Below are 49,852 nucleotides of genomic sequence, written 5' to 3'. Positions count from 1 at the left end.
CCAAGCGGTCGATCTGCCGGAGACGATTGGTCGCGTCGAGCGCCGCGACCTTGTACGACTCGGCCAGCGTCGGGTAGTTGAACACCGCGTCGACCAGATAGTCCACCGTGCCCCCGCACCCCATCACCGACTGCCCGATGTGGATCAGCTCCGTGGCGCCGGAGCCGAAGCAGTGCACCCCGAGCAGCGTGCGGTCCACCGGGGAGACCAGCAGCTTCAGCATGCCGTGCGAGTCGCCGACGATCTGTCCCCGGGCCAGCTCCCGGTACCGGGCCAGGCCCACCTCGAACGGCACCCGGTCCTCGGTCAGCCGGTCCTCCGTCCGCCCGACGAAGCTGATCTCCGGGATGGTGTAGATGCCGATCGGCTGCAGATGGTGCATTCGCCCCGCCGGCTCCCCGCACGCGTGGTACGCGGCCGCCCGGCCCTGCTCCATCGAGGTCGCCGCGAGCGCCGGGAAGCCGATGACGTCGCCGACGGCGTAGATGTGCGGCACCTCGGTGCGGTAGTTCCCGTCCACCGTGATCCGGCCCCGCGCGTCGGCCGTCAACCCCGCCCTGGACAAGTCGAGTTCGTCGGTGAGGCCCTGCCGACCCGCCGAGTACATCACGGTGTCGGCGGGAATCTTCTTGCCGCTCTCCAGCACGGTCAGCGTGCCTCGAGGATGGCGTTCGACGGCGGCCACGGTCTCGCCGAACCGGAAGGTGACGGCGAGGTCCCGCAGGTGGTACTTGAGCGACTCCACGATCTCCACGTCGCACATGTCCAGCATCCCGGGACGCTTCTCCACGACGGTCACCTTGCTGCCCAGCGCCGCGAACATGGAGGCGTACTCCATGCCGATCACGCCGGCTCCCACGATCACCATGGACCGCGGCACCCGCTCCAGCGTGAGCACGTTGTCGGAGTCCATGATGGTCCGGCCGTCGAACTCGACCGTGTCCGGGCGGGCCGGCCGGGTGCCGGTGGCGATGACGATGTGCCCGGCGCTCACCAGTCGTTCCCGGCCGGGGAGTTCGGACAGCACGACGGTGTGCGGGTCGGCGAAACGGGCCGTGCCGCAGTACACGGTCACCTGGTTGCGGGCGAGCTGGTTGCGTACGACATCGACCTCGCGGCCGACCACGTGCCGGGTGCGCGCGGTCAGATCGGCGACGGTGATGTCGTCCTTCAGGCGGTAGCTCTGCCCGTACAGATCGCGCTGGGTGAGGCCGGTCAGATACAGCACCGCCTCGCGCAGGGTCTTGGAGGGGATGGTCCCGGTGTGCAGGGACACCCCGCCGAGCATGTCGGGACGGTCGACGACGGCGACCCGGCGGCCCAGCTTGGCCGCGGCGATGGCGGCCTTCTGACCACCGGGTCCGGATCCGATGACGAGCATGTCGAAGTCGAAGTCGGGCACCCTCGGGAGTCTGTCAGCCCTCCGGCCCGCTCCGGAAGGGATCGCCGCCGCCGAAAACCCCAGGAGGGCAAGCCGTTGCCGCCGGTGCCGGGCAAGCGGTCGCCCTCGGTGACGACGAGTGACGTTCCGTTCACCGTCCGGCATGAACCCCCGTTCTCTTGCTGCTCCCCGGACCGCCCTACGGCATCAGCCTCTCGATGGCTGTCGGGCCCTCCTTCTCCATCTTGCGGCGGGCCCACTCGAGGTTCTTCGGGGTGACGTCCCTGCCCGCCGCCATCACCAGGTCCTCCGGGGTGATGTCCCTGGAAGGAGCCGAGTGGAGCAGGGCGTCCGGGGTGCAGTGGTCGTCGGACGACCGGGAATCCTCGGGCTTGATGGTCGACATGATGCCTCCTCCTCGGTCCGGATGACCGCATCCGCGCCGGTGCCGCCGAATGGGGCACACTCTCACCATTCCCCGCAGCGCCTTCCCACGCCACCGGAGACCACTCGCTCCTAAGCTGGAAAACATCTCGCACCGCTCACCGGGAGGCCGCACATGGCCGAGACCCCGCTTGCCGAAGGCGCCCGCCCCCGGCCTCGCTGTCTGCCGATCGCCGAGCACGGGCTCATCGGGGATCTGCGCACCGTGGCCCTGGTCGGCTCGAACGGCACCATCGACTGGTACTGCTGTCCGTCCTTCGACGCGCCCAGCGTCTTCGCGGCCATCCTCGACGCCGACCGCGGCGGCTGCTTCGAGTTGTCCGCCACCGTGCCCGCGCGCACCAAGCAGTTCTACTTCCCCGACACCAATGTCCTGATCACCCGGTTCTTCACCGAGGACGGCGTGGGCGAGGTGCAGGACTTCATGCCGGTGACCTCCGACAGCGAGGGCGAGGCGGGCCGGCACCGGCTGATCCGGCGCGTGGTCTGCGTCCGCGGCACCGTTCCGTTCCGGGCGCTGGTCGCCCCGCGGTTCGGCTACGGCGCTGATCCGCACACCCTGCGCAGCCTGGGCGGCACCGTCGTCTTCGAGTCCGCCCGCGAGGCGCTGTCGCTGACCTCCACGGTCGACCTGGAGTGCGACGACACCGACGCGCGCGCCGACTTCAAGCTCACCGAGGGCGAGACGGCCGTGTTCGCCCTCGACCGGGTCGGCGGCGAGGTGGCTCCCCGCGGCTGTGCCCTCGCCGAGGCCGAGCACGCGTTCAACGCCACCGTCGCCTACTGGCGGCGCTGGCTGCACCAGTCCCGCTACCGGGGCCGCTGGCGCGAGATGGTGCACCGCTCCGCCCTCACCTTGAAACTGCTCACCTATGCCCCGACCGGCGCCATCGTCGCCGCCCCCACGACCAGCCTGCCCGAGCAGATCGGCGGGGAACGCAACTGGGACTACCGCTACGTATGGGTGCGGGACGCCGCCTTCGCCGTCTACGCACTGCTGCGGCTCGGTTTCTCCGGCGAGGCCGCGGCCTTCATGCGCTTCCTGACCACGCACGTCAGCCCCTGCGACACCACTGAAGGCCGCGCGCCGCTGCAGATCATGTACGGCATCGACGGGCGCCCCGACCTGCCCGAGCGGGCGCTGCCGCACCTGCAGGGCCATCTGGGCTCCGCCCCCGTCCGGGTCGGCAACGCGGCCGCCGGCCAGCTCCAGCTGGACATCTACGGCGCCCTGATCGACTCGATCTACCTCTACGACAAATGGGCGGAGCCGATCTCCAGCGCCCAGTGGGACGACGTGTGCCACCTGGTCGACTGGGTCTGCGCGCACTGGGACCAGCCCGACGAGGGCGTGTGGGAGACCCGCGGCGGCCGCAAGAACTTCACGTACTCGCGGCTGATGTGCTGGGTCGCGATCGAGCGGGCCATGCGCCTGGCCCGCCGCCGCGGACTGCCCGCCGACCTGCTTCGCTGGGGACAGGCCCGCGACACGATCTACCGGCGGATCATGGACCGCGGCCGGTCCGAGCGGCGCGGTGCCTTCGTGCAGTACGAGGGCGGCGAGGTGCTGGACGCATCCTTGCTGATGATGCCGCTCGCCAAGTTCATCGCGCCCACCGACCCCAAGTGGCTGTCCACCCTGGACGCCCTCACCGAGGACCTGGTCTCCGACTCCCTCGTCTACCGCTACGACCCGCAGAGCAGCCCCGACGGGCTGCGCGGCGACGAGGGCACCTTCTCCATCTGCTCCTTCTGGTACGTCGAGGCCCTGGTCCGGGCCGGTCGGCTCGACGAGGCCCGGCTGGCCTTCGAGAAGATGCTCACCTACGCCAACCACCTCGGCCTGTACGCCGAGGAGATCGGCCGTACCGGCGAGCAACAGGGCAACTTCCCGCAGGCGTTCACACATCTGGCCCTGATCAGCGCCGCCTTCAACCTCGACCGAGCCCTCGGTTGAGCCGCCGGGCGGTGTGCCTCCAGGTCGCACGGGTACCCGGGAGTCTCCGCAAGGAGAACGAGGCAGGGTCGACAGAAGGAGGAGACCCCGGATGACCAGCACCAGCGAGACCGGCGGGGTCACGGGCACCCGCGACAAGAACTACGACCTGATCTGGTACGTCGAGTCGTGCTTGGACAACGCCCTTCGCCTGGAGACGTACATCCAGGACGCCGAGCGCGAGCACGACGACGAGGTCATGGAACTGTTCCGCAAGGCCCAGGCCGACAGCCGCAAGGGCGCCGAAATGGGCAAGGAGTTGTTGCGCTCGCGCCTGAGCTGACCGCCGACCGCCGTTCGGACGTAGCGGCAACGGGCCCGGTGGACCGCACCCGCGCTCGGTCGCGCGCGGCAGGCGCCCCTCACAGCCTGCCCGAGCGCGGCGACCGGCGCACCGCCGTCCACCGGGCCTCGTCGTGCCCGCGAAGCCGGCCACCGCCCACCCGCAGCGGCGACCCCCGGGTCCGGAGAACCAGCCGCACGGCGCCGCCCGCCCCCCGCCCGTCGGGCTCCCCACAGCCGCCGGCGACCGCCGTCCCGTCGGTGAGGATTCGACGCCGTCGTTCGGGGTGGGGTGGGTCGGCCGGTGGGGGGTCGGTGTGGGGGCTGCCGTCGGCCGGTGGCTCCTTCGTCCGGTTGCCTCGTCGTCTCCGGTGCCGGGCGCTGCGGTGGTCGTCGCGACGTCGGTGTCCTCCGGCACCCCTGTCGGCGGGGAGCGGACACCGTCGTCCCGGGAGCCGGGCCCCCGCCGGGAGCCGGGCCCCCGCCGGCGAGGCCCCGGACAGCTGATGCGCACGCGTCTACAGCAGGGGCTGCTCCGCCCAGATGACCTTGCCGTCGGGGGTGTAGCGGGTGCCCCAGCGCTCGGTGAGCTGCGCCACCAGGAACAGACCCCGGCCGCCCTCGTCGGTGGTCGCCGCGTACCGCAGATGCGGCGAGGTGGTGCTGCGGTCGGCGACCTCGCAGATCAGCGTGCGGTCGCGCAGCAGTCGTACCCCGATGGGGCCGCGCCCGTGGCGGATGGCGTTGGTGACCAGCTCGCTCAGGACCAACTCGGTCGTGAAGACCAGATCCTCCAGTCCCCAGTCGGCGAGCTGCCGGGTCACCGCGGACCGCACCTGGGACACCGCCGCCGGATCCGACGGCACCTGCCACTCGGCGACCCGGTCGGTGCCCAGCTCCCGGGTCCGGGCGACGATCAGCGCGACGTCGTCGCTCGGCCTGGCCGGCAGCCGGTCGAGCACCGCGCGGCAGGTGTCCTCCGGCGAGGCGCCCGCGGTGCCGCGCAGCGCGTCGCTCAGCAGCTCCAGCCCCACGTCGATGTCCCGTTCGCGGTCCTCCACCAGCCCGTCGGTGTACAGCACCAGCCGGCTGCCCTCCGCCAGCTCCAGTTCGGCCGTCTCGAACGGCAGCCCGCCCAGACCCAGCGGCGGCCCCGCCGGAAGGTCAGGGAACTCCACCCGGCCGTCGGGATGCACCAGCGCGGGCGGCGGATGGCCGGCCCGGGCCAGGCTGCAGCACCGTGAGACCGGGTCGTACACCGCGTACAGGCAGGTCGCGCCGGTGATCGCCGCCGAGCCGTCGGCGCCGGTCTCGTCCTGGTCGATCCGGCCCACCAACTCGTCCAGCAGCCCGAGGAGTTCGTCGGGCGGCAGGTCCAGCGCGGAGAAGTTGTGCACCGCCGTGCGCAGCCGACCCATGGTGGCCGCCGCGTGCAGCCCGTGCCCCACCACGTCCCCCACCACCAGCGCCACCCGCGCACCGGACAGCGGCAGGACGTCGAACCAGTCGCCGCCCACCCCGGCCTGCGCCGGCAGATAGCGGTAGGCGATCTCCAGTGCCCGCTGCTCGGGCAGCGAACGCGGCAGCAGACTGCGCTGCAGGGTGACCGCCATGCTGTGCTCGCGCGTGTACCGACGGGCGTTGTCGATGGACACCGCCGCCCGCGCGACCAGTTCCTCGGCGAGCGCCAGGTCCTCGGCGTCGAACGGCGGGGGCTTCTCCGCACGCCAGAAGTTCGCCAGGCCCAGCACGAGATTGCCCGCCCGCAGCGGCACCGTGATCAGGGAGTGGATGCCGTACGCCAGGACCTCGGTGGTGCGCTCCGGATGCTGTGCGCGCCAGCCGGGCGCCTCGCGCAGGACCGGCTCGAGGACCGACTGGCCGGTGATCAGACTGCGGGCCTGCGGCGAGGTGGCCACGAACCGGATCCGCTCGCCGACCGGGTACAGCGGGGAGTCCTTGCGGATGCCCGCGCAGGCGGTGCGGCACAGCGCGGTGCCCGGCTTGGGCTCCTCGCCCCGCAGGACCGCGTCGAACAGGTCCACGGTGGCGAAGTCGGCGAACCGCGGTACGGCCAGCTCGGCCAGCTCCTCGGCGGTACGGGCCACGTTCAGGCTGGTGCCGATGCCCACCCCCGCGTCGTACAGGATGTTCAGCCGCTCGCGCGCCACCTCCGCGCGGCCGGACAGGGCGCGCAGTTCGGTGGAGTCGCGCAGCGTGGTGACACTGCCGGCCGGGCCGCCGCGCACGTCGGTGGGACGCTGGTTGATCGCCAGCAGCCGGTCCTTCACCAGGTGCACCTCGTCGGTGGCCACCCGGCCCGAGGCCAGCAGCGCGGCCGTCTCGTCGTCAAGACCCAGCTCCAGCACACTGCGCCGCTCGGCGTCCTCCGGCAGGTCCAGCAGCCGGTGCGCCTCGTCGTTGGCGAGCAGCAGTCGGCCGTCGCCGCCGACGATCAGCACACCCTCGCGAACCGCGTGCAGCACCGCGTCGTGGTGCTCGTACATCCGGGTCATCTCGTACGGCCCGAGACCGTGCGTCTGGCGCAACAGCCGTCTGCTGACCAGGGCCGTGCCCCCGGTGGCCAGCGCCAGCGCCGCCGCTGCCGCCGCGAGCAGCAGGGGCAGCGTCTGCTCGGCGGCCCCGCCCACGTGCGCCGTGGTGATCCCGGCCGACACCAGGCCCACCACCTTGCCCGAGGCGTCCTTCACCGGCACCACGACCTGCACCAGCGGGCCGATCGTGCCGTTGACGTGCTCGGTGACCGTGCCCCCGGCCAACGCGGGGCCGATGGTGCCGACGAACTTCTTGCCGATCCGGTTCGGTTTCGGGTGTGTGTAGCGGATGCCCTGGGTGTTCATCACGACGACGAAGTCGACGCCGGTCGCCTTGCGGGCCGCCTCCGCGCGCGGCTGCAGCACGGCGGTGGGATCCGGGGAGCGCAGCGCGGCGACCGTGCCGGGCGCGTTCGCGAACGCCTGAGCGACCGAGAGCGAACGGCTCTGTGCCTGCAGGTCACTGTCGTGGCGGACCTGCAGCACCTGTGCCACCACCGCCGCGACGATCAGCAGCAGCACAATCACCACTTGGAGGATGAACACCTGTCCGGCGACACTGCGCCCGGTCACCACAGACCGCAGCACACCGGGCCTGCCGCCGCCCCCGTCCGAGTCCCGCAGCGGTGCGCTCTGCGATGCGCGCGGGGGCCCGAGGGAACGGGGCGGCCGTGTGTCATTCCGGCCGGGCAGTCGCACCATGAGCCCATGTCTACACTGATCGGCCCGCTGCGGCGAGACCGCCGCCCGAGGTGACTGCGCCGATCGGAGCGCGGGGCGCGGTCAGCGGCAGCGTACCGGGGTCGAGCGGCGCGCGGTGAGCAGCGGCGCGACGTCGTCGGGGCGCTCCGTGGCGTCGCCGGGCGCCGACCGTGAGCCGGTCGGCGACCCCGGCGCGGCGGCCGCCCGCCGCGCCGGGGTCGGAAGCGGCACCGGCCCTGGACAGGGCCGGCCGCAGCGCGGTCATGCCCTCGTCGATGACCGCGCCCGCCCGCTTCCCGAGGGCCCTGCCGACGTGGCCCCTCGCGACGGCGCGGACGCGGCGGGCCGGCCTCAGACAGCCGGGTCCGTACGGTGCGGTGTCGTGCCGGCGGTGTCCACCGGGCGCAGCACCAGGTGGCCGTCCGCGCGGGCGGCCACCATGGCGAACGGGAAGGTGTCCGCCTCCAGGCACATCGTCACGTCCTCGGGATGGACACCGGCCCAGCCGCGCCGCACGCCGTCGGCGAGCCGGCCGGCGGCGTCGGAGCGGCGGGCCCGCGCGAGGTAGGGGGCGGGGTCGGTGCGGGCGGCGTGGACGCGCGCCGCGATGTACTCGGCGCAGGCGCGATCCTCCTCGGCCCGGCCGCCGTCCCCGGTGACCACGAACGTCACCGACTCCGGCCGGGCCCGGCGCAGCACCGAGGCGGTCGCGCCGGCCACCACGAAACTCGCGCACAGCAGCAGCCCGGCCTCCGCCACGGCGAGCGCGCCGGTGGTCCCGGCGGTGGTCTTCTGCACGACCGTCCGGCCCCGCACGTCCAGCGACCGCAGCCGGGCGGGCGAGTTGGCGAGATCGAACCCGGGCACCGGCTCGCCGTCCTGGAAGGCGAGCCAGTCTCGGGGTATCGGGCCTTCAACTCCAGGGCTTCCTGCTGGGTACCGGCGAACACGATGCGTTCGGCGCCGCGCCGGAACGCCCAGGCGGCCACGGTGAACGCGCGCATGACGTCGATGACCACGGCCACGTCCGGGGTCGTCGGCGTGACGGGGATACCGGTGAACTCTGTCTGCATCGCTCCATGGTGGGGCCTGTGCCGGGCGTTCAGGATTCGCTGGGCCGTTTCAGGACTCGGTGGGCCCCGGCGGCAGCTGACGGGCGGCGCGAAGGCTGCGCAGCGCGAGCAGCAGGACGGCGATGTCGTCCAGGTAGACGGGGTCGGGCAAGAGGTCGGTGGGGAGCAGCAGATAGGCGACCGCGCCCCAGAACACCCAGCGCGGACCCGTCGGCAGCCCGGCCCGCCGCAGCGTGCGCCGGGTGCGCACCAGCCGTACCAGCAGGGCGAGGGCGACGGCGAGCAGGACCGCCGCCACGACGGCGCCGGTCACCAGCAGGGTGCTCGTGGCGTTCATGACGGCTACGACGCCCGGTCCATGCCGTCGCCGTCCGCGGCCCGCGTCCCGCCGCTCGCCGGGGCGGGCCCGTCCGGCTGCGGCGTGTCAGGCGTGTCCGGTGTGTTGTTCGCCGGGCTGTCTGCCCTGTCCTGCGGGGCGGGCGCCTGCTGCCGCCGGCCCTTGGCCGTGAACTTCAGCCGCTCGAACGTGCGGGTCAGCTGCTGCAGCGCACCCGGGGTCCGGGCCGCGGGCCGCTGCTGCGGCAGGGCGGCCGGCGGGACGTCGCGGTAGGCCGCGAGGGCCTCCAGTGCCTGCTCGGCCGCCTCCTTGTACAGGTCACGGGATCTCGTCATGGCCTCCAGCGCCTCGGCGTACCGGGCGACCAGCTGCCGTTCCCGCTGGAGCTCTTCCTGGAGCGTCGTCAGGGTCCAGTTCTCCCGCAGGTCGGTCAGTGCCTGCTCGACCGCCCCGGGCATCGGCCGGGGCAGCGCGACGTGGTGCCGCAGGGCCGCGAGGAGCTCGGCGGGTTCGGAGCCGTCCAGGAAGACGCTGCGGACGGTGTGCTCGCTGCTTTCGTAGCCCGCCGGGGCCGGGTCCGGGGGCAGCAGCACCGCGCCGCCGCGCGGGACCTCGACGCCGAGGTCCTTGAGCGCCCAGTTGACGGCGCGGAACTGGTGCGGCGCGGCCCGGTGCTCCACCACGCGGTGCCTCAGGCCGGGCGGCAGCAGCCGGGCCAGCGGCAGTCTGCCCTGCTCGTCCGGGGTCATCGCCTCGTGCACGACGATGTTGACGCACCAGGCCTCACGGGCCGCGTCCCGCAGTCTGCGCCGCATCTCCTTGTCGTCCGCGGGAAGGGCGTTGACCTGCCGGAGGCGCAGCCCGGCGACCGTGGCGTGCTGGTCCCAGGAGCCGTCCTCGCCCGCCGCGCCCTCGGGCCAGAAGAGCGTCGCAGGCGAGGGCCAGGTCTCGTCCCACGGGCGCTCCGCCTCTGCGACGAGCCGCCACTCGTGCCCGTGCTGCCGGCCCTCCGGCGTCACGAGGGTGAGCCGGGCCCGTACGGTGACCGTGCCGGCGACCCGCCAGCGGGCCTCGAAGATCCGCCGCTGTGCCTCCTCCGGGACGGGGGGCTCGGCGAAGTCGTCGATGTCGCCGCCCTCCCTGTGCCGGTGCAGGGTGCGCCGGACGACCTCCTCGGGTTCGGGACCGGTGTGGCGGCCGCGGGCCGCCCAGAGGGTCTGGGGGACGGTGGCGCGGTCGGTGGTGGAGTTCGACATGAGCCAATCTGCTGATGGGGGCGGATGCGCCTTCCAGTATCACCGTTCGGTGGGCGGTCGCGTCGCCCGGCCCCGGAGGCGGCGCGTCGCGCCCCCTCGCGCACGGGCGGCGCGTCACCCCGCTCGTGCGCCCTCGCGCACGGGACGTTCCGTGCACCCGGGGCGCGCGCGGCACGCGTCGGGCGGGCGCCGTTCACACGTGGTCGCGCCCCTGTACGGCCCCCAGAATGGTCCGGCGAACGGGGCCCGCCCGTCCATCCGCTCAGGGGCGGACCCCGTTCGCCCCCGTTGCCGTACTTCCTGGCCGGGCGTGCCCCGGGCCGGCGCACGCGTGTGCCCGCGAAGAAGAGGGGTCACGGAGGGAGAACACCGCTGGACCCTAACCAGGCCTTCCCGGGGCTCATCGGGGTTTTCCGGTGAACCGGGGTCGGGGCCCCGGTCGTGCGCGGAGGGCCGGCGCAGCGGCGCCGGCCCCCTCATCGCCCTCGATGTGAGGGATTCACGCCCCGCTCTCGCGCAGCATGTCCTCGCGCTCGACGATCTTCACGCGCTCGCGGCCCTGCGGCTCGCCCAGGGCGCGCTCGGCGGCGTCCAGCTTGTACCAGCCCTCCCAGGTGGTGAAGCGGACCTCGCGCTCGGCGAGGAAGGCGTCCACGGCCTCCGGCTCGGGCGAGGCCGGGGTGTGCAGCCGGCCGTTCGCGTAGTCGTCCAGCAGGTTGGCGACGGTCTCGTTGGCGTCGCCCTTGGTGTGGCCGATCAGGCCGACGGGACCGCGCCGGATCCAGCCGGTGACATAGGTGGACTGCAGAGGGGAGCCGCCCTCCTCGACGACCCGGCCGCCCGCGTCCGGGACCGTGCCCGACTCCATGTCCCAGGGCAGCTTGGGCAGCTTCTCGGAGAGGTAGCCGACCGCGCGGTAGACGGCCGTGACGTCCCAGTCCTTGAACTCGCCGGTGCCCTTGACGTTGCCGCTGCCGTCCAGCGCGGTGCGCTCGGTGCGCAGGCCGACGACCTTGCCGTCCTCGCCGAGGATCTCCACCGGTGACTCGAAGAAGTGCAGGAACAGCTTGTGCGGCCGGTTGCCGACGTCGCGGATCGCCCAGTTCTCCAGCGTCTTGGCGACCATGTCGGCCTGCTTGTTGCCGCGCCGGGTCTCGATCGAGCCCTCGTCGTAGTCGATGTCCTCGGGGTCGACGATGACCTCGATGTTCGGCGAGTGGTCCAGCTCGCGCAGTTCCATCGGGCTGAACTTCGCCTGGGCGGGGCCGCGCCGGCCGAAGACGTGGATCTCCACGGCCTTGTTGGCCTTCAGGCCGTCGTGGACGTTCGGCGGGATCTCGGTCGGCAGCAGCTCGTCCGCGGTCTTGGCGAGGATGCGGGCCACGTCGAGCGCGACGTTGCCGACGCCGAGCACGGCGACCTTCTCGGCCTCCAGCGGCCAGGTGCGTGGCACGTCCGGGTGGCCGTCGTACCAGGAGACGAAGTCGGCGGCGCCGTAGGAGCCGTCCAGGTCGATGCCCGGGATCGGCAGCTCACGGTCGGCCGTAGCGCCGGTGGAGAAGATCACCGCGTCGTAGAAGGCGCGCAGGTCGTCCAGGCTGATGTCGGTCGGATAGGCGACGTTGCCGAAGAGCCGGATCTGCGGCTTGTCGAGCACCTGGTGCAGGGCGGTGACGATGCCCTTGATGCGCGGGTGGTCGGGGGCGACGCCGTACCGGATCAGACCGAACGGGGCGGGCATCCGCTCGAAGAGGTCGATGGACACGCCGGGTTCGGCGGCCACCTCGGACTTGAGCAGGGCGTCGGCGGCGTAGATCCCGGCGGGACCGGCTCCGACGATGGCTACCCGCAGGGGGCGCGGCATGATCAGGTTCCCTTCGCGTCTGATGGGCGACTCTGATCGGGAAGCCTAAGCTGAGGCAGACCTAAGTCGGTATGCGGGTCGGGTCTATGACCTCATAAGTGGATCTTATGACTAACCCAGACCTGCCTTATGGTCCTGCCCGGCGTGTTCCGCCGGAGCGGTGCGATGCGCGACCCTGTCCTCTCCTGGCGTGAGAGGGGCGGGCGTGGACGCGGGGACGGCGGTGGCGGTGACCGGCGGCAGCGGATTCGTGGGCAGCCATCTGGTGGGACGCCTGCTGGAGCGTGGTCACCGGGTCCACGCCACCGTACGCCACAGGGCCGACGCGCCGAAGGTCCGGCCGCTGTGGGAGCTGCAGGAGGCCTTCCCCGGGCAGCTCGAGCTGTTCGAGGCGGACCTGCTGAAGGCCGGCGCCTTCGACGCGGCGTTCCGCGGCTGCTCGGTCGTCTTCCATGTGGCCCAGCCGTTCCTGATGCCGGAGCAGATCGGGGACGGCCGGCGGGACGTCGTGGACCCGCAGGACCACGTCCGCGCGCACCTGGGCATCCGCTTCCGCATCGACAACAGCCGCAGCGTCCGCGAACTGGGCGTGACCCTACCGCCCGCCGGAGGAGACCCTGCTCGACCACTACGAGAGCCGGCGCCCCCACCGGCGGCGCGGCTGACCCGCCCGGTGCTCAGGCGGGCCGCACGATCCGGTGGATCGCAGACTCCCCGGCGCCGTAGATCGACTCCTCGCGTATCGACGCCCCCGGGCCCGGCGCGTGCACCATCATGCCGCCGCCGACGTGGAGGCCCACATGCCGGTCGTCGTCGAAGAAGAGGACCAGGTCACCGGGTTCGATCCCGTCCAGGGTGACCGGGGCGCCGGCGAGCGCCTGCTGGTACGCGGCCCGTGGCAGCTGGACCCCGGCGGCCCTCCAGGCGGCCTGGGTGAGGCTGGAGCAGTCGTACGAGTCCGGCCCCGTCGCACCCCACACACACGGCTTCCCGATCTGCGCCCGGGCGAACGCGATGGCCCTGGCGGCCCGCCCGGCCCGGGGCGACTCGGCGACGGGGCGGAGGGACCCGGTGCCGGTGACGGAAGCCGCGGTGTCCGACGGGGTGCCGGGCACCGGCGCCGCGATCGTCACCGGACCCGGTGCCGTCCACTGCGGCTCCTGCCACTGCACGGCCGCTGGGGTCGGGGCGGGCTGCGCGGACGTGGGGGGCGCCGGGGCCACGGGCGACACCGCCGGGGTCGCGACGGGCGTCGGCGTCGACGCGGCGAAGGCTGCGGCGGGGCCGGGGCCGGGGGTCGCGGGGAGCGGCGGCACGGCCGTGGAGGGCGCGGTCGGCGGGGCCATGACCGGTGCGGGGAACACCGAAGTGACCGGCGCCGGTGGTGGGGCCGCGGCGGTGACGGGGGCCGACTCTGCGGCCGCGAAGGGCAGGTGCGGTGGGGCCGTGACCGATGTCGGCGGTACGTCCGTCACCGGCACCGGTGACGCGCCCGCGGCGGCCGTGACGAACGCGGTGTGAGCGGCAGCGGCCGGCGTGGTCAGCCGGGCGGTGTACCGGGAGAGCACGTCGCTCGCGGCGGCGAGCCTGCGCTGGTTGTCGGCCTTGGACGTGCCGGGGGAGACGCGGCCCGGCCGGGCGACGCCGGGCAGCGGCCTCGGTTCCTGGAGCGGGGTCCCCTGGGCGTAGGACAAGGCGGTCACCGGGAGGACGGCCGTCTCGGCAGGACCGGGGCCGGCCGCTCCGGTCGCACCCGGCCCGGCCGGAAGTGCCGTATGCAGGGCCGCCGGTGCCGCCGTACCCGGGCCTGCCGGCGGCATCGGGCCGAGCCCGGCCGGCTGGACCGGACCGAGGGCGACCGGTATCGACCCGATGCCCGGAGCCGTCAGGGCTGCCGGGCCGGGCGGCGTCATGTCCGCGACGCCCCCGGCACCTCGGCCCTCTCCACTCGGGCCGGACGACTCACCCCCCGGTGCCGGGAGTTCGGGGCGCCGCGGGCCGGGAAGCGCCGCCCGGGCGCTCTCGCGGGCGGCGAGGGCGAGGCTCTCCGGATCCGTGGCCCGGCCGGCCGTCAGCTCGGCCACCGCGCGGTCGGCGGCCCGCTCCAGGGCCCCGGTGCGGCGCGCGGTCGGGCCCAGGGCGTCCGGTGGGCCGCCGCCCCACCGGCTTCGGCCGCGCCGCTCGGCCGCAGGGGCGTCGGGGAGCCGGTCCGCCGGGAGGACGGCGGGGACGGTCGGGCCGAGCTTGGCGCGGGCCGCGTCGAACCACTGCCGGGCTACCTCGTCGAGGGCGCGATCCGGCCGCCGCCCCGGCCGCTCGGCGAGCGGAACACCCCGCGAGCGCGTCACGGAGGCCGTCGCCCGGGTCGCGTTGTAGTTCCCGGTCGCGTTCTCGGCCCGGTCGTAGAGGGAGTCGATCCGCTGCCGGACCTCGTCCCGTCCTGGAACCTCGTCGCGACTCTCCGGCACCATGGAGGACACGCTCCTTCCTTGCCCCACAAGGCGGTTGGGCCGTTGCGTCCGGTCCCTCACGTGCCGGGCGGCCTCGCGTCAACCTAGCCAACGTGTGTGCCTCGTGTGAAGGTTGAGATGCGGAATGTCCGATACCTTTTTGTGATGTTCGCGACGGTGTTCGAAGGGGAAAGGGTGAGACCCGTCCTTTCCTGTGAAGTGCCGATGAGTTCGCGATTCCGTTGAACACTTCGGCGCGGCCCCCGTACGAGCCCGGGGAGCTCCATGCCCGCTCGGCGCACCGGCGCAACAATCACACAGGGGGCGACCTTGGCACGGAACAAGCGCAGACGCCCGACCCGCCCCCGACGTGCGACCTGCGCAGCGGTCGCCCTGATGCTGGGCGGAGGCGGACTCGTCGCGGCGAACGTCGCCCGAGCAGGTCACCCTGACCTTCGTGGGCAACCCGCGCGACAAGGTCACCCCCATGCCCCGCTTCCTGCGCATCATCTCCGGCGACGCCAAGGCGTTCGTCAACGGGCCCGGCAACGCCAACGCGTCCTGGAGCTGCACCGGTTACGAGAACCGGCAGCTGAAGGACAAGTACCCGCTGTGCCCGCCGGGCAGCGACGTGGTGCGCACCTTGCCGTTTCCAGAGCTGCTGGGACGGCCGCAACATCGACAGCGCCAACCACCGCACCCATGTGGCCTTCACCGCCCCCGACGGCACCTGCCCGGCCGGCTTCCGAGTCATTTCGCGGCTCGTGCAGCGCCTCGTCCACGACGTCCCGGCGCCCAGCCTGCAGGACGGGGGGCGGACGGTCCCGCTCCTCGCCGTCGACTCCTTCCCCGAGCAACTGCACAAGCCCGTCACCGACCACGGCGACTTCGTCAACGTCTTCGACGAGGATCTGATGCGCCACATGGTCGACTGAATCAACTCCGGCCGCGTCTGCGGCCCCGGCGGTGACGACCCGGCCGCGACGGCACCTCCCGCGCGGGTTCCGGCTCCGGTACGACGGCCGCCCCGGGCGACGGTGCGACGGTGCAGCCCACCGCCTCCGCCACCTCGGGCCCGGCGCCGTCGGCTTCCCGGCTCCCGAGGACCGACGCGACCACCGCACCCGACCGCACGGCCACGCCCCTCGGCACGAGCGGGCGGCACCACCGCCCCCAGCAGAACCACGGCACCGCGCCGGACCGCACCGCCCGGCCGGACCGGTCCACCGAACCCGCACGCCCGGCGCCGACGTCCTCACCCGCCCCGGCCCCCGAGCGTCTTCTTGGCCAGAAGGAGTCGGCGAGCGCCGCGCTCGGGTCGTCGCCGGAGTCCTTCGGCGCCTTCGACAGCTCCGCACCGGCGCCGATCGCCTTGATCTTCCAGCGTTCCGCCACGTCGAAGCGGACGGGCAGTTCGCAGTCCGAACCGGCCGCGCCGACCGAACCGCCGCTCGCCGCCCCCCTGGCCGCCCCGTTGCCCGTCCTGCCGGCCGGAGAAGCGCCGGACTCGTCCTTCGAGTCGTCGTCCCCCTCGCGCCCCGCCGAGTGCCGCCGAGGCCATGGCCAAGGTGACCGGGGTGCACATGGACCCGGGCGCGCCGCCCCCTCACCCAGCCGTAGCCGGCCGGATTGCCGCCGCCGTCGTACACGAGCAGTGTGTCGTGTTCCGGCCGCAGACCGGGCAGGGTCAGCTCGGCGTCGATCCGGTCGGCGCCGGTCGTGACGCGGCCGTGCAGCGCCCGCTCGTACGCGGCCACCAGGCCGTGGATCGCCTCCGCGTCGGAGCCGGTCGCGGGCCGGCACCAGTAGCCGGCCGGCAGCCACGGCGGGCGGGGACCGGAGGCGAGTGCATCCGCGCTGGTCACTGCCATCCCCTCCCGTTCTCCGGTGCCCACTGCCGCACCGCCCGCCACGCCCGCCGTTTGCAGGGTGCGGCGGTGGCGCGGCAGGGTGCGGGTGTGCCTACCTTGCTGATCGTCCACCACACCCCTTCGCCCAACTGCCAGGCGCTGTTCGAGGCCGTCGTCTCGGGCGCCACCACCCCGCAGATCGAGGGCGTCCGCGTCGTCCGCCGGGCGGCCCTGTCCGCGACCGTCTCCGACGTCCTGGAGGCCGACGGCTATCTGCTCGGCACACCGGCGAACCTGGGATACATGTCGGGCGCCCTGAAGCACTTCTTCGACCAGGTCTACTACCCCTGCCTGGACGAGACCCGGGGCCGGCCGTTCGGCTACTACGTCCACGGCGGCAACGACGTCACCGGCGCCGTCCGCGCCGTCGAGGCCGTCACCACCGGCCTCGGCTGGCGTCGCGCGGCCGACGCGGTGACCGTCACCGGCCAGCCCGGCAAGGCCGACACCGAGGCCTGCTGGGAACTCGGGGCCACGATCGCGGCGGGGCTGATGCCCGGCGCGTGAACGCGAGAACGGCGACGCGCCCGTCCGGCTGCACGACCTCCCGGCCCGCCGTTCGCAGGGCAGGGCCGGGTCGGCATCCCGCCTGGCCGGGCCCCGGTGATGGCTGAAGGTGCGGGCCCGGTGTCCCCGGCCGACGAGGGGGCGGTGTCGCGGCCCTGCCGGACGCGGCCGGACCCTGTCAGGGCGTCGTACGTCGTCGGACGAGGGAGCGCCGGACGCGAGCGGACGGTCACGCATGGCGGCCCGCGCCACGCGTGCCGTGGACCGAGCCGCCGGCACGCCGTCCGACAGCCTGCCGACCGCGCAAGAGCCCGCGCCTTCAGGGCTTGCGAGCCACTCCGACGTACACCGGCTGCTCCCGGCGGACCCGCATCCACGGCTCGGGGCGCCACCGCGTCGCCGGTACGACACCCGGCTCGCACAGCTCCAGGCCGGCGAAGAACCGGAGCACCTCGGCGTGCGAGCGCGCCCGGACCCGTGTGCCACCGGAGCGGTACACGGCCGCGATGCGCTCCCAGACGTCCGGGTCGAACTCGGCGCCGACATGCGAGAGCATCAGCCAACTGCCGGACGGCAACGGCTCCATCAGGGTGCGCACGACACCGTACGGATCCTCCTCGTCGGTGACGAACGGCAGCAGCGCGATCAGCGACAGTCCCACGGGCCGGCCGAGGTCCAGATGCTCGCGCGCGTACGTGACGATCCGCTCCGGCTCGCGGACATCGGCGTGCAGATAGGCGGTACGGCCCTCGGGCGTGCTGTGGAGGAGGGCTTCGGCGTGCCGCAGAACGATCGGGTCGTTGTCGGCGTACACCACCCGGGCGCTCGGCGTGACCTGCTGCGCGATCTGATGGAGGTTCGGCTCGGTCGGGATTCCGGTGCCCACGTCCAGGAACTGGTCGACGCCCTCGCGGGCGACGAAGCGGGCGGCCCGCTGCATGAACTCGCGGTTCGCCCAGGCCGTGTCCTTGACGTCCGGGAACAGCTCCAGCACCTTGCTCGCGGCCTCGGCGTCGACGGTGTAGTGGTCCTTGCCGTCCAGGAACCAGTCGTACATCCGCGCGGAGTGCGGCTTGCCGGTGTCGATGCGTTCCGGGCTGAATCCGGTGTCTGTCACGTCGGCTCTCCAAGGAGGGGGCGAGCGGGTGGGGGGTCAGCGGCAGCGGGAGGCGGCCGCGCTGTCGTGCCGGTGCCAGACGGTCTCGACCACACGGCCGTCGGGCAGGGTGTGCCGGGGCGGCCCCTCGACCGGCACGAAGCCGGCCCGGGCCAGGGCACGCCGGCTCGCGGTGTTCCCGGGCTCGGCGCCGGCCCGTACCGTGCCCAGCCCGGCATGGGCGTGCGCGAGGGCGGCGCCCGCGCGGAACAGCTCGGCGCCCAGGCCCTGGCCGCGGCAGGCCGGCGCCAGCCAGCCACCCATCTCGCCCGTCCGGGGCTCCAGTTCGAGGGCGCCCGCATAGCCGAGGTCCGATCTGCGGACACCCACGAGCAGCAGGGGATCGTCCGGGCGGGGCACATACGGCCCGGCCAGCGTCCTGGGCACCCGGCGCCCGTCGTCCCCGGCCGGACGCCAGGCGAGCAGCGCCGTGCGGACGCCGGGGTCGGGCAGGACCTCGTCCGCCCGGGTACCCAGCCAGCGCTGCGCCTCGGCGTCGGCACAGGCGGCCAGCGCCGCCGCCACGTCCAGCCGGGTCCGGGGCGTGAACAGCAACAGCCGCTCGGTGGCCAGGACATGCCGGCCGGTCTCGGGACCGCACCGCCCGGGCACGGGAAGCGCGGCCGGGGCGGCCCGCCTCCGGCGGATCACCGACCAGCCCATGCACACCCCCCGACGCGACGGACGCACGGCGGCCACGGATTCGTACGAACCCGGGGCCCTGCCGGATGCGGACGACCCGCACCGGCGGTGAATCTACCCGGGCCGGGGGGCGGGCCGGGGTGCGGTGAGGGGCGTTTTCGGCCGGAGGCGGGGGAAGTGGTGGGGGCGGGGCCGGGGGTCGCCCCGTCGCGCCCGTTCCGGTGCGTCGTCGCAGCAGCGCCCGTGTCGGGGGCCCCTGGGGAACCCGTCGGTGGCGTCCGGCGAGCGGGCCGGTGGCCGCGGGTCAGCCGTTCTGCCCCTGGGAGCCGGGCTTGGGACGGGTGCGGGTCCAGGAGGGGTCGGCGCACGGGGTGGGGGCGGAGGTGGGGATGCTGTGCCGCATGGGAATCCTTCGGACTACTGGGGGACGGTCCGGGGGTGGGGGAACGATGTCAGCCGTGGCCGGACGGCAGTTCCGCCCAGACGACCCGGCCGGGCCGGCCGGCCGCCGGGGTCACGCCCCAGTCGCGGCTGAGCGCGTCGACGAGGAACAGTCCGCGCCCGTGCTGGTCGTCGGGGCCGGGGCAGTGCACCGCCGGTGGCACCTGGCCGCCTTCCTGGTCCTCGACCTCGACGCGTATCCGGTCCGCCGTGCCGCGCAGCCTGCAGGCGATCCGCACACCGGCCGTGTGCACGAGGGCGTTCGTGACCAGCTCGGAGATCACCAGAACCGCGTCGTCCTGGACATCCCGCGGCACGCCCCATGCGGTCAGCAGGTCCTGGACGATCCGGCGGGCGGTGCCGACGGCCGCCGGGCGGGCCGGCAGGTCGAACGCGGCGGCGGAGCGGCGCGGCAGGGATCCGGAGCCGAGCCGGTCGGCGCCCACACGACCGGCGAGTCGGCCGACGCGTTCGCCTCCGGGCGGTCTCAGGACACCGGCGGGGACCGGCGGCCGATGCGGTTGCCGCACGACGTCCGGGCCGGGGCCCGGCATGTCCTCGGTGCCGTGCTCGGCCCGCTCCGGTGCGTCCGTGGTGTCCGCGCACCCGTGCCGCCGGTCCGCCGGGCCCGCGTACTGGTGCGTCCGGTCCGGAGTCTGCGCGCACCAGGGTTCGTCCACGGTGTCCGCGCCCCCGTGCGGTCCGTCCGCGGTGTCCACCGAACGGCGTCGTGGACCTGCCTCGTCGTCGGCGTCGTGCGGCCGGTCCGCGTCGCCGGGATCCCGGTCCGAGCGGAGCACGGTGTCCTGAACCCGGCCTGACCGAGACGCGCCGCGTTGATCACCGACCGGCCGGACCACGGCCTGCGGAACCCGGCCCGACCGGATCGGGACGTCCGCGGGTGGCCGCGGTCGGTCGACGGTGTCCTTGCCATCGCAGGGACGGACCGTGTGTTCGCGCGGTGCGCAGTCCAGGGGGGCCGGCGGGTCGTCCGCGGGCCGGTGCGGGCGCGGCGCCGCCGGCAGGCGTAACGGGCCGGAGACCGGGACGGGTTGGGCGGGGCCGCGGCTCTCGGTCGGGTGGGGCAGGGGGCGGGGGAGGGAGGGCGGAGCCATCGCCGTGCGCCTTTCGTCCGGCCTCGCGTGGGGGGTGTCCGGTGTCGGACCGGCCGCTCGCGCAGCAGACGACGCACCGCCTCCCGACGAGGCCGTGGTGCGGCCCGGTCTCCCCCAACCCGGCCGCATCGCCTGCTCCTTGGGTCGACCGGAGCAGTCCGTCCACTGTGGCACCCGTCAAGAACGGTCCGCAACCGGCAAGTTGAAATTTTCAGACTGCGAAGTGCATGCTGCTCCGGACCGGAATGTGATCGAAGGGGCCGCGGAAGCGATCGTGTGCGATCGTGTCCTGTGACCTGCCGAGGGGGGTGTGGGCCGTGACCGCGGAGACCGACTGGGGTGGCGCCCCCTCCGTGCTGCGCATGATCCTCGGCCGGCAGCTGGAGGAGCTGCGCACCCGGGCCGGTCTCGGCCATGCCGAGGCGGGCGCCGCCATCGGGGTCAGCCACTCCACCATCCGCCGCATGGAGGCGGCCAAGGTGGCCCGGCTCAGGCTCGCGGACGCCGAGAAACTGCTCCAGGTCTACGGTGTCACCGACCAGGACGAGATCGACACGTTCCTGAAGTCCGTGCGCGAGGCCAACAAGCGCGGCTGGTGGCACATCTACCGCGATGTGATGCCCGACTGGTTCGCCGCCTATCTCAGCCTGGAGCAGGCCGCGTCGCAGATCCGCGCGTACGAGAACCAGTTCGTGCACGGCCTGCTGCAGACCGAGGACTACGCCCGTGCCCTGCTCGGGGCGGACAGCCCGCACGCCTCCGTCGAGGCCACCGAACGCCGGGTCGCGCTGCGGCTGCGCCGCCAGGAACTGCTGACCCGCCAGGCGCCGCCCCGGCTGTGGGTGGTGATGGACGAGACCGTACTGCGCTGGCCGGTCGGGGGTCCGGCGGTGATGCGGGCGCAGATCGACCACCTGATCGAGGTGAACCGGCTGGCCCATGTGACCGTGCAGATCATGCCGTTCGCCAACGGCCCGCATCCGGCGCTGCGGGCGGGCGCCTGCCACCTCTTCCGGTTCCGGGCCCGCGAACTGCCCGACGTCGTGTACCTCAGCGGCCTGGTCGGGGCCGTCTACCTCGACAAGACCGACGACGTCGTGGTCTACCGGGAGGCGCTGGACCGGCTCGGCGCCCAGGCCGCGCCCGCGCGGAGGACCGAGGCCCTGCTCGGCGCGATCCGCGAGGAGCTGTGACACACCAGTTCGTACGCAAGCCCCCGCCCCGACCCGAATGGGAGACACGGCGTTGCCCGACAACGGATGGCCGGCCGATCGCATCGACACCGAGAACGCCCACTCCGCCCGCATCTACGACTACATCCTCGGCGGCAAGGACTACTACCCCGCCGACAAGGAGGCGGGCGACGCCATGGCCCGCGAGTGGCCCGCGCTCCCGGTCCACATGCGGGCCAACCGCGACTGGATGAACCGTGCCGTGCGCCGGCTCGCCGAGGAAGCGGGCATGCGCCAGTTCCTCGACATCGGCACGGGCATCCCGACCTCGCCCAACCTGCACGAGATCGCGCAGGCCGTGGCCCCCGAGTCACGGGTCGTCTACGTCGACAACGACCCGATCGTCCTCACCCTCTCCCAGGGCCTGCTGTCCAGCGCGCCCGAGGGCCGGACGTCGTACCTGGAGGCCGACTTCCGCGACCCGGCGGCCATCCTCGACGCCCCCGAACTGCGCGAGACCCTCGACCTGAGCCGGCCCGTCGCCCTCACCGTCATCGCGATCGTCCACTTCATGCTGGACGAGGACGACGCGGTCGGCGTCGTCCGCCGGTTGCTGGAACCGCTGCCCTCGGGCAGCCATCTGGCGATGTCCATCGGCACCGCGGAGTTCGCGCCCGAGGAGGTGGGCCGGGTCGCCCGCGAGTACGCGGCCCGCAACATGCCGATGCGGCTGCGCACCCTGGAGGAGGCCCACGAGTTCTTCGAGGGGCTGCAACTGGTCGAGCCGGGCATCGTCCAGGTGCACAAGTGGCACCCCGACGGCACCGGTGAGGCGGACATCCGCGACGAGGACATCGCGATGTACGGCGCGGTGGCCCGCAAGCCCTGACCGCTCCTCCCCCGCACGGCCGACCGACGGTCCCGCCAGACCAGGGGCCGGGGTCCGACCCACCTCCCGGACCCCGGCCCCTGTCCCTTCGCGCGGCGGGACGGACGGCGCTCCGGCCGCTAGCGTGAGCCTCCATGTACGCCACCCGAGTCTCCCGGCGGGTGCAGGCGCCCCCGCACGCCGTCTACCGCGTCCTGACCGACGCCGACGCGATCGCCGCCTGGCGCGTCCCGGCCGGCATGACCGCCCGAGTGCACGGCTTCGACCTCCGCGAGGGCGGCGCCTTCCGGGTCTCCCTCACCTACGACGACGACTCCGCCACCGGCAAGTCGGGTGGGTCCACGGACACCTACCACGGTCACTTCGCCAGGCTCGTGCCCGGCGCCCTGGTGGTGGAGGTCTTCGAGTTCGAGACCGGCGACGACGCCGTGCGCGGCACCATGACCATGACGACCCGGCTCACCGCGGCCGGCGACGGCGGCACGGACGTGGAGATCCTGCACGAGGGCGTCCCCGACGCCGTACCCCGCGAGGACAACGAAGCCGGAACCCGCATGGCCCTCGACAACCTCGCCCGCCTCGTGGAGGCCGCGTGGGGCCGCCGGGCGTCCGGGGCGGAATGACCGAAAGAGCGCGGAAATCCGGCCGGAATCCGGCACAACCGTCCGGCTGCCTCATGCCCGGCTGTCGGAGTGGGAAAAGGCACGGAGAAAACGGAACCGGGGGGAGGGAAATGAGGTCTTAAGGTCCGCCGACGGCCGGGATCAGCCCGGTCGTACAGGAAACGGGGGAATGAGACGTATGTCCGTCCGTAAGCGCACGACCCTGCTCACCGCCGTGGCCCTCACCGGCGGCCTCACCCTGGCCGCCGTGACGCCCGCCCTCGCGGGCGCCGCCGCGGACCACACCAGCCGCGCCGCCGCCGTGTCCTCCGCCCAGGGCGACCCGCGCAACGTCACCCAGCACGTGGCCGACTTCTACGGCGCCTACATCGACGCCGTCTGGTCCACCGACGACAAGTCCGCCGGCGACGCCGCCAAGGCGCTGCGTGCCTTCTACCTCTCCGCCGCAGCGCGGAAGAAGGTCGCCGCCTTCGAGAAGAAGGAGCACGCCGACGGCATCCTGTTCGCGCAGAACGTGCCGGTGAAGTGGAAGGTCGTCCACATCGGCTCCGGTGCCGGACACGCCACCAGCCGGGTCACCCTGACCTGGAGCGACGGGCCGCACGCCGAGGTCAGCCGGATCGACGTCCAGTCCGACCTGAAGACCCTGAGGATCACCGACCTCAAGCCGGTCCGCTGACCGGGGGGCGTGCGGTCCCGCCCCGCCCCCACTCGGGGCGGGGCTCACGCCCGCCGTTGCGGGTCGGTGCGACGGCATCCCTGGGCCGGCCGTGATCTGCTGTGCCTGGTCCGCATTGCCCATGAGGACCCCGTCGGCGTCCATGTCCATCAGCGCCTCCACGGCCAAGGCTCCGGAGTGGAGGCTGGGACCGGGCCGGCTGCGGCGCCCTCACCCGTGCCGCAGGCCGTTCGCGCCGGTCGCCCGGCCGTGGTGGCGGCGCCGGTCGACGGCCGTGCGGTGCAGCGCGATCAGCGCGGCGTCGTCGCCCAGCCGGCCTCCGGCATGGTTCAGCAGATCCCGGCGCACATGGTGCATCAGCGCCTCGGGGCTGTCGTCGGTCCAGTGCGCGACCCGCTCGACGAGCGGATAGAACCAGCCGCGGGCGTCCCGCGCCTCGACCACGCCGTCGGTGTAGAGCAGCAGGGTGTCGCCGGGCTCGAAGGAGAACACGTCCAGCGTGTGCTCGACCGGCGCGTGCACGCCGAGCGGCGGTGACGGGTGCAGGCTCGGAACGGTCACCGCGTGGCCGGGGCTCAGCAGCAGGGGCGGCGGATGGCCGCAGCTCGTCATCCGGGTGACCGGATCCCGGTCCGGGATCTCCACCAGCAGCGCCGTGGCGAACCGCTCGCCCGCCTCCTCCGGCGGCTCCATGTCCGCCGCGTACCGGACGACACTCTGCTCCAGCAGGCCGGCCAGCTCCGTCAGCGGGATGTGCCGGTGCGCGCTCTCCCGGAAGGCGCCGAGCAGCAGCGCGGCCTCGCCGATCGCGGACAGGCCCTTGCCGCGCACGTCACCGATCAGGACCCGCACGGAGTCGTTGGACCGTGTCGCGGCGTACAGGTCGCCACCGATCTGTGCCTCGTCCTCGGCCGCCAGATACAGCGAGGCGATCCGCAACGGGCCGATCTGCTCGGGCAGCGGCCACATCAGCACGTGCTGTGCCGCTTCGGCGACCGTGCGGACCTGGGCGAGCTGGGCCTGCCGCCGGTCCCGCAGGGTGCTGTAGAGCACCACCAGCACCGTCAGCACCGCGAGGGTGATGATCTGCACGATGTGATTCATCGTGCCGATGCCGCCGTGCGTGAGGGCGATGACGACCTGGGCGACCAGCGCCAGCCCGCCGATGGCCGCCGTGGTCCGCGGCCCGGCGAAGGACGGCGTGAGCGCCGGTGCGATCACCAGCGCCGGGCCCAGGTGGACGTTGGTGGGCGTCTGCACGTCCACCACCGTGATCACCACGATCAGCACGACCGGAAGCAGCAGCAGCGCGTGTACCGACTGCCACCGCTGCCGTGGACCCGCACCGAGCCGGGGACTCATGCCTACAGCGTCCTCCCGGTCCCGGCCGGACGCACTTCACGTGCGCGGTGTCGGTGCGGTCGCGCCGGGTACCCGTACGACTCCCCGGATCCGAACCGGCCGATCCGGGGGACCCTGGCCGCGAACGGAGACGCCATGACGCACAACGGGGAGGGTGCCGCCCCTGCCGGGCGGCCGGAGGTCACCGAACTCCGCCTCGCCACGGACGCGCCGAACCGCCCCACCGTGGCCGAAGGCCGGCAGGAGCTGCCACAGGACCGCAGTCAGGCGATCCTGGAGGCCGCCAAGGAGATCGGCGCCCTGCTCAAACGGGCGGGCCACCGCTTCGCGCTCGCCGGCAGCGTGGCCGTCTACGCCCACGGCGGCAGCCGCTACCTCCAGCACGACGCCGACTTCTGCGTGCTGCCCGAGGACGCCGAGGCGGTCGCCGCCACCCTGCGCGAGGCCGGTCTGCCCGTCCGGACCCCGCCCGAGGACTGGCTGCTGAAGACCACCTGCCGCGGGCAGAACGTCGACGTCATCTTCGCCCTCGCGCACCAGCCCGTCACCGAGGACATGCTCGAGCGCGCACACATGCTGCCGGTCGACTCGGTGCTGATGCCCGTGCTCGCCCCGACCGATCTGATCCACAGCCTGGTCAGTGCCTTCTCGGAACACTACTGCGACTTCGGGGCCGTCCTGCCCGTCGCCCGGGCCGTCCGCGAGAAGGTCGACTGGAACGCGCTGCGCGCGGCCTGCGGCGACCAGCCCATGCCGGCCTCCTTCCTCTTCCTGCTCGAACGGCTGAACGTGATCGACCCCCGGGAGGGGCAGCCATGACCGACACGAGCCCGCCGCCCCCGTCGGCGGGCGGCACCCTGGACTACCGCGTCGCCCACCTCGCCGAGCACCTGGCCTCCGGAGACCTCGGCGAACTGGGCGTACGGGTGGAACTGCGCGGGGAGGCGGTCCTGCTGACCGGCACCGTGCCGTCCGGCCAGTGCCGGGACGAGATCTGCCACATGGCCCGTGAGGAACTGGCGGGACATGCCGTCCACTGCGACATCCTCGTCGCCGGAACCTCCTCGCCCGACCACGGAGAGGACCTGACATGATCCGCGTCGCGGCCGTCGGGGACATCCACATGGGCCCCGCGAGCCAGGGCACCCTGCGCCCCTCGTTCGAGACACTGCCCCGGTGCGCCGACGTCCTGCTGCTCGCCGGGGACCTCACCCGGCACGGCACTGCGGAGGAGGCGGCGGTCGTCGCACGGGAGATCAAGGACATCGGGGTGCCCGTCGTCGCCGTGCTCGGCAACCACGACCACCACGACGAGCGGCCCGAGGAGGTCGCCGCGATCCTGCGGGACGCCGGGGCCCACGTCCTGGAGGGGCAGGCCGCCGTCGTCAGCGCCGGCGAGACACGGATCGGAGTGGCCGGCACCAAGGGCTTCGGCGGCGGATTCGTCGGACGCTGTGCCGGGGAGTTCGGCGAACCCCTGATGAAGGAGTTCGTCCGCTACACCCGCCGGTGCGCCGACTCCCTGCACGGTGCACTGAAGGACCTGGCCGAGTGGAACTGCGACGTCCGCATCGCCCTGACCCACTTCTCGCCGGTGCCGGACACCCTGGCCGGGGAGCCGCCGGAGATCTACCCGTTCCTCGGCAGCTACCTGCTCGCCGAGGCCGTCGACACCGCCGGCGCCGACCTCGCCGTGCACGGCCACGCGCACGCCGGCAGCGAGCACGGCATGACCAGCGGCGGCATCCGGGTACGCAACGTGGCCCAGCCGGTCATCGGCCAGGCCTTCCACGTCTATCACCTGCCCGGGCCCGAGGAAGAGGCGCAGGGGTGAGCGGCCTGCCCCCCGGGACCGTACTGCCCGGCTCACCACCGGCCGGGCGGCCGTGCCCGCTGACCGCGTCGGTCACCGGGCGGCCGTGCCCGCTGACCGCGTCGGTCAGGCCGCCGTGCTCAGTGCCTCCCGGCCGGTGACGTCGCCGTCCCGGGTGGCCACGACCGCCGGCAGCAGTGCGCCGCGCCGGCGCAGAAGCAGGCCCCCGCCGATCGACCCGGCGATGAGCAGCCCGCCGGCGACCAGGGCGCCGCGGGCACCGGCCCACTCCATCAGCAGGCCCAGCAGGGGCGGTCCGCCGAGGCTCCACACCGTGCCGACAGTGCTCCACACGCCGAGCACCCGGCCGCGCAGGTGCGCCGGAGGATCGGTCTGCAGGACGGCCGTACCGGCGGTGTCGGAGACGGACTCCACCACGGCCATGGGCAGCACCAGCACCATCAGGACGGCCAGCGAGGGCGACAGACCCGCGACGACCTGGAGGAGCGCGCCGCCCGCCGCGAGCAGCCCCACGGTCCGCACCGAGGGACTGCGCAGCCGGGCGCCGAGGACCGCCCCGATGATGCCGCCGACCGCCAGCACCGTGGAGACGGTGCCGAAGGCCCCGGCGCCGCCCGCGAGCGGCCCGGTGACGAGGACGGCCAGGGTGAGGCCGTAGTTGCGGCCGAAGACCGAACTGATCCCGGTGATCCCGGCGAGGGCCACCAGCCGGGGTCGGCGCACGAAGAACCGCAGCCCTTCCCGCATGCTCATCTCCGCGGGCGCCGGGACCGGCCGCGCCTCGGCGACCGGCTCGGCCGCGGCACCGTGCACGGGCCGCAGGAACGGCACGACCGACGCCACGAACAGGAACGACAGCCCGTTGGCGGCGTATGCGGCGGCCGTGCCGAGGAGGGCCACGGCCACACCGGCGAGCGCGGTGCCGGCCAGCCGCCCCGCGCTGTGCACGAGGGCGCCCACGCCGATCGCCGAGGGCACGTCCTCCCTGGGCACGAGGTCGTTGCCGAGCAGCGCACAGGCCGGGCCGTCGACGGTGGCGATGATCCCGGTGACGGCGGCCAGCGCCAGCAGTGCCGTCATGTCGATCCGGCCGAGCGCCACCAGCAGGGCCGTGGTGAAGGCGACCGCGCCGAGCAGTGTCTGGCTCACCGCGACCGTCAGCTTCCGCGGCCAGCGGTCCACGGCCGTGCCGCCCAGCAGGCTCACGAACAGCGCGGGCGCCGCCTGGACGGAGATCGACAGACCGGTCGCCGCGGCGGAACCGGTGATGTGCAGCACGAGCAGGTTCTGCACCGTGAGCTGCATCCAGGTGCCGGCGTTCGAGAGGAAGTTCGCCGCCGACCACCAGCGCATGCCGCGATGGCGCAGGGACCGCCACGGCGAGCGCGAGGCGGACGCGGAGCCGGGCCCGGATGTGGGCAGGGCGGAGGGTGCAGACACAGAGGTACTCGACAACCAGGGGGCGGGAGAGCGACCGGCGGAACCCTCGGGCCGGCTGCGCTGCGCGGCCGGGTCGCCCGGTCAGGGCGCCGCCCATGGTGGCAGACGGGACGGCACCGTCGTCGCCGGGGCGTCGGCCGGCAGGCTGCCGGGAAGGCCAACGTCCGGTGCCGCTACGTCATTTGAGCCCCGCGTGTGGTTCCTCACAGACCCCCGGCCCGCGCCGCGCGGGACCTGGCTACGCGGCGGGCGGCAGGACCGTGACGTCCAGCCGGAGCAGACCCTCCATGCGTGACCCGTACCACGGACGCACGGCGGTACGGGACGCCTGGTCACGTTCCGGTGCGTTCGGTCACCGCTTTCCGTGAACCGGCACGGGCACCGGCACCGAACCAGCGCGATGAGCCGGGCCGGAGCCGCCCTCGGCACCTTCCTGCTTCCGATGGGCCTCGACCACTTCGGCGCCCGTTTCGTCCTCCTGGTGGGCGCCGGAGTCCTGGCGGTGGGCGGACTGGTCTCCCACTTCCTGGCTCTGGAGACGACGGACCTGGATCTGGCGAAGGCGGCGCGCACACCGGCACCCTGAACGGGGCGCGGGTTCGTCGATGAGCGGCCACCACGACCGGCCACGACGAACCCGCAGTCACTGACGGCTGCCGGTGCTCCCGAGGCGCTCAGCGATTCACGGTCCGCATCCCCGCCTCGTCGTACCGCTCACCCGCCGCCGCGGGCAGCTCGGCGTCGATGCGGGCAAGGTCCTCCTCGGTCAGCTCGATGCCGACCGCGGCGGCGTTCTGCTCCAGGTAGGTGCGCCGCTTCGTGCCCGGGATCGGCACCAGGTCCTCGCCCTGGGCCAGCACCCAGGCGATGGCCAGCTGGGCCGGCGTCACGTCCTTCTCCGCAGCGATCTCCTTCACCTTGGCCGCGAGGCGCAGGTTCGCCTCCAGGCTGGCGTCCGTGAAGCGCGGGTTGTGACGCCGGAAGTCGTTCTCGTCCAGCTCGTCCGGCGAGGTGAAGCGGCCCGCGAGGAAGCCGCGGCCGAGCGGGGAGTACGGCACGAAACCGATGCCCAGCTCCCGGCACGCGGGGAGCACCTCGGCCTCCACGTCCCGCGTCCACAGCGAGTACTCGCTCTGCACCGCGGTGATCGGGTGCACGGCGTGCGCCCGCCGGATGGTCTCCGCGCTCGCCTCGCTCAGCCCGATGTGCAGCACCTTGCCCTCGGCGACCAGCTCGCCCAGCGCACCGACGGTCTCCTCGATCGGCACGTTCGGGTCGACCCGGTGCTGGTAGTACAGGTCGATGTGGTCCGTGCCCAGCCGCTGCAGCGAGCCGTGGACCGACTCACGGACATGCTCGGCCGAGCCGTCCTGCCGGCCGATCGTGCTCATGTCGCCCGGTACGGCGTCGTCCATCCGGTAGTTGAACTTGGTGGCGATCACGTACTCGTCGCGGTGGCCACGGATCGCCTCGCCGACGAGCGACTCGTTGGTCAGCGGGCCGTACACCTGCGCGGTGTCCAGGAAGTCGACGCCCAGTTCGAGGGCCCGCCGGACGGTCGCGATGCCCTCGTCCCGGTCGGCGGAGCCGTAGAAGGCGGACATGCCCATGCATCCGAGGCCGATGGCCGATACCTGGAGGTCCCGCAGACTGCGCTTGTGCATGTGATGTCCCAGCCTTTCGCGCGTACTCGAACGTCGTCGCGTACGGCACACGGACACGCACCCGTCGCCGTACGTCTGTGACGCTACGAGTTGGAGCGCTCTCCAAGTCAAGCAACGCTCCGGGCCTGGCCGGGAAACCAGCCGCATCCGCGGTCGGGGCAGCCCGTCGCGGGCCAGGACCCCCGTTCCGGAAGCCGGGCGTTCCCTGCGAGGGGCCTGTACTGAAGGACGGAACCAGGGACGTCGAGGTTGCCTTCCGGAGCCTGATTCCACCGCTGCGGACCTGTGGGTCTTCCCACACCCGCGTGCCTGCGCAATGGATCTTGACGCCCGGCCTCCGGCTCGCTGAACTGTCACCGATCGGGCCTCACCGTCACACAGGCCCACACCGGGGGAGGGACCGGGCACATGCCGGTATGACGACTGCGGACGAACACGCGGGCGCGGAGTCCGCACGCGGGGACGGATCCACCGGGAAAGATCAGTACATCTGTACGATGTCGGCTGAAACGGGCGGATGGCGGGGATGACGGGAAAGGCGACCCGGCGGCCGGAATGCCGGGACACGAAGGGGGCGAGGGACATGACGGGGGAGCGGAAGGCGATGGACTGCCGTGTCTCATGACGACTGAAGGGCGCATCGACTGGTGCCGCGCCCTGCGCGCACGGCTGACCCGGTTCACCGGGCACACCCTGCGGGGCGAGTGGCACGCGATCGTCGTCGAACCGGTGCGGCGGCTCACCCGGCGCGGCCTGTCCGGACTGCTGCTGGCGTTCGTCGCCGCGTTCGGTGTCATCTTCTTCCACGCCATCGCCCAGCACCCCCTCGGTGCGGTGTGGGTGACCCGGCTCGGCGGCGTCAGGGCCGAGCTGCCGCTGTGGCTGTCGCTGTTGCGCACGCCCGTGTCGCTGTACGTCCCGGCGCTCGATCTGCCGGTGTGGGCGGGCATCACCCAGCTGTTCCTCGCCTTCGCCTGGGCCGAGCTGGCCCTGGGCCGCGCTCGCACCCTGGCGATCTCCTACGCCACCACCGTGGCCGGCACCCTCACCGCCCGCGTGATGATCGCGATGGGCCCCGGCTGGTGGGGCTTAGGACTGCCGCACGCGGACGCACAGGTGCTCGACACCGGACCGTCCGCGGCCGTCGTCGGCCTGTTCACCTATCTCTCGGTCGTGAAACGCGCACCGGTGGTGTTCACCCTGACCGGCGGTTCGATGGTGTGGGAGTCCATCGCGGTCCCCAACCTGGCCGGCCGCGAGCATCTGATAGCGGTGGCCGCGGCGATCGTCCTCGGCCTGTTGCACGGCCGCCGCCCGCGCCTGCGGGCCTGCCTGCGCGCCCTCCTGGCGGTCCGGGACGGCCCGACCGCGCCCGAGGCCCCGCCGGCGGTCCCGGCGCCCGTGCCGTCCCCGTCCGTGCCCGCGCGGACGAGCGCCGAACGGCCGAAGGACACGGCGATGACATCCCTGGAACGCTGATCCCGTCGCGCGGCACTGTGGCGCCGCACACCCCGGCGATGTGATGGTTTTCGCACAGGGCCCCGCACGGTCACCCCCTAAGGTGGCCCGCGAGGTACGGCAGGGCGTGGCAGACACCATGGTGTTCCTCGCCGGCAGGGCAGCTGAAGGGAATCCAGGATGTTCCGCAAGGTGCTGGTCGCCAACCGTGGCGAGATCGCGATCCGCGCGTTCCGGGCGGGCTACGAGCTCGGCGCGCGCACCGTCGCCGTGTTCCCGCACGAGGACCGCAACTCGCTGCACCGGCTGAAGGCCGACGAGGCGTACGAGATCGGCGAGCCCGGGCATCCGGTGCGGGCCTATCTCTCCGTCGAGGAGATCGTGGGCGCAGCCCGCCGGGCCGGCGCCGACGCCGTCTACCCGGGCTACGGCTTTCTGTCCGAGAACCCCGAACTCGCCCGCGCCTGCGAGGAGGCGGGCATCACCTTCGTCGGCCCGAGCGCGGCCACCCTGGAGCTGACCGGCAACAAGGCCCGCGCGGTCGCCGCCGCCCGCGCGGCGGGCGTACCCGTGCTCGGCTCCTCCCAGCCCTCCACCGACGTGGACGAACTGGTGCGCGCCGCCGAGGAGATCGGGTTCCCCGTCTTCGTCAAGGCCGTCGCGGGCGGCGGCGGACGCGGCATGCGCCGTGTGGAGGACCCCGCCCTGCTGCGCGAGTCCATCGAGGCCGCCTCCCGCGAGGCCGACGCCGCCTTCGGCGACCCGACCGTGTTCCTGGAGAAGGCCGTCGTCGACCCGCGCCACATCGAGGTGCAGATCCTCGCCGACGGTGAGGGCGGCGTCATCCACCTCTACGAGCGCGACTGCTCGCTCCAGCGCCGCCACCAGAAGGTCATCGAGCTGGCCCCCGCCCCCAACCTCGACCCCGAGGTGCGGCAGCGGATCTGCGACGACGCGGTGCGCTTCGCCCGCGAGATCGGTTACCGCAACGCGGGCACCGTCGAGTTCCTCCTCGACCCCGCCGGCAACCACGTCTTCATCGAGATGAACCCGCGCATCCAGGTCGAGCACACCGTGACCGAGGAGGTCACGGACGTCGACCTGGTCCAGGCCCAGCTGCGGATCGCCTCCGGCGAGACCCTCGCCGACCTCGGCCTCGCCCAGGACACCATCACCCTGCGTGGCGCCGCCCTGCAGTGCCGTATCACCACCGAGGACCCCGCCAACGGCTTCCGCCCCGACACCGGCCGGATCAGCGCCTACCGCTCCCCGGGCGGCTCCGGCATCCGGCTCGACGGCGGCACCACCCACGCCGGTACGGAGATCAGCGCGCACTTCGACTCCATGCTGGTCAAACTGACCTGCCGGGGCCGGGACTTCAAGGCCGCCGTGGGCCGCGCCCGGCGTGCGGTGGCCGAGTTCCGCATCCGCGGCGTGGCCACCAACATCCCGTTCCTGCAAGCCGTCCTGGACGACCCCGACTTCCGGGCCGGCCGGGTCACCACCTCCTTCATCGAGCAGCGCCCGCACCTGCTCACCGCCCGCTCCTCCGCGGACCGCGGCACCAAGCTGCTCACCTACCTCGCCGACGTGACCGTCAACAAGCCGCACGGCGAACGCCCCGAGTTGCTCGACCCGGTCACCAAGCTGCCGCCGCTTCCGGCCGGCGAGCCCCCGGCCGGCTCCCGCCAGCTGCTGGTCGAACTCGGTCCCGAGGGATTCGCCCGCCGACTGCGGGAGTCGCCGACCATCGGCGTCACCGACACCACCTTCCGCGACGCCCACCAGTCCCTTCTCGCCACCCGCGTGCGGACCAGGGACCTCCTCGCCGTCGCCCCGGTCGTCGCCCGCACCCTGCCGCAGCTGCTGTCCCTGGAGTGCTGGGGCGGCGCCACCTACGACGTCGCCCTGCGCTTCCTCGCCGAGGACCCCTGGGAGCGGCTGGCGGCCCTGCGCGAGGCCGTGCCCAACATCTGCCTGCAGATGCTGCTGCGCGGCCGCAACACCGTCGGCTACACGCCGTACCCGACCGAGGTCACCGACGCCTTCGTGCAGGAGGCCGCCGCCACCGGCATCGACATCTTCCGCATCTTCGACGCCCTCAACGACGTCGGCCAGATGCGCCCCGCCATCGACGCCGTACGCGAGACGGACACGGCGGTCGCCGAAGTCGCCCTCTGCTACACCGCCGACCTCAACGACCCGGCCGAGCGGCTCTACACCCTCGACTACTACCTGCGCCTGGCCGAGCAGATCGTCGATGCCGGTGCGCACGTCCTGGCGATCAAGGACATGGCCGGCCTGCTGCGCGCCCCTGCTGCCGCCAAGCTGGTGTCCGCGCTGCGCCGCGAGTTCGGCCTGCCCGTGCATCTGCACACGCACGACACGGCCGGCGGCCAGCTCGCCACCTACCTCGCCGCGATCCAGGCGGGCGCCGACGCGGTGGACGGCGCGGTCGCCTCGATGGCCGGGACGACCTCCCAGCCGTCACTGTCGGCGCTGGTCGCCGCCACCGACCACTCCGACCGCCCCACCGGCCTCGACCTGCTGGCCGTCGGCGACCTGGAGCCGTACTGGGAGGGCGTGCGCAAGATCTACGCCCCGTTCGAGGCGGGCCTCGCCTCCCCGACCGGCCGCGTCTACCATCACGAGATCCCCGGCGGCCAGCTGTCCAACCTGCGCACCCAGGCCGTCGCCCTCGGTCTCGGCGACCGCTTCGAGGACATCGAGGCGATGTACGCCGCAGCCGACCGGATCCTCGGCCGCCTGGTCAAGGTCACCCCGTCCTCCAAGGCGGTCGGCGACCTCGCTCTGCACCTGGTGGGCGCCGGCGTCTCCCCGAAGGACTTCGAGGAGACCCCCGACAGGTTCGACATTCCGGACTCGGTGATCGGCTTCCTGCGCGGGGAGCTGGGCACCCCGCCCGGCGGCTGGCCCGAGCCGTTCCGCACCAAGGCGCTGAGGGGCCGGGCCGCGGCCAGGCCCGCGCCCGAGCTGTCCGCCGAGGACCGCGAGGGCCTCGCCAAGGACCGCCGTGCCACCCTCAACCGGCTGCTGTTCCCCGGCCCCACCCGCGAGTTCGAGACGCACCGGCAGAGCTTCGGCGACACCAGCATCCTGGACAGCAAGGCGTTCTTCTACGGACTGCGTCCGGCCAAGGAGTACGCCGTCGACCTGGAGCCCGGGGTCCGGCTGCTGATCGAGCTGCAGGCGATCGGTCAGGCGGACGAGCGGGGCATGCGCACGGTGATGTCCACGCTCAACGGCCAACTGCGGCCCATCCAGGTGCGCGACCGGAACGCGGCCACGGACGTGCCGACGACGGAGAAGGCCGACCGGTCCAATCCGGGCCATGTGGCGGCCCCGTTCGCCGGTGTGGTGACCCTCGCGGTGGCCGAGGGCGACGAGGTCGCCGCCGGCGCCACCGTGGCCACCATCGAGGCCATGAAGATGGAGGCCACCATCACCGCCCCGAAGGCGGGCCGGGTCTCCCGGCTGGCCATCAACCGCATCCAGCAGGTGGAGGGCGGCGACCTCCTGGTCGAACTCTGACCCGGGAATCGGCACCTACCCGCGGTGCGGCACTCAGTCCCAGAGCGGGTAGGTCATGACCTGCTGGAAGCCGTCGGGCCGGGCGCCGGTGTAGGTCAGGCTGATCCGGGAGTAGCGCTGGAAGGACGGATGCTTCTTCCACTGCTGCTCACCGGTGAGCCGGATGACGACCGGGTACTGGTGGAAGGTGCCGGCGGCGCAGTACGGGTTGCAGTCGTTGACCCAGTTCACACCCACGGCCTTCGCCCCGTCCGGACTCCACTGGGTCCAGTGGAGTCCGGCGAGCCGGCTGTTGCCGTCGCCGCAGGCCAGGATGAAGTCGGTCGGGCGGACGTTCCGGTGGAAGTAGCAGTCCACCAGCACGGGCCGGGCCGCACGGGCATGCGCGCCCGTCCCGGGAGGGGGCGGGGGACTGGCCGAGGCCGTCGTCATCGCCGTGGTCAGCAGGGCGCCTGCCGCCAGGGTGACCGCCGTTCCCACCAGTGCTCCGCGCATGGCCGCTCCCACCGTCGTGCTGTGTCCGACCGTCCACTCGACGCTACGACGGCGCGGCGGGTTGCACCAATCGCGCAGGTCGCGCGGCGTGTCAGCCGTGTCTGACGGTCAGGCCGTAGAACGCGACACGGGCGCCGTTCGTCGTACTGTCCGACGAGGACTGGTTGTAGGAGCCTGCCTTGAAGTACTGCTTGTACTGCTGGAACGACGACGGGATGCCGTAGTGGGTGGTGGTGCCGTCGACGTTCAGGTCGATGGTGTTCCCGCCGGAGACGGCGATGGTGTAGCTCCAGGTCCTGCCGACGGGCACGTGCCCCACCGGATGCGCGGTCTGTCCGCCGGACGGCGAGTCCTCCGTGCCGAGGACGATGTCGCCGTTCGCGTGGTAGTACAGCTCCAGCAGCGGCTTGGTGGAGGAGCCGCCGCTGCCGACGTGGATCTGTCCGACGCACACGTTCTTCGTCACGGACACCACGCGCAGGGTCGCGCTCAGCCGGTGCGAGCCGGGCAACGCCCAGTCGGCGGGGCTGCCGTCGCGGTTCATCTCGCGCAGCTCGGAGCGGGCGTAGTGGGAGTTCGGGGTCGTCACGCCCTTCTCGGGCGCCCAGAAGGTCATGGCGCCGTCACGGGTGTCGGTGTAGAAGTACGCGTCCTGGTAGCCGTTCGCGCCCTGGAGCCGGGACGAGGGGATCGTGGTCGGCCGGCCGGGGGAGCCGACGGGCTCCTGCAACTCCCAGACCGACAGGTCGAAGTTGCCGCCGGGTGCGACATGCGGATCGGCGGCGAGCGCGCTGGGGCCGCCGAACAGGGCGAGGGCAAGGGTGAGGCCCGTGGCGGCGGGCACCACGAGCAGGCGTGATCGGGTCATGTGGGGGGGTCCCTTCTCCGGACCGGTGCCGAACCGATATTCGAACGAAGAAGGGTGCGTTCAACGTTGTGAACATTGAACGCATCCTTGTTCACCGGTGACCCGCGAAGCTAGAGGTCTGAACCAAACACGTCAAGAGGTTCAGCAGGTGCCCTCGTCCTGCCACGGACCCCATTCCGAGGCGCCGGGCACCTCGTTCCGGGTCCACCACTTGGCCTTCCAGTTGTGCTGGTTGTAGGAGACCTCGTTCCCCTGCGTGTACACCGCCGTGGAACTCCACGCGGGCTTGCAGGGGGCAGGCGGGGGCGTGGGCGTCGGCGTGGGTGTGGGTGCAGTGGCGCCGGCGAACCGCCCCGAGTACGTGGCGAAGTCCCAGTCGTTCTGCGCCACGCCGGAACACGTGCCGGACGTGCGGCCCCCGTTGTCGGGCGGGCTGCACTGCCGGTCGCGGTTCAGGGACCAGAACGTGAAGCGGTCCATGTTGTGGCTCGTCGCGTAGTCCAGCACCGTCTGGAAGTCGGACTGGGTGAAGATCTCGCCCGTGTCGCTGCGGCCGTTCATGCCGGAGAAGCCCTCGTGGGCGTAGGCGGTCGCCCGGTCCCAGCCGAAGGTGGACTGCAGGATCGCGTTGAAGTTGGTCAGCGCGCTGGTCTGGCTCGCCGCTCCGTCGAAGCCGCCGTCGAAGGGCATGATGGAGAAGTTGTTCGGGGTGAAGCCCTCGGACTTGGCCTCCAGCAGCATCTGTTTGCCGAACCAGCCGGTGCCGTCCGCCGTGCCGGCCGTGGTGACCGAGACGTACAGGCCCGGGTTGTTCCGCTGGAGGATCTTCGCCGCGCCGATCTCGTTCTTGACGGCCGCGGTGTTCTCGTACTCCGGCTCCTCCAGGTCGAAGTCGATGGCGTGCAGCCCGTACTTGGTGACGACCTGCTGGTAGGCCGCCGCGGTCGACGCGGCGTCCGCGCAGGTCTGGCCGAGCTTGGTACCGCCGTAGCCGCCGACGGAGACCGACACGTCACCGCCCTTGGCGCGGATCGTGTTGATCATCGACTGTACCGCGGTGTCCGAGGAGACCGACGCTGTGCCGCCCCATGTGGGCGAGCAGCCACCGCCGTTCGGCGCCAGGACGAAGGCCAGTTGGAAGGCCTTCAGGCCGGTGGCGTCCATGATGGCGGCCGGGTCCGGCGGGTCGTTGTCCAGCGGCATCAGATAGGGGGCGGCGGCGTACCAGCGATTGCTCAGCGCCGTCGTCGCCCCCGAGGCGTTGCTCGCGACGAGCGCGGTCGTGCCCGCGGCGCCGAGCGTGACGGCCGCCGCAGCGCCCAGGCATGCCCGAAGAGGTCTCACTGCGTGCCTCCGGAGGGTGGGGGTGGGGAGGTCCCCCGGGCGGGGGAGCCCCACCCTCCGCGAGCTGTTGGGGTCACGTCAATAACTTGGACTAGACCAACGCGGTCTTTGGACTAGACCATATGATTTCTTTACCTCACCCCGACCGGTCGAAGGGTGAAACCGCGGCCCAGTGGAAGGCTCGGCGTGGTGACTGTCGTGACCTGCGTGCCGGGAGTGAAGGACCATGCCGACGCGGGCAGTCGACGGCCGTTCAGGAGGACACGCGTGGGCGCGGTGCCACCGTGCACGGTCAGCCGGTACGTACGGGCGTCCACCTCGCCCGCGTAGTCGCCCCTGCTCGCGGCCACCGAGACGGTCGTCGCCCGGCCGTCGGCGTGCAGGGACACCCGCTGGGTGGCCGCGGCGCCCGCGGTGAAGTCGCGGGTCACGCCGTCGTCCTCGTACAGCGTGTAGTGGCTGGTGTCGTGGGCCGCCGGGTACAGGTCGCCGTTCCTGCTGGCCCGTGGTGACCGGGTCGCCGAAGGTGTACACGCCCGGCGCGAAGGTGTTGCGGAAGACGCCGTAGCCCGCGCTGGAGAGGTAGAAGGGCTGGGAGTTGTTGTAGCCGCCCTCGTTCCAGTCGAAGCTGTCGGCCACGTACATCGTGCGCCCGCGGTGCGAGAAGCTGCCGTTCTGCTCGCCGCCGCCGAAGAACTGCTCGTCCGCGCCGCGCACCAGGCTCTGCCGCATCCCGCCGGTCGACCAGCGCAGCGGCTTGTCCTCCTGCCAGATCCGGGTGCGGTCGTCGGGCTTGTACAGGCCGAAGCGCAGCGGCTTCTTGTAGACGCGCAGGACCGCCGCGGGGGAACGGATGCCGTAGTAGGCGCCCGCGTCGAAGGACGAGGTGCGGCGCTCGGCGGGGGGCTCCTCGCGCACGATGGCGGTGCCCGCCGGATCGCCCAGCGAGCCGGACGGATCGGCCTGGAGAACGGGGACCGGCCTTCGCCGTGGGCGCCGCTCAGCCGGCGGTCTTCCGCAGCACCATCTGGGTCTGCGTGGTCTGGCCGACCAGCCGGTCCCGGTCGTCGCGCAGATCCGTCTGCACCACGACGAGTGTGCTGCCGCGATGCAGCGGCCGGGCGGTGGCCTCGACGTGCCCGGCGGTGACCGCCCGCAGGAAGTTCGTCTTGGACTCCACCGTCGACGTACCGGCCGCGCCCTCGGGCAGATTCAGATACGCGCACACCGCGCCGACGCTGTCCGCGAGGGCCATCAGCGCCCCGCCGTGCAGGACGCCGCCCGCGGTGCACGCCTCGGGCGACCAGGCCAGGGCGCCGACGACACGCTCCGCCGTGGCCTCGCGCAGTTCGATGCCCAGCCCGGCCGCGAACGGCATGGCGGACAGCAGATCGGCGGGCTCGGGGACGCCGTGCGGGGAGGTGGTCGACATGGTGTACCGCCTTTCGTGAGGGCCGCGATCACCGGGCAGTGTGCCAGTCAGTCCCCGGTCGGCTCCTGGAGCATGGCGAGTTTCAGGACACCGCCGCCGATGCCCCAGCCGCCGTCGGGCACCTCCTCCACCAGGACCATGGTCGCGGCGCGGGCCCGCTCGCCGTAGATCTCGACGTACAGCTCGGTCGTGCGGGTGACGATCAGCTCCTTCTGCTCCTCGTCCAGGCTTCCGGCGGGCACCTTGAAATTCGCGAACGGCATGTGGCTTCTCCTCGGTCGAGGCGTGTCAGAGGGAACTGGCCGGGGTGAGCAGGTCGTCGATCCCGGCACGGCGGAAGAACTCGGCGCGGATGCGGTCGGCGACCGCCGAGACGACCTCGCTGCCGTCCCGGGCGGGATCCACGTGCGTGCGCAGCGCCCGGCGGCCGGCGGGCAGGTCCACCAGACGTACGACGGCCCCGGCGACCTCGGCCCGATCCGCCTCCGGTGGGACCAGTGCGGCGAGCCGCCCCCGAGTCCGGCCAGCAGGCCGCCGTACCGCTCGTCGTAGGCCGCCGCGCGCCCGGTGTCGGCGGGGGTGCCGGCGTGCACGAAGTGGTTCGTGCCGGTGGTGAAGGCGCCCGTTACGACGATCGCGGTGTCGATGCCGAACCGGACCAGCTCACCGGCGTAGCTGACCGCCAGCGCGTCCATCGCCGCCTTCGCCGCGAAGTACGGTCCGAGGAACGGCGGGCAGCCGCCGCGCGTGCCGGAGCTGCCGATCCACACCAGCAGCCCCTCGCCGCGCCCCCGCAGGTGCGGCAGCGCGGCACGGTTCACCCGCAGGGCGCCCAGCCCGTTGACGTCGTACAGGTCCGCCAGCTGCTCGGGCGTGAAGGCCTCGGCGGGCCCGGTGACCATGTGGCCAGCGTTGTGCACCACCACGTCGAGCCGGCCCTCGGCGCCCAGCACCGCGGCCACCGCCGCGTCGGCACAGCCCTCGGAGGTGACGTCCAGCTCGACGGCGTGCAGGGACACGCCGTGTTCGGCCGCGTACCGGTCGAGCGCGGCCACGGCGGGCGCGTTGCGGCCGGCCGGCTGCCGGATCCCCGCGTAGACGGTGTGGCCGGCGTCGGCGAGGGCACGCACGGTCAACGCGCCGAAGCCGCTGGAGGCGCCGGTGACCAGGATCGTTCGGGAGGTGTGTGGGGGCATGATCTCTCCATCGGGTTGATCGGGACGGGTCAGACGATGCCGCCGTTGGCGCGCACGACCTGCCCGTTGACCCAGTGACCGGCCGGGGAGGCGAGGAACGCCACCACCTCGGCGATGTCGGCGGGGGTGCCGAGGCGCTCCAGCGGCGGCTGGGCGGCCAGGCGCGCGATGGCCTCCTCGTCCTTGCCGTCCAGGAACAGCTCGGTGGCCGTGGGGCCGGGGGCGACGGTGTTCACGGTGACGTCCCGGCCGCGCAGCTCGCGGGCCAGCACCAGGGTCAGCGCCTCGACCGCGCCCTTGCTCGCGCTGTAGGCGCCGTACGACGGGAAGGCCAGGCCCACCACGGAGGTGGAGAAGGCGATGAACGAGCCGCCCCGGCGCAGGGTGCGGGCCGCCTCCCGGGCGACCACGAACGTGCCGCGGATGTTGGTGCGGTGCATCGCGTCCAGCTCCGTGAGATCCAGCTCCGCGATCGGCGCGAGATGCATCCGGCCGGCCGCGTGCACCACCACGTCGACCCCGCCGAACTCCGCGGCGGTCTGGAACAACGTGGCGACCTGTTGTTCGTCGGCGACGTCGGCGCGCACGGCGACCGCGCTGCCGCCCGCCGCGGTGACCTCCTCGACGGCGGCCCGGGCCAGGTCGCGGTTGCCGGCGTACCCGATCACCACGGCGAAACCCTCGGCGGCGAGCCGGCTGACCGTCGCCCGGCCGATGCCGCGCGAGCCTCCGGTGACGACGGCGACGCGGGGCGCGGCGGGCGACTCCCGCGGCGCCGACTCCTGCGCGGCCGGTTCCTGCGGGGTTGATCCCTGCGGGGCCGGTTGCCGGGTCGCCGGCGCCAGGGTGGCCGATTCCTGGCCGGTCGTCTCCTTGCCGGTCGATGGCCGGGCGGTCGTTTCCTGAGCGGACATGAGGGGTCTCCTGCCGGACGAGGCGGTGCGGGAGGTTCCCCTTCAGCCTGGGCCGCGGTGACCCGGCCAGCCACGGCTGCGCTCACCCTGGGGTCGGCAACCCCTGGTTGTGCCCGCGTGACCACGCGACCATGGACGGTGTGAACCATGCCGAGCTGGCCGCCTTCCTCAAATCCCGGCGCGACCGGATCCGCCCCGCCGACGTCGGACTGCCCACGGGCCCCCGCCGCCGGGTCCCGGGCCTGCGCCGCGAGGAGGTGGCCCAGCTGGCCGGTCTGTCCGCCGACTACTACACCGAGCTGGAGCGCGGCCGCGGCGCGCAGCCCTCCGCACAGGTCCTGGCCGCCCTCGCCCGTGCCCTGCGGCTCGGCGGCGACGAACGCGATCACCTGTTCCATCTCGCCGACCGCCAGCTGCCCTCCGGCACGTCCGCGCCCACCGCGCTCGTCCAGCCCGCCCTGCTCGGCCTGCTGGACCGGCTCACCACGACCCCGGCCCAGGTCATCACCGACCTGCACGAGCCGCTCGTGCAGAACCCCCTCGCCGTGGCGCTGCTCGGTGAGATGCCGAGCGGACACGGGATTCACCGGAGCTTCGTCCACCGCTGGTTCACCGACCCAGCCAGTCGCGGCATCTACCCGGCCGAGGACCATCCGCACCACTCCCGCGTGTTCACCGCCGACCTCCAGGCGGTCGCGGCCCGGCGCGCCGGGGACTGGGACGTCACCCGGCTGGTCGCCACACTGCGCCGGCGCAGCGCGGAGTTCGCCGAGCTGTGGGAGCAGCGTGAGGTGGCCCTGCGCCGCACCGACCACAAGCGGATCGTGCATCCCTCCCTCGGCGTGATCGAGCTCGACTGCCACAGCCTCTTCAGTGAGGACGGCCGCCAGCGGCTGCTGTGGTTCAGCGCCCCGCCCGGCACCGAGGGCGCCGCCCAGCTGGAGCTGCTCTCGGTGATCGGCACCCAGGACCTGAGCACCACGCCGGACGAGCCGGGTCACCCGACCCGCTGAGACCACCGGCTCGGGCGGGCACCGGACTTGTCACGAAGTCGGCAGAACCGTGGCGGATCATCCCTTGCCTGAGGCACCCTTGACAGTGTGCGTACTGTTTCGCGACGTTTGAGCGGTCGCGCGCGAAGGGGAATTTCCGCGCACATCGGAACCAGTGGCAGGACGCGCCCGGCGCGTCATGGGGGGAGCGGTCGCCCATGCGATCCATGAGCCATGATCCACACGCCTCACCGGCCCGTGCCGCCCACGGCACACCGCTCGCGCAGCCTTGGGAAGGGCGGTCGAACTGAGGTGGAGATCACCATCCACAGAGCCGGTGAGCTGACGCCCGCGCTGCGCGCGGCCTGGCATCGCGCGATGGACGCGTCGCCCGAGTACTCCAACCCGTTTCTGGCACCGGAGTTCGCGACCGGCGTCGCCCGGTACCGGCGCGGGGTCCGGGTGGCGGTGCTGCGTGAGGGCGGGGAGCCCGCCGGGTTCTTCCCGTACGAGCGGGGGCCGGTCGGAACCGGACGGGCCGTCGGGCTCGGACTGTCCGACTGCCAGGCCCTCGTGCACCGGCCCGGGTTCACCTGGGACGCCGGTGAACTGCTGCGGGCCTGCGGGCTCAGCATCTTCGAGTTCGACCATCTCGTACAGGAGCAGCGGCCGTTCGCCCCGCATGTCACCGGCACCTTCGCCTCACCGGTGATCGATGTGAAACCCGGCGACGGCGGCTACCCGGAGTGGCTGCGCGCCACCTACCCGGGGCTGGCCAAGACCACCCTGAAGAAGGAACGGCGGCTCGGCCGGGACATCGGCGAGGTGCGGTTCGAGTTCGACGAGCGCGACCCGGAGGTGCTGCGCACCCTCATGCGGTGGAAGTCCGCGCAGTACCGCAGGACCGGCCGCATGGACCGCTTCTCCCGGCCGTGGATCGTCGGCCTCGTCGACCATCTCTTCCGCGTCCGCGAGGAGCACTTCACCGGCGTGCTGTCCGTGCTCTACGCGGGCGACCGGCCGGTCGCGGCCCACTTCGGTCCCCGGTCCAGCACGGTGCTGGCGGCCTGGTTCACCGCCTACGACCCCGAACTGCACTACTACTCGCCGGGGTTGATGATGCATCTGCGGACCGCCGAGGCGGCTGCCCGGCACGGGGTGACCCTCGTGGATCTCGGGCGCGGCGACAAGGAGTACAAGGACTGGCTGAAGACCCGTGAACTGCGGGTCGCCGAGGGCTTCGCGGCCCGCCCGCACCCGGTGGCGCTCGCCCAGCGGCTGTGGCGCAGGCCGGTACGCGGGCTGCGCAACACGGTGAACGCCCACCCCACGCTGCGTGATCCGGCCGACCAGCTGCTGAAGACGCTGGGCAGATGGCGCACCCAGGCCGTCGCGGCCGCCTCGCCCGGCCGGAAGGATCACCTCTCGGAGCGGTAGCCGCTGGCAGGTTCTCGTCAAAAAATTCGCCAAGCGGCGGACATGTCCGCCTTCACGTGATCGGGTCTGCGGTGTCAGCAGTGTCGCTGCACCCCGGGAGGTCCTTGGTGTCCGTACCAACCCGCAGAAGACGGTGGTTCACCGTCTGTGCGATCACCGCGTCCGCCGCACTCGTCGCGATACCCCCGTCCGCCGCCTCCGGGCGCTCGGTGAGCCCCTTCGGCGTCCGTGCCCTCGGCCAACTGGCCAAGCAGCGCGAGCAGTCGGTAGGAGCCATGTCGCCGCACGTCGCGGCGGACGACGACGGCGGCAACGAGGCGGACGAGATCGCCGAGGGCGCGGACCAGTACGCCGAGGCCCGTACCTCGCCGGGCGTCGTGGCACCGGGCGCCTACGGCGCCGCCTGGCGCGATCTCAACAAGCTGAGGCCCACGGGCGGGCGTTGGCACGGCATCACCGACCTGCCGTACAACTCCGACGACCCGCGCTACCGCGACATCGACTCCAACTCCAGCGGCGGGGGCGGGAACGTCACCGGCCGGATGGCAGCGCTCGCCGCCGACGACGACGGCTACGTCTACGCGGGCAGCGCCGGCGGCGGGGTCTGGCGTTCCCGCAGCGGGGGCGGCCACTGGCAGCCCATCAGCGATCGGCTGCCCGCCCAGTCCACCGGCGCCCTCGCCCTCGACGGCGCGGGCCGGCTGTGGCTGGGCACCGGCGAGGCCACCACCAACGCCGACGCCTACCTCGGCAGCGGCGTCTACGTCCTCACCCACCCGCACCACGGCACCTTCTCCGCGCGCAGCCGGGTCGGCGGCGACGAGTTGGAGAGCACCACCATCCACGAGCTGCGCTTCGGCGGCGGCAAGGTGTGGGCGGCCACCAGCGAGGGGGTGTGGAGCCACTCCACGAAGAAGCTGAGCGGCCCCTGGAAGCTGGAGTACGCGCCCAACCCCGACTACCTGCCGGGCGGCTCCAAGGCCGACGACCCGGACGCGCCGTACAAGAACATCGCCAACGACATCGCGATCGACCCCAAGGACCCGTCCAAGGTGGTCCTCGCCATCGGCTGGCGCAGCGGCGACGACTACAACGGGTTCTACGCCAGGACGGGCGGCACCTGGACCCGGATCACCAGCGGACTCGGTGACCTCCCGGCCGACCCGGACAACGTCGGCAACGTCACCTTCGCCCGCTCCGCCGACGGTTCCCGCTACTACGCCATCGACCAGTCCCCGGAGCAGCTGAGCACCAACCCGGACAGCGGCCTGGAAGGCATCTACGTCTCCAAGTCCGGCTCGCCGACCGGTCCCTGGACGAAGATCGCCGACTACAAGGGCCTGGCCGCCGACAACTCGGCGCTGACCTCGCCCGGCTACATGCCCGGCGTCCAGGCCTGGTACAACCAGTTCCTCGCCGTCGACCCGAGCGACCCGCAGCACGTGTACGCGGGCCTCGAAGAGGTCTACGAGACGAAGGACGGCGGCGGCACCTGGTCCACGGTCGGCCCGTACTGGAACTTCGGCTTCTCCTGCTGGAGCATCGACCCGGCCGAGCAGACCGGCGACTGCAACGCCACCACCCACTCCGACCAGCACGGTGTGGCGATCGGCCGCTATCACGGCAAGAGCTTCGTGTACGTCGGCAACGACGGCGGCGTCTACAAGCGCCCGCTGAACGGCTCCCAGGACGCATCCGGCCACGCCACCGACTGGACGTCCCTGAACGACGGCACCATCGACACCCTGCAGTACTACTCCGTCGGCGTCGGCAAGGACCTCGACCACGGCGGGGTCTCCGTCACCGGCGGTCTGCAGGACAACGGCCAGTCGATCCTGCGCAGCAACGACACGGTGATGGGCTCCAACTTCGGCGGTGACGGCGGCGACACCCTCACCGACCCCGCCAACGGCTGCAACATCGCCCAGGAGTACGTCTACCTGGCCGTCCAGGTCACCCAGAACTGCGCGGTGAACGACGGCAGCTGGACCACCGATCCGAGCAAGGCCACCTCGTACTCCGTCGCCCCGCCCGACAACGCCACCAGCGAGGCCCGCTTCATCGCCCCGCTCGCTGCGGACATGAAGGACGGCAACACATGGGTGGCCGGCGGCCGGCACATCTGGGTCCAGACCCACGGCTACGCCATCCGCAGCGGCAAGGAGTGGACCAGCGTCCACGACCTCGGTGCGGGCCGCACCGCGACCGCCGTCGCCGCGTCCGGCGGGAAGATCTACGCCGCCTGGTGCGGTCCCTGCAACAACCAGGGCTTCGCCCGCGGCATCGCCGTCGGCAACGCGGACGGCACCGGCTGGCACGACGTCAGCCTGCCGGTCGACGGGAACGTGCCGAACCGCTACCTGAGCGGCTTCGCCGTCGACCCGAAGAACGCCGACCACGTGTTCCTCGCCGTCAACGGCTTTTCCCGGCACTGGACCGAGGGCCCCGGCGCCGGCGTCGGCCACGTCTTCGAGTCCACCGACGGCGGCACCACCTGGAAGGACATCTCGGCGAACCTGCCCGACGTGCCCACCAACTCGGCGCTGGTGACGGCGGACGGCGGCCTCGCCGTCGCCACCGACCTCGGTGTCGTCTACCGGGCGCCGGGCCGCACCACCTGGCAGCGGATCGGCCGCCTGCCGGCGGTCGCCGTGCTCCAGCTCCGGACGAGCCCGGACGGCGGCACGCTGTACGCCGCCACCCACGGCCGCGGGATCTACACCGTCAAGGTGTGCGACCTGCGCTGACCGCCCGCCGGACAGGAGGGGTGGCTCCCGGGACTTCGGGGGTCACCCCTCCCGCGCGTACGGCACCACGTCCAGGTCCAGCGTGAAGACGGGGCGCGCGGCCCCCGCCACATCCGGTGCCTTGGCCGCCGCGGTGACCTGCGCCGCACCGCCCCGGGTGCCCGCGCAGCGCAGGGAGGCGTGCGCGGTGCCGTCCGCGTCCACCCGCCAGCCGGACGCCACCACGAGCGCGGGCGCCGAACTCAGCACGCCCGTCCACCGCTTGTCGTCCAGGCGCGGCCGCAGGGTGAGGGTCACCTCCGTCCCGGGACGCACACAGACCCGGCGCCGGACCGCGTCACCCGGGGCCACGGTCACCGCCGTGTGCCCGGCGGCACAGGACCCGGCCGGCCCCGAGGAGGGCGTGGCCGCACCCCCGTCGGACGCGGAGCCGCTCGGCGAGAGTGGGGCGCTCGGTGAGGGTGAGGCGCTCGGTGACGGGCCCGGCGGGAGCGACTCCCGGGCCGAGGGCACCGGCCGCGCCGACCGGCTCCCGGACCCTCCGGCACCCGCCCCCCGGCCCGTCGACGCCCCGCATCCCGCGAGGACGACGACCGCAGCGATCGCACATCCACCGGCCCACCACCGCATCCCAGCCACCTCCCAACTCCTCGGTACGCTTTCCAGGATGCTCCTGGCACGCCGTCCAGGATGCCTCAGTCGCGGCTGCGGACCGCCCGACCCACCTCCGTGCGCAGCTTCACGAACCCGGGCAGGCTCCGGGTGGTGAGCTGGTCCCGTGCGCCGGGCAGGCCGACGGGCAGGTCGAGGACGATGCGGGAGCCGGGGCCGGGGGAGAGGACGACGACGCGGTCGCCGACGTACACGCTCTCGTCGATGTCATGGGTGACGAACACGATGGTCGTGCCGTCGGCACGGTGGACCTCGAGCAGCAGGTCCTCCAGGTCCTCCCGGGTGCCGGCGTCCAGCGAGCCGAACGGCTCGTCCATGAGCATCAGGGAGGGCCGGCACACCAGCGCGCGGGCGATGGCCACCCGCTGCTGCATGCCGCCCGACAGCTCGCGGGGACGGCGCCGGGCGACGCCGCGCAGGCCGACCCGTTCGAGGATCGTGTCGGCCTCCGCCCGGCGGGCCGCGCGGGACAGGCCCCGGGGGCGCAGTGGCAGGGCCACGTTGTCGCGCACGGTGAGCCAGGGCAGCAGTGAGCGGCCGTACTCCTGGAAGACGACCGCGAGCCGCTCCGGCACGCCGGTCACCGGTGTCCCGTCGATCGTGACCGTGCCCTCCTGCGCGGGCAGCAGCCCGGCGATGGTACGCAGCAGCGTGGACTTGCCGCACCCGGAGGGCCCGACCACGCTGAGCAGCTGGCCCGCGGGCACGGTCAGGCTGACGCCGTCCAGGACGCGGGTGTCGCCGAAGTGCCGGCTGACGGAGTCGAGGCGCAGCATCCCTCACCCGGCCCACGGTTCGTACAGCGTGCCCGTGCCTGCGGCGACCCGCACATGCAGCAGGAAGGGTCCCGTGTCGTCACCCCGGCCCAGGGCGTGGTCCAGGGCGGCCGGCAGCTCCTCGGGGTGCTCGGTGCGGGCCGCGGGGCAGCCGAAGGACTCCGCCAGGGCCACGAAGTCGATGCCGGTGATGTCCGTGCCGGGGACGGGGTCGATGCCGATCCGGCGGCCCAGTGCGCGGACAGCCGCGTAACCGCCGTTGTCCAGCAGGACGTAGGTGACCGGGGCGGTGTGCCGGGCCGCGCTCCACAGGGCCTGCACCGAGTACAGTGCCGAGCCGTCGCCGGCCACGCACACCACCCGGCGCCGGTCGGCCAGCGCCCGGCCCACCGCGAGGGGTAGACCCCAGCCGAGGGCCCCGCTGCCGGTGGTGAGGAAGCCGCCGCTCGATTCCACGGGCACGCGCGCGTGGAGCGTGTCGCGGTGGCTCGGTGCCTCCTCGACGAGGACCCGGTCGCGCGGCAGCCGGACGTTCAGCAGGTCGAAGAGCAGCTCCGGGGTGATGTGCCCCTCGGCGGGGGCCGGGTCGGGGACCCGCCGGGGCGGCGGCGGATCGCGGTCGGGCTCCTTGAGCAGCCCGGTGAGCCGTTCCAGTGCGGGCCGCAGCGTGGTGACGATGCTGGTGCCGGTGGGCAGCCAGGCGGCCTGGCCGGGGTCGCAGTCCAGGTGGAACAGCTCGGTGCCGGGCGCGAGCGGCGGCCCCTCGTCCTCGACGTGGTAGGTGAACACCGGCGTGCCGAGGGCCACCACCACGTCGTACGGCGCGAGCCGCGCGGCCAGCCGACGGGCGACCGGCGGCAGGAACCCCTGGAACAGCGGGTGCGACTCCGGGAATCCGGAGCGGCCGGAGAGCGGACTGATCCACACCCCGGCCCTGATCCGCTCGGCCAGCGCCCGGACCCGGTCCAGCGCGTCCTCGTCGTCCACGCCCGGGCCCACCACGAGCGCCGGGCGCGCGCAGGCGTCCAACCGGGCGGCGAGCGCGTCGAGGGCGTCCGGGCCGGCCGTGAACGCCGAGTGCACCGTGCGCGGCGTGACGGGCTCGGCGGCCCGGTCCCAGTCGTCCTCGGGCACGGACACGAGCACCGGGCCGCGCGGGTGGGTCATCGCGATCCGGTAGGCCTCGGCGAGCACGGCCGGCACGTCCTCGGCCCGCTCCGGCTGATGGGCGTACTTCACGTACGGGCGCGGGAACAGGGCCGGCTCGTCGGCGCCGAGGAACGGCCGCAGCCGGAGCAGGGAACGTGCCTGCTGTCCCGCCACGATCACCAGCGGCACCCGGTCGCGGAAAGCGTTGAACACCGCGCCGAGCGCGTGCCCGACCCCGCCGGCCGAGTGCAGGCTGACGAGGGCGGCCCGCCGGGTGCCGAGCGCGTGCCCGGCCGCCATGCCGACGGCGACGGACTCCTGCAGGCCGAGCACGTAGGTGAAGTCGTCGGGCCAGTCGCGGAACATCCGCAGCTCCGTGGAGCCCGGATTGCCGAACGCCGTGGTCATGCCGGTGTCCCGCAGAAACCGTACGACCGCCTCGCGGACCGTGGCCGTCGTCATGCCGTCCTCCCTGCGGACGTGCCGGTGCCGACGAGCCGCTTCTCGACCGCCAGCAAGGTGGTGTTGAGGAGATACCCGAGCGCGCCGAGCAGCAGCAGCGCGGCCCACACGGTGAGCAGGTCCGAGCGCGTCTGCGCGTCGGTGAGGGTGAAGCCGATGCCGTTGTCGCTGCCCGGCAGCAGTTCGGAGAAGACCATCAGGATCAGGCACAGCGACAGGCTGAGCCGGAGCCCCGCGAAGATCCGGGGCAGTGCGGAGGGCAGGATCAGGAACCGCACCCGCTCGGGCGCTGTCAGCCGCAGCACGGCCGCCACGTCCAGCCGCAGCGGGTCGGTGGCCCGGGCGCCCTCGGCCGAGTTGATCAGTACCGGCCATACGGCGCTGAACACGATCGACGCCACCTGCATGGGGGTGCCGAAGTCGAAGACGACCACGAACACCGGCACCAGCGCGGGCGGCGGCACGGCCCGTGCGAACTGGAGCACCGGGTTGCACAGCGCGTACACGCGGTGCGAGCGGCCCACCGCGAGGCCCAGCGCGATCCCCGCGACGGCGGCGAGCGCGAACCCCGCCGCCATCCGGCC

General features: G+C 73.0%; 41 protein-coding genes and 5 pseudogenes (1 of these 46 running past the window's edge). 18 read left to right on the top strand and 28 right to left on the bottom strand.

What is annotated here, in order from left to right:
• Both sthA and AC5WRT_RS18205 read right to left on the bottom strand, forming a co-directional pair.
• Positions 1-1,381: Si-specific NAD(P)(+) transhydrogenase (gene sthA, locus AC5WRT_RS18210; RefSeq protein WP_496100401.1), on the bottom strand; the 1,381-nt coding region annotated here is incomplete at its 3' end.
• Between the two features lie 199 nt (positions 1,382-1,580).
• Entirely contained in the window at positions 1,581-1,787 is a 207-nt protein-coding gene (locus AC5WRT_RS18205) for a hypothetical protein (protein ID WP_496094499.1), read from the bottom strand.
• 153 nt (positions 1,788-1,940) lie between these two features.
• Here AC5WRT_RS18205 and AC5WRT_RS18200 point away from each other — a divergent pair, with 153 nt between their 5' ends.
• Together AC5WRT_RS18200 and AC5WRT_RS18195 are read left to right on the top strand one after the other, a co-directional pair.
• Positions 1,941-3,782 carry a glycoside hydrolase family 15 protein gene (locus AC5WRT_RS18200; protein WP_496094498.1) on the top strand — a complete coding sequence of 614 codons (1,842 nt, stop codon included), beginning with the start codon at positions 1,941-1,943 and terminating at the stop codon, positions 3,780-3,782.
• Positions 3,783-3,873: 91 nt separating this feature from the next.
• Complete coding sequence (locus tag AC5WRT_RS18195; RefSeq protein WP_393856423.1) at positions 3,874-4,104, top strand: hypothetical protein; 231 nt, start codon at positions 3,874-3,876, stop codon at positions 4,102-4,104.
• Between the two features lie 517 nt (positions 4,105-4,621).
• Here the strand turns inward: AC5WRT_RS18195 and AC5WRT_RS18190 are convergent.
• The 5 genes and pseudogenes from AC5WRT_RS18190 to AC5WRT_RS18170 form a co-directional block, all read right to left on the bottom strand.
• The gene (locus tag AC5WRT_RS18190; RefSeq protein WP_496094497.1) at positions 4,622-7,360 is read right to left on the bottom strand and encodes a SpoIIE family protein phosphatase; all 2,739 of its coding nucleotides are present in this window, start codon (positions 7,358-7,360) and stop codon (positions 4,622-4,624) included.
• A 351-nt stretch (positions 7,361-7,711) separates the two neighbouring features.
• Positions 7,712-8,433: pseudogene (locus tag AC5WRT_RS18185) on the bottom strand (2-phosphosulfolactate phosphatase).
• A gap of 49 nt (positions 8,434-8,482) precedes the next feature.
• Positions 8,483-8,770, bottom strand: coding sequence for a DUF1232 domain-containing protein (locus AC5WRT_RS18180; RefSeq protein WP_496094495.1), 288 nt, complete (start codon positions 8,768-8,770; stop codon positions 8,483-8,485).
• A 5-nt stretch (positions 8,771-8,775) separates the two neighbouring features.
• Positions 8,776-10,026: a hypothetical protein gene (locus AC5WRT_RS18175; RefSeq protein ID WP_496100397.1), complete on the bottom strand. Its 1,251-nt coding sequence runs from the start codon at positions 10,024-10,026 to the stop codon at positions 8,776-8,778.
• 499 nt (positions 10,027-10,525) lie between these two features.
• Entirely contained in the window at positions 10,526-11,890 is a 1,365-nt protein-coding gene (locus AC5WRT_RS18170) for an FAD-dependent oxidoreductase (RefSeq protein WP_496094493.1), read from the bottom strand.
• Positions 11,891-12,050: 160 nt separating this feature from the next.
• On the opposite strand from AC5WRT_RS18170, the pseudogene AC5WRT_RS18165 reads away from it, so the two are divergent.
• Positions 12,051-12,374: pseudogene (locus AC5WRT_RS18165) on the top strand (NAD-dependent epimerase/dehydratase family protein); the annotation flags it as partial.
• A 193-nt stretch (positions 12,375-12,567) separates the two neighbouring features.
• Here the strand turns inward: AC5WRT_RS18165 and AC5WRT_RS18160 are convergent.
• The gene (locus AC5WRT_RS18160) at positions 12,568-14,361 is read right to left on the bottom strand and encodes an NlpC/P60 family protein (protein WP_496100396.1); all 1,794 of its coding nucleotides are present in this window, start codon (positions 14,359-14,361) and stop codon (positions 12,568-12,570) included.
• A gap of 412 nt (positions 14,362-14,773) precedes the next feature.
• On the opposite strand from AC5WRT_RS18160, the pseudogene AC5WRT_RS18155 reads away from it, so the two are divergent.
• A pseudogene (locus tag AC5WRT_RS18155) lies at positions 14,774-15,272 on the top strand (DUF1996 domain-containing protein); the annotation flags it as partial.
• Positions 15,273-15,276: 4 nt separating this feature from the next.
• Here AC5WRT_RS18155 and AC5WRT_RS18150 read toward each other — a convergent pair.
• Complete coding sequence (locus AC5WRT_RS18150; RefSeq protein ID WP_496100400.1) at positions 15,277-16,143, bottom strand: lipoprotein; 867 nt, start codon at positions 16,141-16,143, stop codon at positions 15,277-15,279.
• Positions 16,144-16,298: 155 nt separating this feature from the next.
• Here AC5WRT_RS18150 and AC5WRT_RS18145 point away from each other — a divergent pair, with 155 nt between their 5' ends.
• Positions 16,299-16,757, top strand: coding sequence for a flavodoxin family protein (locus AC5WRT_RS18145; RefSeq protein WP_496094491.1), 459 nt, complete (start codon positions 16,299-16,301; stop codon positions 16,755-16,757).
• A 319-nt stretch (positions 16,758-17,076) separates the two neighbouring features.
• On the opposite strand, the gene AC5WRT_RS18140 is transcribed toward AC5WRT_RS18145, so the two are convergent.
• The 3 genes from AC5WRT_RS18140 to AC5WRT_RS18130 form a co-directional block, all read right to left on the bottom strand.
• Positions 17,077-17,874, bottom strand: coding sequence for an SAM-dependent methyltransferase (locus AC5WRT_RS18140; RefSeq protein WP_496094490.1), 798 nt, complete (start codon positions 17,872-17,874; stop codon positions 17,077-17,079).
• Positions 17,875-17,910: 36 nt separating this feature from the next.
• Positions 17,911-18,576: a GNAT family N-acetyltransferase gene (locus AC5WRT_RS18135; protein WP_496094489.1), complete on the bottom strand. Its 666-nt coding sequence runs from the start codon at positions 18,574-18,576 to the stop codon at positions 17,911-17,913.
• Positions 18,577-19,007: 431 nt separating this feature from the next.
• Positions 19,008-19,796, bottom strand: coding sequence for an ATP-binding protein (locus AC5WRT_RS18130; protein ID WP_496094488.1), 789 nt, complete (start codon positions 19,794-19,796; stop codon positions 19,008-19,010).
• Positions 19,797-20,428: 632 nt separating this feature from the next.
• On the opposite strand from AC5WRT_RS18130, the gene AC5WRT_RS18125 reads away from it, so the two are divergent.
• The 4 genes from AC5WRT_RS18125 to AC5WRT_RS18110 all read left to right on the top strand — a co-directional run bounded on the left by AC5WRT_RS18125 (position 20,429) and on the right by AC5WRT_RS18110 (position 23,474).
• Positions 20,429-21,304 carry a Sco1979 family transcriptional regulator gene (locus AC5WRT_RS18125; RefSeq protein WP_496094487.1) on the top strand — a complete coding sequence of 292 codons (876 nt, stop codon included), beginning with the start codon at positions 20,429-20,431 and terminating at the stop codon, positions 21,302-21,304.
• Between the two features lie 52 nt (positions 21,305-21,356).
• Complete coding sequence (locus AC5WRT_RS18120; RefSeq protein ID WP_496094486.1) at positions 21,357-22,172, top strand: SAM-dependent methyltransferase; 816 nt, start codon at positions 21,357-21,359, stop codon at positions 22,170-22,172.
• 134 nt (positions 22,173-22,306) lie between these two features.
• Positions 22,307-22,795: an SRPBCC domain-containing protein gene (locus tag AC5WRT_RS18115; RefSeq protein WP_496094485.1), complete on the top strand. Its 489-nt coding sequence runs from the start codon at positions 22,307-22,309 to the stop codon at positions 22,793-22,795.
• A gap of 178 nt (positions 22,796-22,973) precedes the next feature.
• A complete protein-coding gene (locus AC5WRT_RS18110) occupies positions 22,974-23,474 on the top strand; it encodes a hypothetical protein (protein WP_496094484.1) in 501 nt (166 codons plus the stop codon).
• A 210-nt stretch (positions 23,475-23,684) separates the two neighbouring features.
• Here AC5WRT_RS18110 and AC5WRT_RS18105 read toward each other — a convergent pair whose 3' ends face one another.
• Positions 23,685-24,836, bottom strand: coding sequence for a PP2C family protein-serine/threonine phosphatase (locus tag AC5WRT_RS18105; RefSeq protein ID WP_496094483.1), 1,152 nt, complete (start codon positions 24,834-24,836; stop codon positions 23,685-23,687).
• 135 nt (positions 24,837-24,971) lie between these two features.
• On the opposite strand from AC5WRT_RS18105, the gene AC5WRT_RS18100 reads away from it, so the two are divergent.
• The 3 genes from AC5WRT_RS18100 to AC5WRT_RS18090 are packed head-to-tail and all read left to right on the top strand — an operon-like array spanning position 24,972 to position 26,670.
• Entirely contained in the window at positions 24,972-25,655 is a 684-nt protein-coding gene (locus AC5WRT_RS18100) for a nucleotidyltransferase family protein (RefSeq protein ID WP_496100395.1), read from the top strand.
• Positions 25,652-25,930, top strand: a complete 279-nt coding sequence (locus tag AC5WRT_RS18095; protein WP_496094481.1) for a BON domain-containing protein — start codon at positions 25,652-25,654, stop codon at positions 25,928-25,930. Before AC5WRT_RS18100 ends, AC5WRT_RS18095 begins: the two co-directional genes overlap by 4 nt.
• Entirely contained in the window at positions 25,927-26,670 is a 744-nt protein-coding gene (locus AC5WRT_RS18090) for a metallophosphoesterase family protein (RefSeq protein ID WP_496094480.1), read from the top strand. The genes AC5WRT_RS18095 and AC5WRT_RS18090 overlap by 4 nt, the downstream gene beginning before the upstream one ends.
• A 105-nt stretch (positions 26,671-26,775) precedes the next feature.
• Here AC5WRT_RS18090 and AC5WRT_RS18085 read toward each other — a convergent pair whose 3' ends face one another.
• Positions 26,776-28,023: an MFS transporter gene (locus tag AC5WRT_RS18085; protein ID WP_496100399.1), complete on the bottom strand. Its 1,248-nt coding sequence runs from the start codon at positions 28,021-28,023 to the stop codon at positions 26,776-26,778.
• Positions 28,024-28,510: 487 nt separating this feature from the next.
• On the opposite strand from AC5WRT_RS18085, the gene AC5WRT_RS18080 reads away from it, so the two are divergent.
• The gene (locus AC5WRT_RS18080) at positions 28,511-28,696 is read left to right on the top strand and encodes a hypothetical protein (RefSeq protein ID WP_496100394.1); all 186 of its coding nucleotides are present in this window, start codon (positions 28,511-28,513) and stop codon (positions 28,694-28,696) included.
• An 88-nt stretch (positions 28,697-28,784) separates the two neighbouring features.
• Here the strand turns inward: AC5WRT_RS18080 and AC5WRT_RS18075 are convergent, their stop codons facing one another.
• On the bottom strand, positions 28,785-29,774 hold the full coding sequence (locus tag AC5WRT_RS18075; protein ID WP_496100393.1) for an aldo/keto reductase: 990 nt from the start codon (positions 29,772-29,774) through the stop codon (positions 28,785-28,787).
• Positions 29,775-30,395: 621 nt separating this feature from the next.
• Here AC5WRT_RS18075 and AC5WRT_RS18070 point away from each other — a divergent pair.
• Both AC5WRT_RS18070 and AC5WRT_RS18065 read left to right on the top strand, forming a co-directional pair.
• Positions 30,396-31,253: a hypothetical protein gene (locus AC5WRT_RS18070; RefSeq protein ID WP_496100392.1), complete on the top strand. Its 858-nt coding sequence runs from the start codon at positions 30,396-30,398 to the stop codon at positions 31,251-31,253.
• 159 nt (positions 31,254-31,412) lie between these two features.
• Positions 31,413-34,784 (top strand): pyruvate carboxylase, encoded by a 3,372-nt coding sequence (locus AC5WRT_RS18065; RefSeq protein WP_496100391.1) that lies wholly within the window; start codon positions 31,413-31,415, stop codon positions 34,782-34,784.
• Positions 34,785-34,817: 33 nt separating this feature from the next.
• On the opposite strand, the gene AC5WRT_RS18060 is transcribed toward AC5WRT_RS18065, so the two are convergent.
• The 9 genes and pseudogenes from AC5WRT_RS18060 to AC5WRT_RS18020 form a co-directional block, all read right to left on the bottom strand.
• Positions 34,818-35,279 carry a hypothetical protein gene (locus AC5WRT_RS18060; RefSeq protein ID WP_496094475.1) on the bottom strand — a complete coding sequence of 154 codons (462 nt, stop codon included), beginning with the start codon at positions 35,277-35,279 and terminating at the stop codon, positions 34,818-34,820.
• Positions 35,280-35,370: 91 nt separating this feature from the next.
• Complete coding sequence (locus AC5WRT_RS18055) at positions 35,371-36,147, bottom strand: polysaccharide lyase family 7 protein (protein ID WP_496094474.1); 777 nt, start codon at positions 36,145-36,147, stop codon at positions 35,371-35,373.
• 141 nt (positions 36,148-36,288) lie between these two features.
• Positions 36,289-37,491 (bottom strand): chitinase, encoded by a 1,203-nt coding sequence (locus AC5WRT_RS18050; RefSeq protein ID WP_496094473.1) that lies wholly within the window; start codon positions 37,489-37,491, stop codon positions 36,289-36,291.
• Positions 37,492-37,622: 131 nt separating this feature from the next.
• On the bottom strand, positions 37,623-37,976 hold the full coding sequence (locus AC5WRT_RS18045) for a DUF5110 domain-containing protein (protein ID WP_496094506.1): 354 nt from the start codon (positions 37,974-37,976) through the stop codon (positions 37,623-37,625).
• A 64-nt stretch (positions 37,977-38,040) separates the two neighbouring features.
• Positions 38,041-38,409 (bottom strand): annotated as a pseudogene (locus AC5WRT_RS18040) (glycoside hydrolase); the annotation flags it as partial.
• 82 nt (positions 38,410-38,491) lie between these two features.
• A complete protein-coding gene (locus AC5WRT_RS18035) occupies positions 38,492-38,923 on the bottom strand; it encodes a PaaI family thioesterase (RefSeq protein ID WP_496094472.1) in 432 nt (143 codons plus the stop codon).
• Positions 38,924-38,970: 47 nt separating this feature from the next.
• Positions 38,971-39,186 carry a tautomerase family protein gene (locus AC5WRT_RS18030; RefSeq protein ID WP_496094471.1) on the bottom strand — a complete coding sequence of 72 codons (216 nt, stop codon included), beginning with the start codon at positions 39,184-39,186 and terminating at the stop codon, positions 38,971-38,973.
• Between the two features lie 25 nt (positions 39,187-39,211).
• Positions 39,212-40,119: pseudogene (locus AC5WRT_RS18025) on the bottom strand (SDR family NAD(P)-dependent oxidoreductase).
• A 29-nt stretch (positions 40,120-40,148) separates the two neighbouring features.
• Positions 40,149-41,033, bottom strand: coding sequence for an SDR family oxidoreductase (locus AC5WRT_RS18020; protein WP_496100390.1), 885 nt, complete (start codon positions 41,031-41,033; stop codon positions 40,149-40,151).
• Between the two features lie 140 nt (positions 41,034-41,173).
• On the opposite strand from AC5WRT_RS18020, the gene AC5WRT_RS18015 reads away from it, so the two are divergent.
• The 3 genes from AC5WRT_RS18015 (at position 41,174) to AC5WRT_RS18005 (ending at position 46,209) form a co-directional block, all read left to right on the top strand.
• Positions 41,174-42,046 (top strand): helix-turn-helix transcriptional regulator, encoded by an 873-nt coding sequence (locus AC5WRT_RS18015; protein ID WP_496094505.1) that lies wholly within the window; start codon positions 41,174-41,176, stop codon positions 42,044-42,046.
• A 291-nt stretch (positions 42,047-42,337) separates the two neighbouring features.
• Positions 42,338-43,462 (top strand): GNAT family N-acetyltransferase, encoded by a 1,125-nt coding sequence (locus tag AC5WRT_RS18010; RefSeq protein ID WP_496100389.1) that lies wholly within the window; start codon positions 42,338-42,340, stop codon positions 43,460-43,462.
• A gap of 107 nt (positions 43,463-43,569) precedes the next feature.
• Positions 43,570-46,209 carry a WD40/YVTN/BNR-like repeat-containing protein gene (locus AC5WRT_RS18005; protein ID WP_496094468.1) on the top strand — a complete coding sequence of 880 codons (2,640 nt, stop codon included), beginning with the start codon at positions 43,570-43,572 and terminating at the stop codon, positions 46,207-46,209.
• Between the two features lie 42 nt (positions 46,210-46,251).
• Here AC5WRT_RS18005 and AC5WRT_RS18000 read toward each other — a convergent pair whose 3' ends face one another.
• From AC5WRT_RS18000 to AC5WRT_RS17985, 4 genes are all read right to left on the bottom strand, one after another.
• Complete coding sequence (locus AC5WRT_RS18000; protein WP_496094467.1) at positions 46,252-46,506, bottom strand: acetyl-CoA synthetase; 255 nt, start codon at positions 46,504-46,506, stop codon at positions 46,252-46,254.
• A gap of 398 nt (positions 46,507-46,904) precedes the next feature.
• Positions 46,905-47,657, bottom strand: coding sequence for an ABC transporter ATP-binding protein (locus tag AC5WRT_RS17995; RefSeq protein ID WP_496094466.1), 753 nt, complete (start codon positions 47,655-47,657; stop codon positions 46,905-46,907).
• A gap of 3 nt (positions 47,658-47,660) precedes the next feature.
• Positions 47,661-49,268, bottom strand: coding sequence for a benzoylformate decarboxylase (mdlC, locus tag AC5WRT_RS17990; protein WP_496094465.1), 1,608 nt, complete (start codon positions 49,266-49,268; stop codon positions 47,661-47,663).
• A protein-coding gene (locus AC5WRT_RS17985; protein WP_496094464.1) for an ABC transporter permease crosses the window boundary here: on the bottom strand, positions 49,265-49,852 show its 3' portion. Its footprint extends 243 nt past the window's final position; the window shows 588 of its 831 coding nt (coding positions 244-831); its start codon lies beyond the right edge, outside the window; it ends in the stop codon at positions 49,265-49,267. The genes mdlC and AC5WRT_RS17985 overlap by 4 nt, the downstream gene beginning before the upstream one ends.

Source organism: Streptomyces sp. NTD91, from assembly GCF_059510455.1.
Note: the sequence above shows the minus strand (reverse complement) of the source record. Positions and strands in the feature narration are given on the sequence as shown.

Bases quoted from the DNA above. Each gene is read 5' to 3' on its own strand.
- AC5WRT_RS18095 (WP_496094481.1), top strand. From the start codon at position 25,652: ATGACCGACACGAGCCCGCCGCCCCCGTCGGCGGGCGGCACCCTGGAC.
- AC5WRT_RS18170 (WP_496094493.1), bottom strand. From the start codon at position 11,890: ATGCCGCGCCCCCTGCGGGTAGCCATCGTCGGAGCCGGTCCCGCCGGG.
- AC5WRT_RS18075 (WP_496100393.1), bottom strand. From the start codon at position 29,774: ATGCACAAGCGCAGTCTGCGGGACCTCCAGGTATCGGCCATCGGCCTC.
- AC5WRT_RS18175 (WP_496100397.1), bottom strand. From the start codon at position 10,026: ATGTCGAACTCCACCACCGACCGCGCCACCGTCCCCCAGACCCTCTGG.
- AC5WRT_RS18030 (WP_496094471.1), bottom strand. From the start codon at position 39,186: ATGCCGTTCGCGAATTTCAAGGTGCCCGCCGGAAGCCTGGACGAGGAG.
- AC5WRT_RS18055 (WP_496094474.1), bottom strand. From the start codon at position 36,147: ATGACCCGATCACGCCTGCTCGTGGTGCCCGCCGCCACGGGCCTCACC.
- AC5WRT_RS18190 (WP_496094497.1), bottom strand. From the start codon at position 7,360: ATGGTGCGACTGCCCGGCCGGAATGACACACGGCCGCCCCGTTCCCTC.
- AC5WRT_RS18205 (WP_496094499.1), bottom strand. From the start codon at position 1,787: ATGTCGACCATCAAGCCCGAGGATTCCCGGTCGTCCGACGACCACTGC.
- mdlC (WP_496094465.1), bottom strand. From the start codon at position 49,268: ATGACGACGGCCACGGTCCGCGAGGCGGTCGTACGGTTTCTGCGGGAC.
- AC5WRT_RS18020 (WP_496100390.1), bottom strand. From the start codon at position 41,033: ATGTCCGCTCAGGAAACGACCGCCCGGCCATCGACCGGCAAGGAGACG.
- AC5WRT_RS18195 (WP_393856423.1), top strand. From the start codon at position 3,874: ATGACCAGCACCAGCGAGACCGGCGGGGTCACGGGCACCCGCGACAAG.
- AC5WRT_RS18065 (WP_496100391.1), top strand. From the start codon at position 31,413: ATGTTCCGCAAGGTGCTGGTCGCCAACCGTGGCGAGATCGCGATCCGC.
- AC5WRT_RS18180 (WP_496094495.1), bottom strand. From the start codon at position 8,770: ATGAACGCCACGAGCACCCTGCTGGTGACCGGCGCCGTCGTGGCGGCG.
- AC5WRT_RS17995 (WP_496094466.1), bottom strand. From the start codon at position 47,657: ATGCTGCGCCTCGACTCCGTCAGCCGGCACTTCGGCGACACCCGCGTC.
- AC5WRT_RS18080 (WP_496100394.1), top strand. From the start codon at position 28,511: ATGAGCCGGGCCGGAGCCGCCCTCGGCACCTTCCTGCTTCCGATGGGC.
- AC5WRT_RS18100 (WP_496100395.1), top strand. From the start codon at position 24,972: ATGACGCACAACGGGGAGGGTGCCGCCCCTGCCGGGCGGCCGGAGGTC.
- AC5WRT_RS18115 (WP_496094485.1), top strand. From the start codon at position 22,307: ATGTACGCCACCCGAGTCTCCCGGCGGGTGCAGGCGCCCCCGCACGCC.
- AC5WRT_RS18200 (WP_496094498.1), top strand. From the start codon at position 1,941: ATGGCCGAGACCCCGCTTGCCGAAGGCGCCCGCCCCCGGCCTCGCTGT.
- AC5WRT_RS18090 (WP_496094480.1), top strand. From the start codon at position 25,927: ATGATCCGCGTCGCGGCCGTCGGGGACATCCACATGGGCCCCGCGAGC.
- AC5WRT_RS18105 (WP_496094483.1), bottom strand. From the start codon at position 24,836: ATGAGTCCCCGGCTCGGTGCGGGTCCACGGCAGCGGTGGCAGTCGGTA.
- AC5WRT_RS18035 (WP_496094472.1), bottom strand. From the start codon at position 38,923: ATGTCGACCACCTCCCCGCACGGCGTCCCCGAGCCCGCCGATCTGCTG.
- AC5WRT_RS18160 (WP_496100396.1), bottom strand. From the start codon at position 14,361: ATGGTGCCGGAGAGTCGCGACGAGGTTCCAGGACGGGACGAGGTCCGG.
- AC5WRT_RS18110 (WP_496094484.1), top strand. From the start codon at position 22,974: ATGTCCGTCCGTAAGCGCACGACCCTGCTCACCGCCGTGGCCCTCACC.
- AC5WRT_RS18135 (WP_496094489.1), bottom strand. From the start codon at position 18,576: ATGGGCTGGTCGGTGATCCGCCGGAGGCGGGCCGCCCCGGCCGCGCTT.
- AC5WRT_RS18085 (WP_496100399.1), bottom strand. From the start codon at position 28,023: ATGCGCTGGTGGTCGGCGGCGAACTTCCTCTCGAACGCCGGCACCTGG.
- AC5WRT_RS18070 (WP_496100392.1), top strand. From the start codon at position 30,396: ATGACGACTGAAGGGCGCATCGACTGGTGCCGCGCCCTGCGCGCACGG.
- AC5WRT_RS18060 (WP_496094475.1), bottom strand. From the start codon at position 35,279: ATGCGCGGAGCACTGGTGGGAACGGCGGTCACCCTGGCGGCAGGCGCC.